This is a genomic window from Microcoleus sp. Pol17C6 (genome assembly GCF_036701145.1).
In the GTDB taxonomy this organism is placed as follows: Bacteria; Cyanobacteriota; Cyanobacteriia; order Cyanobacteriales; family Microcoleaceae; genus Microcoleus.
Genome location: NZ_JAUBQH010000015.1, coordinates 57,672 through 112,734, shown reverse-complemented (window position 1 = coordinate 112,734; position 55,063 = coordinate 57,672). Strand labels below are relative to the sequence as shown.

Genomic DNA, 55,063 nt, shown 5'->3' with positions numbered 1-55,063 from the left:
TTAATTGGGTCAACAGGTAAAAGATGAGTAATTTGACTCATTGACAATAGTGCTTTTAGCTTAACTTGTGAGTAATGCGCAGGCAAAGACTTTTGCAGGCTTTCGCAAGGGTCAACCGATGCCAGTGGAATGGGTGACAATTGACAATCCTGACCCTGCTACGGATACGGTACGGGTCGAAGGTTTCGGTAAAGGTGCTGCCCAGTTTGCTCGTGGGGAAGGCATCTGGTACGGCAATCGTGAAGTTTATTTCTGTTGTACAAACGGTGGCTCTGTTGATGCTAATGGCAGACCCAACGGATTTGGTCAGGTTTGGCGCTATCTTCCCGATCAAGATACGATCGAACTTTTTGTTGAGGCTAAATCGGCTGAGGAACTCGATGGTCCTGACAACATTGTTGTGGCACCTTATGGTGATCTGATCATTTGCGAAGATGGCGCTGATGAGCAGTTCGTGATGGGTGTAACTCCCAACGGGGAACTGTATCGTCTGGCAAAAAATGCTATCAACGATAGCGAGTTTGCCGGAGCCTGCTTCTCGCCGGATGGTAATACTATGTTCGTTAATATCCAAACCCCAGGCATCACGTTTGCCATTTGGGGCCCTTGGAAGTCTCAACGAGGAGCATAACATTACTGCCTTATAGTGCGAGCATTTTATTTGCGTGTAAAACGCTTAATGTTCGCACTATGCAGAATATGGTGAATCACGCCGGATTGTGGCAACATCCGGTGTGGGTTCTCTATAAGCCTATGAAAGTTTAACGGTTTGTGGGAGTTTGAAGAGTCGTGCAATACGTCAGACAGTCGAAACGAGTGTTTTATTCTTTGGTAATGGTGTCGATCGCCTTTGGCGTTGACCTATGTCAATCTAGTCGTTCAGTCGCTCAAACACCCGTTGATTATGTTTGCTATATACAGAAAAGTGATGGTCAAACGATCGACTTAGGTAAGCTTTGTGGAAGTAGTGGCAGCAGCCGCCCGATCGCTTTACAGCCAAATGACCAGGCCTTTCTTAATAGTTATCAACGATCGTTGAGCAAACGGCTCAATTCATCCTCATCCGATGTCGTGTCTCGCGTTCAGCGAAATCCCCAAGCTGCTATCGAACGTGCGCGCGGGATATGTAATGCGCTCAGTGCCGGAATGTCGATCGACTTGCTGCAACCTCAAGGTAATGCTGAAGTTGATGCACTTAACGCTCTGGCTCCTAAATATTACTGCCCTGAGTTTGACGACTGAGCAAGGAAGTTTGAGTGGAGCGAGCGACTCTGCCATTACTGGCGCTTCAGAAGTAGGAGCGGTGGCTGGGATTGCCTCTGTGAGATGGGGGGGGTTACTGTGGCGATCGGGTGAAAGAAAATCGCTTGACACTTGTCCCCAAACCTGAATAGGCTGTTAACAATTGTATCTGGCTTTTGGGAAATCTCAAAGACAGTTGCTAAAAATCAAACGGATGTTAGAATTTTGCAAATTTCAATAAGTCTATAAAGTTTTAATCCCCTCGCGGGGAAAAGTGAATTGCGACTTTATTTTCACATTTTTGCTCAATCCTCGATTGCCTCAATACCAAGTTGCTTAAGTCGCTCAAGATGCTCCTTCATGGCTTTGAGCTGTTCTGGGGTGTGTCCCTGCCAATCTGTAACCTCACCACAAACCCGTAGCGGATTCCGAGAACGGTATGACTTTGTTGGGTTTCCAGGGAACTTCTTGTCCGTCAAATTGGGGTCATCTTCAATCGGACCAGTCGGCTGTACTATATAAATTCTGTCTGGTCCTTCGCCCAAGGCAAGTTCAGCTCCCCAAATAGCAGCATCCAAGGTGGCGGTTAGATAGACATAGGATGCCTTCTTCCTCTTACCGTAGTTTGAATTAAAGCCGGGTTCAATCAGGTCTCCCTGCTTCAGATTTGCCTTAGTGCCATGATAGAACCTTTGTGAACTTAGGTCTATTGACTTGTCCTCACTTCTGTTTGCGATCATTGTCGTTATATTCTTTGTGAATGTCTTTTCTTTTACTACACCTCAGCAGGCTGTTTTTCTTGAGTCTTGAGCCACTCCGTTGCCGATTTCGATTCAGCCTGCGCTTCCTCCGACTGAGTAGCTAGCCACTCCTGATAAGCCTTTTCATCACCACCAAAGGAAGCTAGGGAGGGAGCAAGGCGGTGAGCCTTTTTCATCCAGACATCTTCAGGTGTTAAAGGTAACATCACCAAAAATCCCCCGCTACAGCACTACCGTAACGGAGGATTTTTGTCAACCTACAAAATTAACTTTCTTGCAGTTTGTTATTAGCTTCTGTCAATAGCAGCCACAGGCTCAAAACTCGGAACCACAATCTCACCATTCTGCTTAGTCAACTGGTTGTACAGTCTTTCAGTATTCGGGAAATTCGCAGCCGGCAGAGTCGGGAAGCGACGGTAAGGAACAGTATCCTCCCCAAACGCCTCAGCATATTCAACGCTGTTCAACATGGCGTTGATAAAGCCCTTAATCCCTTTACTTGCTAAGATTTGGTTGTACGTCCGAATCTCCGCTTGATTGCGGGGAGCGCGGCCCAAGAAGTGCTTGGTTCCCAACTCAATCACCTTAGTATTGGGATAAGGTGCGTAGAACTGTTTGACGTACAGCGAGGAACAACCTAAACCTTCAATGAACTCCTTGAGATTGATTTCATTGTTGCCCAGTTTGCTTTCCAGCGCCGTGAATTCATTCTTCACAACGTAGGGATTCAAGTCGCGTTCAAAAACTTGACGGTAAGCAGCTTGAATTAAAGTTTTCAAAGCTACCTTGTCCGAAGTAGTCGTCAGCTTGAACACCTTAGTTTGTTCGCGCCGCTTGCTGACACCTTGAGCGAGGCTATTTTGTAACTCGAAATCGCCCCGATCGAGCGCAGTGCCGAGTTCGATAAACCGAGGAGTTTCTGGCGTCTGAGCTTGGACATTTTGCTCAGCGACGGAACCCGATCGCATCGTCCGCATCGACAAACCACCGGGAGTTACATAGCGCTCGTAGGGAACTGTATCTTCCCCAAAAGCTTCGTTGTACTCCGTGCTGTCCATGATGCTATCGACCAGCGCGTAGAAACCCTTCTTGGCGCAAATGTCAAAGTAAGCGTTCATTTCCTGGCGGCCATAGGTAGGGCGTCCCAGGAGTCGGCGGTGAATGTACTCGATCGCCTTACAAACGTAAAGCTTGCTCCAGTACATATTGCGGAACACGTCAGACTTCGCCAACATCCGAATAAACTCGCGCATCGGAATCTCGCCGTTTTCCAGCTTAATTTCCGCTACCTTTTGGCGCTGGCCGTCGAACACGTCGCGACCAAACACTTGCAGGTAAGCTGCCCGAATCACCGCTTGAGTCGAACTTTCGGTAAATTTGACACTAGAACTGTTGCTGTAGCTGCTAGAGACACCGCGGGCAGTTTTCTTGGAAGCAACATAGTTGCTCGGTAACTGGTCTAATTTAAAGACCTTGGGGCCCAGAGAACCAGGAGCAGCACCGCGAGCCGCCGGATTGCTCAACTGATTGTCAATACCTGCACCTTGACGGATTAGGATGCGGCGGGTGTCCTTGCCGAAGGGAGCTGGACGGCTCTTGGGGTTGCGAGTTTCTTTCGGGAAAATCGCGCCGAACTGAATTTCTAAGGGGTCATTGCCAACACCGTAAACGTGCTGGTCTGGCAGAGGCTGGTTGTAGCCGGCAAACAAGGTGATGAACTGAGGAACCTTGCGGAACGGAGCGCTGAAATTGAACAAATCAATTTGCGGGCCCCAGTTGCGACACTCCTGAGCTTCTTGGCCCAAACCGCGTAGGTAAGGCACTGTTTCTTCGCCGAAGTAGTCGGAATATTCTTGCGAATAGACCATCGCGTCTACGAGGGCTGGCAGGCCGCCTTTGCTGACGATCGCAAAATACTTGCTAAATTCCTCCCGCGAGCTCAAACCGCGACCTAGGAAGTGACGGGCAGCAAGTTCTACAGCGCGGCTGTTGACAAACGGCTCGTAGAATTGCTGACGGTACAGAGGAGATTTGCCAAGGCGGCGAATAAACTCTTTCATCGAGATTTCGCCATTTTTGACCTTGGATTCCAAGTCAGAAATGCTTTGGCTGTATGCGCGGCTAATGTCGCGCTCGAATACTTGGCGGTAAGCTGCTTTGATTACTTCCAGCTTTTCGGCCGAAGACAGACCGGTTTTCATGACGAATTTCGATCGCCGCTCGGCTGCGTTGAAGTAGATTTGGGGCAGTTGCAGCCCTTGCTGGTCGTTGCTTTCGCGCTGCCGCACCTTGTCTGAAGGTGTGGGAGCTTTGAATTCGGTAATTGCTACGTCGAAATACTGTCCGACGATCGCACTTGCCTCTGCATTGTTTCTGAAATAGCCCAAAGATGCTGCCTTCATTTCCTGCATTGCCACAATTGTGGCCGCCGAAGAGCAAGCATTTTCGATGATTTCCCGCAATCCGCGCACGTTCACCGAAATAATGTTCGGGTCGCCAGCTACGATCGCGTAGGTGATGTAGCGCAAAAACCAGCTCAAGTCGCGCAGAGATTTGGTCATGTTGCCCGGGCCGTAGCGCGAGACATTGATCGGCTGAAATCCTGCAGGGATTGGGCCGCTGTAGCCGCCACCGTTGCCAGAAAATAGATTTCCCAGCCCCAAGAAACCGCCGCCACCGCCGTTGCCGCCAGAGCGGCTTTCTACGTAGGTGACATTTCCCAGTTTCATGCCTTCAGAGACATTCGCCGTACCGGCGCGAGCCGCGCCTGCTACAGCCATCGCAGGTTCTTGGGGTCTTTCCAAAAATGCCAGCGGGGAACCGCCGGTAAAAATCCGGTTGGCTGCGCGGGATACTATCAGTTCCGAGTTTTGGGTCAGCGTCGCAGAGATATCGATCCGAAGAGCCCCTGAACTGAAATAACTTGCCAGTTCGCTGAGTTCACCCCGCTGTAGGAAGCGGTCTTGCTGTTCTGCTTGCGAAATAGTTGCGACCGGTACAGTTTGATATAGTTGCGGACGCGCAACCGAGCTTCCACCACTTGCCTTTACAGTCATTAGACTCCTTAGCTCCCTATCTAAATCGTTGTAGCATTTACCCAGACTAACGCTGCCTTCTCATGCAGGTCAAAGTAGGTATTTTTGCTTTGTTTACTTTTTGCCTTTACCTGTCACGAGGTTCGGGCGCGCTTACTTTCTTAGATTAAAATGTTTTGGTTTCATCTTTCTGCCTGCGGGGAAATGTCCGATCCGAAGGCAGGCACGGGGTACTCCCTCCGCTGCGATCCGCCGGCATACCCGTGGAAAAAAAGACTCGGCAGGAGAGTTGCCTTTGGGGAATTGCAGCAAGTGCCTTGAATTAAAGGAAAAGAAAATCAAAAATTTTCTTCTGCCTGTTTCGGGGCTGTTGACTTTCTGCGGAAAGACGCCTCCGCTTTACTCGACAGTTCAGCGGTGGGCTATTGACAGTCCTTGTTTGTTAAAAAGCCTGTCGAGATTTATTGTATAGATTTAAGAGAGCTTATATGAGAAAAAATGATAAGTTTTATTACGCAGAAGCTGTCAGGGCTTGGCTACCAGGGGTTTGTCGATCGCCCGATCCCTCTCTCTTAGGCTTCCCAACTTGGCGAGACGCCACTTTGGTTGCCAGTAAGGAAGCAATAGAAGTGCATCGCGTCGCGCTGTTCGTCCGTAGCTACTGACAACCAATCTCCAAACTCACGCACAATTACCTCACCTATGGATACTACGCCTGATATCAGTGCTGCCGTGCGGCGGCTTTACGATACTTTCCCTTTCCCGCCCGATCCGTTGTCAGATGAACCGCCCCCTGGGTACAACTGGCGCTGGAGTTGGCCTGATGCTTACAATTTTTGCACCGGCCAAAAGCCGCCAAAACTGGATATTCGGATTTTAGATGCTGGCTGTGGCACTGGTTCGAGCACCGATTATCTGATTCACCTCAATCCTGAAGCTTCCGTGACGGCGATCGACCTGAGTGAAGGTGCTTTGAAGGTAGCACAAGAACGCTGTCGGCGATCGGGAGCGCGCGAAGCTGATTTTCGCCACCTCAGTCTGTACGATGCCGCCGAGTTAGAGGGCGAGTTTGATTTGATTAACTGCGTCGGCGTGCTGCACCACTTACCCGATCCGATCCGGGGCATTCAAGCGCTGGCGGCGAAGTTGGCGGAGGGCGGTTTGATGCACATTTTTGTGTATGCTGAGCTCGGACGCTGGGAAATTCAATTGATGCAAAGGGCGATCGCACTTCTTCAAGGCCCGCAAAAAGGTGACTATCCGGATGGGGTGAAAGTCGGCCGTCAAATCTTTGCTTCTTTACCAGAAAACAACCGTCTTGTCAAGTACGAAAAACAGCGTTGGGCAGGAGAAAATCAGCGGGACGAATGTTTTGCTGATATGTACGTTCACCCGCAGGAAATTGACTACAATATTGAGACTTTGTTCGAGTTAATTGATGCTTCGGGATTGGAATTTATTGGTTTTTCAAATCCGGGATATTGGCAGTTAGAAAGACTTTTGGGTAAAGCGCCGGAATTGATAGAAAGAGCTCAGGGTTTGACGGAACGGGAGCTTTATCGATTAATTGAATTGTTGGATACGGAAATTACTCATTACGAGTTTTTCTTGGGCAAAAAGCCTGTTAATAAAATTGATTGGTCGGACGATCAGGCTCTTTTGGCGGCAATTCCAGAGTTGAGTGGTTGTATGCACGGTTGGCCTAGTCAACAAGTGTTTGATTGCAATTACCAATTGCTCAATTTGTCAAGTGCTGAATTTGAGTTTTTGCAAGGTTGTTTACCCCCCCCAGCCCCCCCTTATCAAGGGGGGGAGAAAGAGGGAAGCCCGTCTGGCAAAAGCATAGGAGAGATTTTGGCGGATGTGGAGATGGGATTGGATGAAGTGCGATCGATCTTATCAAAACAGCTCATTTTGCTAAGACCGAAATTATAGCGCTTTTTCATTCTTTGAACGAACCGCGAAGACGCCAAGAGCGCGAAGGAAGAACTGCATCTCTTTCTTTCTCTTCCTTCGCGTCCTTCGTGCCTTCGCGGTTCATTTTATCTTACTCCTAAAATCCCAAATGGATTGACACAGGCCCCCCTCTGCGGCTACGCTTTGAAGTTACAGGTTGCTTTGCTTGTAGAGGAAGTAGCCCGCGTCGCCCAAAAATCTAGTTGCACTGCCCAAAGCTGTTGCGAGCAGCAATGGACAGCTAACCGCCAAACTGGTATCAGCAGTCTGGAGGCTAACGGAGTATGATAACACTCTCTGTAGCCGCCCTGCTATGCGTTGAAAAGCGGGGTGGCTGGGTTTTTGGGTTTTTCTAGAAAACCCAAAACCAGGAGAACATAATTATGTCACAGGAATTCTTGCCTGACGACAACAAATTTGCACGGCAAAATGACGACTCAGCAGCAGAATCGGAACAGGATGTGGTGTGTGTAACGCTGACAGGTTCGCCCCAGGGTGTTAGGGAAACCATACTCACCTTGTACCGCCTGGGATTTGCCGAAGTGGGCGATTGGAGTCCCGTACAACGTGCAGCTAATCCGAAGCAAGTGATGAGTGTGCTGATTCGCCGTCGGAAGCGCAAAGCGTAGGTGTTTGCTCGTTCCCAGGCTAGAGTCTGGGAACACATTCCATGAGGCTCTGCCTCCTGTTTTTGTTTTTATCCGCTAGCGAGGCGGAGCCTCTGGATCTCGGTTCTCAGGCTAAGGCCTGGGAACCAGTTAAGAAGACCAACAAATCTCACTAAATCAGGATAAGAGCATATCGTGATTTAGAGGCTGAAACATCTATAAATCCAGCTAGGCGGGGAAACTACACTTTCCCCGCCTAAGTCCTGTAACCTTTCCAGCTACATCGAGAAGACACATATCTTGACATAAAATATTATCAAATTCAAAAATATCCATAGTATAAACTCAAAAACAGGTATAGTTAGATTAACTACCACCTAAAAAACTGACAAATAAAAGAAAATAATGATTTTTGCTCAAGCTGTTCAAGCACAAGTTATTAACGCCCAAGTAGTCAGTATTGAAGACGGCGATACACTCAATATTCGCAGTAATAAAAGACCAAATATAACAGTAAGGTTAGCTTGCATTGACACACCTGAAATAAATCAAGAAGGTGGAAAAGAGGCAGCTAATCGCCTTAAAACACTACTTCCACAAGGTACATCAATCAAAGTTCAACCTGTATATCAAAACGTATATGGAGATAAATTATTGGTAGTTTTGGTAGTTTTCGGCAATAAAAATATTAATTTGCAACTGGTGCAAGAAGGGCAAGCATGGGTTTATGAACATTACATTGGTATTGGTAAATGTATCAATATCGCTCAAGAATTGCGTCAAGTTCAGACTACCGCCCAACAGCAGCGAATCGGACTATGGATTAAAAATAATCCTTGTCCACCTTGGGACTATAGAAAAAATCAGTGTAAATAGAATCCCATTACCCCACAAAAACCTGCACCAATTTGGGAATATGCAAAGACAAATTATTTTGTGATTGTTTCCAAAGATTCTGACTTTCATCAACGGAGTTTACTTTACGGTCATCCTCCCAAATTTATTTATCTCCGTGTTGGCAATTGCTCAACCTCTAAAATTATTCAAATGCTACAACATGAAATCGACATCATTAGTCAGTTTGGAGATAGAGAAGCAGAGAGTATACTGGTATTGTCCTAGCATGAAACCAAAAAAGCAAAGAGTGAGGATATATAGCAAAACCATTTGATTTGTAAACAATCGATTCAATCATCACAAGCGTTTCAGGTTATTCTACATTCATGACTCAAATAGACTTGCTATATCAACTTAAGGAGTTTACAGCAGTGAATAAAATATCCAGCACGTTAAGCTAATATAAAGTTGTTGCTCTCTGCTCAATAATCCACTGAAAATGATGAAAGAAGACACCATTAACATCGTTGGTTTTCATGGACATATTTACTTCGACGCTGATAATCGCGATGCGGCTGCGCGTGTACGAGAAGGATTGACTCAGTTTGAGGTGCAGCTTGGGCGTTGGCATGACAAACCCATTGGCCCCCACCCCCAAGCGATGTATCAAGTTGCATTTTTACCAGACCAGTTTGGCAAAGTCGTTCCCTGGTTAATGCTGAATCGTGAGGGACTCGATATTCTCATTCACCCTGAAACAGGCGACGATGTGGCCGACCATACGAAACATTCTTTGTGGCTAGGAGAGAAACTAGAGTTGAATATCGAATTCCTGCGACCTAGGACAGCCAACGCCAGCTTATGATCTATCCGCGCGCAAGGCGAGGGCGTTACTTCAGACTGACTTATCGCTGATAATAGATAATTAGCCACCGATTTGAGACATTGTGCGGCTGTAATTTCCTTGAGTAGTTCCCGAATCTCGCTGCTTGAAATTAATCTCCGGTTTAATCTCTAAAATATGCCGCACTCGATCGCATTTAATATAATTATTTGTAAATTGGGTTGAGCTAAAGTGAGCGCCTTTCCCTAATTTATCGCACATTTAAGAATTTGACCGACAACTCCGTACCTCTCGCCTGTCAATCCATCCAATTCGTGTTCAACATCTTCTAACCATCCAAGTTTACTTGTCCACTTACCATTAGGTAACTGTCTGGCTGCATGAGTTGGGATACCGCTAGAGTCAATATATATTGCTATTTTCTGATATCCAGCTTCTAATATATCACCATTACAAAGTTCATATCCCAGTGTTTGATAAGCCTGAATATATGCGTCTAAAGTCTCCTCTTGCGGCACGCCTTCTGGCCAATAGAATTGCTCTCCAGGTATCGGTTGCCACCAGCTATCGTCTTCACCAGCAGCCCATGCAAAGCAATTATATTCCTGTGACTTTTGGCTAGTAACTCGATAATCTGTGCGAGACAAGTTAGGCCATTTAATTTCAAGTTCCGGTCTTCTATACATTCTCTTCAATCGCGTAGCCTCGATCTCTACCCCACTCTATCCAAGCTGATGCCATCTGTTTTACCCTTCCCCTTTGTTCCGGTTTAATGGGATTTTCACCGGTAATTGCATTCAATGCAGCTAACCAGTAAAGGGGATTTTTTTGCAGTTCCGATAGCAACAGCGGCACGACTTTAGAACCCATATTAATAATTTCCTGATATGCAGGATGCTGAGACATTTGAGCTGTGGAAGACATTCCCGCAACTTCACTTTCCCATTCCGTTGCAAGAGTATAAAATTTGTCAATTACCTCGCTCGAAATTTCAGCATTTTTATTGAAGATATCTCGATCGGTATTTGCTGCGGGATTTTCTCGTTGCGCGATCGAGCTTTCAATGCTCATCAAGATTAATTCTTCGATCGATACATTCATCTCGGCAGCAACTTTTTGTAGCTTCAGAATCAGCACGTCTGAAATGGCGATCGAGATGGTGTTCATCTGACTTACAAAATTGGATGATGTCTTAAGTGTAGCAAATAAATTATCGATACAGAGTTGACAAAGATCGATCGCCCATTTTTGCCCAAGTACCTGAAGCGCAGCTATCCCGTAGGGAATCGCCCCTCTGGCCCACATAACAAAAAGAGCGATCGATTTCGGGCAGTTCATCCGCCGATTTGAGACATGGTGCGGCTGTAACTTCCTTGAGTAGTTCCCGAATCTCGCTGCTTGAAATTAATCTCAGGTTTAATCTCTAATATGTGCCGCACTCGATCGCGCAATTCGCTTGTAGGAGTCCCACCACGCAGAGCAGTTTTTAAGTCAATTTGCCCGGTTTCGTTCAGCAGACAAGGCCGCAGCCACCCGTCAGCAGACAAACGCATCCGGTTGCAGCGATCGCAAAAACACTCGGACATTTGGCTGATAAATCCTAAAGTGCCCTTCGCCCCCGGAATTTGAAAAACATCCGCCGGCCCATTTCCGCGAACACCCGACTCAGCTAACCCGTATTTGTCGTTAATTTGTTGCCGCAATTCGGCCGATGCTACCCAACCTTTATCGCCAAATAAATCCCCATTCCCGATCGGCATAAACTCAATAAATCGAACGTGCCAATTCCGGTTAATTGTTAACGCCGCTAAATCCAATATTTCGCCGTCATTCACACCGGGAATTATCACCACATTGAGTTTCAGTGGGTCGAATCCAGCTTGATAAGCCGCTTGAATTCCCTCCCAAACCTGCGCCCACCGCGATCGTCCCCGACTGCCAATTATCTTATCAAAAGTCTCCGGTTCCAAGGAATCCAAACTAATATTAATCCGGCGCAAACCAGCATTGTAGAGATTTTCCGCCATTCCGGCCAGCAAAAAGCCGTTAGTTGTCATTGACAAATCTCGCGTTTCCGGCAAAGATGCGATCGACCTCACCAATTCCACCACCCCAGGCCGCAGCAGCGGTTCCCCTCCAGTCAAGCGAAACTTGGTAAATCCCACGGGTATAAAAACTTCCCGCAGCAGAGTTAGCAATTCCGAGTGAGTTAACAACTGCTGCTGCAATACATAGTCCAACTCGCTACCTTCCGGCATACAGTAGAGACAGCGGAAGTTGCAGCGGTCTATTAAACTAATCCGAAGGTAGTCTACGGTATCCATGTCAATAGTTTGTAATATTATTTAATTATAAATGGCGATCGCATTTTCTGCAATTATTGATAGAAAGCAAAAAACCTGCATCGATTTCTCTCTTTTCTCTTACTCTGTGCTCTCTGCGTCCTCTGCGGTTAATAAAAAAAATCTAGTTTGCAAGTCTATACATCTATGACATTCTTTGAATTTGAAGCTGATTTTGTCGAAGCTTTGCGCTGCATCCCCATGCAAGTACGTCTCAAGTTAGATACTTGCGGCATTAAATTGAAGTTGCAGGATTGGAATCATTTTAACCAAGCAGAACGGCAAACTCTTGTAGAGTTACCTTGCTTGACAGAAGCCGAAATTATTGATTACCGAGAAAAGCTAAATCAAATATTAATTCAACAGACAGGCAAACCCGGAACTGATTTGGCTGTTGATGAAAATCCCCCGTGGATGGATGCTGTAACTGTACCGGAGTCAGTTTCCGCAAAAGCGCAAGAGCTCGGCGTGACAATTTCTTTGGCCCAGTGGGCGAATTTGCAGCCACTACAGCGATTTGCTTTGATTAAGCTTAGTCGATCGAGCCACGAGAATAAAAATTTCATTCCGGCGCTTCAAGAATTTAAGGTTATTGAATGAGATCGAATTTGAATTAACTCTTGTAGGGCGCAGAGGCAGACAAGGGAGAGTTACCTCATCGATTCGCGCGATCGTCCTCTACCCTCTCACTAAGTGAGGCTTACTTAGTGAGAAGCACGAGAAAAATGTATAAAAAAGTGTTATCTGGCGGTGGAAGATTTAGGGTAAGGTCGATCGGACATTTAACGGCTTGAGGTTTCCGAAGCGCCCGGAACCAAATTCCGAAAATATGATTAATTTTATTTTAAGTATTGTTACCGCAGCGTGGTATTATTTTTCTGAGTTTGCAAAGCACTCGCCTGCTACCTGCATTAGTTTCTGAGCTTCGTGAACACGCAAAACACACCCACCGAACCCACACCAGCAACCGAGGATATTCCTCAAGCTGGCACAGTCTCGACAGTCTCGACAGTCTCGTCCGAGACAACGAATCCCATGCAAGACTTTTATCGCCTCCAACAAGAGTTGTTGGCGTACACCCTTGCTTTTACGGCGATTATTTTTATCTCCGTTTGGATTTTTTACTCCCTTAACATTGCCCTGAATTATTTGCTTGGGGCGGTCACAGGTGTGGTTTACTTAAAGATGTTGGCTAGAGACGTTGAACGAATCGGCAGCCAAAATCAACGCATCAGCAAGACAAGGCTCGGTCTGTTTTTCGCGGTGATGATAGTAGGAACACAGTGGAATCAGCTACAGATTTTACCGATATTTTTGGGATTTCTGACTTACAAAGCTGCGCTGATGGTTTACGTGATCCGAAGTGCATTAGCACTAGATTACAGGTAAGTCAGGTAAGAAGAGCAAAACTCAACTCATCGATTTGTATGGGGAAGCCCGTTGAATGGCAATGCTTGACGTTCTAAACACCTTTAATCGTTTCCCCCTCGCCAAATTGGAAGTTGGCCAGCAGTTGTACTGGCAACTCGGCAATCTGAAAGTGCATGGACAGGTTTTTCTAACCTCGTGGTTTGTAATTGCTGTTTTAGTCGTAGTTTCGATTTTAGGAACCCGCAAAATCCAGCGAATTCCCAGCGGAATGCAAAATTTTATGGAGTATGCGCTGGAATTTATTCGGGACTTGGCTAAAAACCAAATTGGGGAAAAAGAATATCGCCCTTGGGTACCGTTTATTGGTACATTATTTCTGTTCATCTTTGTGTCAAACTGGTCTGGCGCTCTAATTCCTTGGAAGCTAATTAAGCTGCCATCAGGCGAATTGGGAGCTCCTACCGCTGACATCAATACGACGGTAGCATTTGCACTGCTGACTTCTCTAGCATATTTTTATGCAGGTCTCAGCAAAAGCGGCTTGGGGTATTTCGCCCACTATGTTGAACCGGTGCCTTTCATGTTGCCGTTCAAAATCATAGAAGATTTCACTAAGCCTCTGTCCCTAAGTTTCCGTTTGTTTGGTAACATTCTTGCGGACGAATTGGTGGTCGGAGTGCTAGTGTTGCTAGTGCCTTTATTTGTTCCTCTGCCAGTGATGGTTCTGGGACTATTTACCAGTGCAATTCAAGCTTTGATTTTTGCAACCTTAGCCGCAGCCTACATAGGTGAAGCTCTAGAAGGCGGTCACGGCGAAGAACACCACGATTAACTAACGATAAACGGCGAAGAATGAAGGAGGAAAAAGAAAATTTCTGAACTCAAACTTTCTCCCGTCACATCGGACAATTCTGTAGACTTTCTGTTCTCAATTTTGTACTTTAGATAAGGAAAATCATCATGAACCCAACAGTTGCTGCCGCTTCCGTAATTGCCGCCGCTTTGGCAGTAGGTTTAGCTGCAATCGGCCCTGGCATCGGTCAAGGTAATGCAGCAGGTCAGGCTGTAGAAGGGATTGCCCGTCAGCCGGAAGCAGAAGGTAAAATTCGCGGCACCTTGCTGTTGAGTTTGGCGTTCATGGAAGCGCTCACAATTTACGGTTTGGTCGTAGCCCTAGTGCTGCTGTTTGCCAACCCCTTCGCATAATAATTGAAAATTTTAGATTTGAGGTTTTGGCGATTCTAATCCAAAATCTCAAATCTAAAATCGATTAAGCGAATTAGATGGAAGCCGTCAAAAAATCATGATGCACTGGACAGTATTACTAGCAGTTGAAGAAGCGGCTAAGGAAGGGGGACTGTTTGATATAGATGCTACGCTGCCTCTGATGGCGGTGCAGTTTTTAATTCTAGTCGCAGTCTTGAATGTAATTTTTTACAAGCCGCTCAGCAAGTCAATTGACGATCGCGCCGATTACATTCGCAACACTCAAGTCTCCGCCCAAGAACGCTTGGCAAAAGCTCAGCAACTAGCGCAGCAGTACGAGCAAAAACTGGGAGAAACTCGCAAACAGTCTCAATCAGTAATTGCTGCTGCTCAAGCTGATGCCCAAAAAATTGGGGCAGCCAAAGTAGCTGAGGCTCAACAAGAAGCTCAAGTCGCGCGAGAAAAGGCTGGGCAAGAAATAGAGCAGCAAAAGCAAGAAGCAATGCGCTCACTAGAACAACAAGTAGACGCGCTCAGCGGCCAAATTCTCGAAAAGCTATTAGGGCAGTCGCTGGCCAAATAGCGAGACCGAAGAGTTTTAGATTTTTGATGGAATCTTAAATCTAAAATCGCTTCACCCAATCTGCACGCGCAATTATGGAAGAGTATCATGGGGACTGTTTTATTGCTAGCCACAGAAGCTAGCGGCGAAGGTGGTTTCGGTTTAAATTTCGATATTTTAGAAACCAACCTGATTAACCTGGTCATTATTATTGCAGTGCTGTTTTATTTCGGGCGCGGATTTGTAGGTAAAATCCTGACAGAGAGGCGTTCGGCCATCCAAGAGGCGATTCAAGAAGCAGAAAAACGCCAAAAAGATGCAGCAGCAGCTCTAGCAGAGCAACAGCAAAAATTGACTCAAGCGCAAGCAGAAGCCGAACGAATTCGTGCCGCTGCTGAAGAAACTGCCAAGAAAGCAAAAGAAGCAATTCTAGCTCAGGCAGCGCAAGACGTTGAAAGAATGAGAGCAACAGCAGGTCAAGAGTTGGAAGCGGAGCGGGAAAGAGCGATCGCCCAACTGCGATCGGCGGTTGTATCTCTGGCATTAGCAAAGGTGGAAAACCAGCTAAAAACTAGCTTGGACGACAGCGCTCAACACCAATTAATCGATCGCAGCATTGCGTTACTGGGAGGCTAAAACGTGAGTACAGTCAGCACAGAAGTCTTACAGCCTTACGCATCTGCCTTGATGTCACTGGCTCAGTCCAACAATCTCTCAGAGAAGTTTGGCGAAGACATTCGTTCCTTACTGAGCCTGCTAGAAGGTTCGGAAGACTTGCGTCAATTTTTAGCCAATCCGCTGGTAAAACCGGATGCTAAAAAAGCTGTGATTCAGCAAATAGCGGGTGAAGAAATGAGCCCCTTGATGCACAGCTTTCTGAAGCTATTAGTAGACAAAGGAAGAATTCTTTTTTTAGAAGGAATTGGCAAACAATACTTGGCAAGGCTCCGAGAACTCAACCAAACAGTATTGGCTGAAGTTACATCGGCCGTCCCGCTTTCAGACGCTCAACAGCAGACTGTTCGCGAGAAAGTGCAGGCTATGACCAGCGCTAGTCAAGTAGAAATTGAAACCAAAATAGACGCAGATTTAATCGGCGGTGTGGTAATCAAAGTAGGCTCTCAAGTAATTGATGCCAGCCTGCGGGGACAATTGCGCCGTTTGGGAATTCGCTTGAATTCCTAATTTAAGGAAGCAGGAGGAAGGAAGAAGGAAGCAGGAAAAAGGAAGAAGGAAGAATCAAACAGAAAGCAGGAATAAATTAATTTCTGTTTTTGAGTTGTTAGTCCCAAATTCTTACTACCAAATCCCTATTCTTTCTTGCGGAAAACCTCGACAGACAACTAACAACTGACAACTGACAAATAATAACTAACATGGCAGCAATCAGACCTGACGAAATTAGCAGCATTATTCGCCAGCAAATTGAGCAGTACGACCAAGACGTAAAAGTCTCTAACGTCGGTACTGTTCTGCAAGTAGGCGACGGCATTGCTCGGATTTATGGCTTGGATAAAGCCATGTCTGGAGAATTGCTAGAATTTGCCGACGGCACCGTGGGCATTGCACTGAACCTCGAACAAGATAACGTCGGTGCAGTGTTGATGGGCCAAGGCCTCGGCATTCAAGAAGGTTCGGCAGTTACTGCTACTGGCAGAATTGCTGAAGTCCCCGTTGGTGAAGCAATGTTGGGACGGGTAGTTGATGCTTTGGCCCGTCCGATTGACGGCAAAGGAGAAATTAAAACTACTGAATCTCGCTTGATTGAATCTCCGGCACCGGGGATTGTTTCTCGCCGTTCTGTTTACGAACCGATGCAAACAGGAATTACCGCTATTGATGCGATGATTCCGGTGGGAAGAGGACAGCGGGAACTGATTATCGGTGACAGACAAACCGGTAAAACTGCGATCGCGATCGACACGATTATTAACCAAAAATCGGAAAACGTGATCTGCGTTTACGTAGCGATCGGTCAAAAAGCTTCTACAGTAGCTAACATCGTCAACGTCCTGCAAGAAAAGGGCGCGATGGACTACACGATCGTAGTAGCAGCCAACGCTAGCGACCCCGCAACCCTGCAATACTTGGCTCCCTACACAGGTGCTAGCTTAGCCGAGTATTTCATGTACAAAGGCAAGCACACTTTGGTCATTTACGATGACCTTTCCAAACAAGCACAAGCTTACCGCCAAATGTCTCTGTTGCTGCGCCGTCCTCCCGGTCGCGAAGCTTATCCCGGAGACGTGTTTTACCTGCACTCTCGCTTGCTAGAACGCGCTGCTAAATTGAGCGACGATTTGGGCGAAGGCAGCATGACTGCTTTGCCAATTATCGAAACCCAAGCTGGTGACGTTTCTGCTTACATTCCGACGAACGTAATTTCGATTACCGACGGTCAAATCTTCCTTTCTTCTGACTTGTTTAACGCTGGTTTGCGTCCGGCAGTAAACCCCGGTATTTCGGTATCGCGGGTAGGTTCGGCAGCTCAAACTAAGGCGATGAAAAAAGTAGCCGGTAAGGTGAAATTGGAATTGGCACAGTTTGAAGAACTGGCAGCATTTTCTCAGTTTGCTTCTGACTTGGATAAAGCTACTCAAAATCAATTGTCGCGCGGTCAGCGCTTGCGGGAACTGTTGAAACAGCCCCAAAGCTCGCCTCTGCCGATGAACGAACAAGTGGCTGTAATCTATGCCGGTATTAACGGCTATATGGATGACATTCCTGTGGAAAAAGTCAGCAAGTTTACTGTTGGTTTGCGCGACTATTTGCGGACTAGCAAGCCGAAGTACGGCGAAATTGTTCAAGGCGGAAAAGCTTTGACTGATGAAGCTGAAAAGCTGCTGAAAGAAGGCATCACTGAATACAAGCAAAGTTTTCTAGTTTCTGCGTAGTAGACAAGTAGGAATTTTGAACCGCAGATGAACGCGGATTAACGTAGATAATCTGAAGTTAATCTGCGTTACTCTGCGTTAATCTGCGGTTTTAATTAAGAAGATGCGGGCAAGGATGTAAGGAGAAAGTTATGGCAAATCTGAAAACTATTCGCGATCGCATTAAGTCGGTCAAGAACACTAAAAAGATTACAGAAGCGATGCGTTTGGTGGCCGCTGCAAAGGTGCGCCGCGCTCAAGAACAGGTGACTGCTACTCGGCCTTTTGCCGATCGACTGGCAGAGGTATTGTACGGTTTGGCGGAACGTTTGCAGTTTGAAAACCTGGATTTGCCGCTGCTGAAAAAACGCGAAGTGCGATCGGTGGGACTGTTGGTAGTTTCGGGCGATCGGGGTTTGTGCGGCGGCTACAACAGCAACATCATCAGATACGCCGAAAATCGCGCTAAGGAAATCAAAGCTGAAGGCTTAGACTACAAATACGTGTTGGTAGGACGCAAAGCTACTCAGTATTTCCAGCGCCGCGAACAGCCGATCGATGCTACTTACGCTAACTTAGAACAAATTCCCACAGCACCGGAAGCGGCACAAATTGCTGACGAATTGCTTTCTTTGTTCCTGTCGGGAACTGTGGACAGAGTTGAGCTAATTTACACCAAGTTTGTGTCATTAATTAGTTCGCGTCCGGTAATTCAAACTTTGCTGCCCCTCGACCCCCAAGGTTTGGAAACTCCTGATGATGAAATATTCCGCTTGACATCGCAAGGCGGACAGTTTCAAGTATCGCGCGAGAAGGTTGCTTCACCTACGAAGAGTTTGCCCAGGGACATGATTTTCGAGCAAGATCCGGCGCAAATTCTGGAGGCTCTTTTGCCCTTGTATTTGAACAACCAATTGCTGCGGGCTTTGCAAGAGTCTGCTGCTAGCGAGTTGGCTGCGCGGATGACGGCGATGAACAATGCTAGTGAGAATGCTAGCGATTTGATCGGTAGTTTGACGCTGACTTATAACAAGGCGCGGCAAGCGGCAATTACTCAGGAAATCCTGGAAGTTTGCGGCGGTGCTGAGGCTTTGAATGGTTAGGTTAGGGTTGACAATTTGTTGATTTTATGGTATGCGTCTGAGGGAACTCAGGCGCTTTTTTTATTTATAAAGTTGTTACAATTGACCACCATGTACTAACAAAGCCAAACTCAAGATTTTTTGCAGAAGCCGGGTTTATGAGCGTAAATCATACCTAAATGACTTAAATTAACGCTCTCTAGCGTTTTTCGCGGAAAACTGCACTTATTGCACTATTGCATTAGTATGCACTAAAGCATATAGTTAAAATAATGCATTTGTATGCAAAAAGCTGGTTTTTAGGCAAACTACATAAAAATGTCACAATGTATATGTTGTAAAGCCTTGAGCCTGTATGGATGAAAACAAGACTGTGGCTATTAGAGTAGAAATGCCGCCGGAATTGCGGAACCGATTTAAGTCGGCTGTTGCTAGGGACGGTAAAAATATGAGGGATGTTTTGCTGGAATTTATGGAGCAATATGTCATCAAGGCTGAGCAACCAAAAATAGAAGCAAGTCAAAACCAAAACAACACATAGCTGCTGTGTGCAGTGGTGGAGCGATCGCATACAGGGCAAGACATTTAGTTTTTAAACTGTAAGGGAAGTCTGAAGTGAGGAGCGATCGCGTACCGAATCCAAAGCCAGAAAACGTACACCATGTTACAGATCCCCAACTCTCTGAAAAGATGGGCGAAAAATACAACTGGCGGTTAAAAGAAATCCGAGTGACTCGTAACACCCCCCCTGATGTGGCTTGCGTGTTTGACGGGGAACAAACCTCGTTTCAGGATATGTGGCAAGATTACCAAGATTAAAGGAAAGGGAGGAAAAATGGCAAAAAAAATCTGGATTGTCTACAAAACCGAAAGCATGAGTGCTCCGGGCTGGGAAGAACGTCAGCTCATGCCGAGGGGCGGTCTAACTAATATACTTTGGGAAAATTGGACTTGGGAAGAAAACCCAGAAATTCCTCAAGTAGGGGACAAAACCCGCGATTATGAAAATCTATCTGACCCCGGTAATGGAATCACTCACGCGAAAGATGGAGATTGGGTAGTTACTCGCGTTCAGCAGTTTTCTGCTTCTGATACTGAGGAGCGAATTGTGGTGTGTTACTGTTCTTACCAACCTGTTACATCTGATTGGGAAGCGCTACAAAAAAGCGAGTCGGTCAATCAGATGCTAGCAACTGTCGAGTAATATTATTGACTGGATAATTAGTCTGTAAAAGCGATCGACTATTCCTGCACAATCTCATACAAATCTTCGATCGACAAATCAAAAGTCCTCGCCAATTTGTGCAAGGCTGTCACGTCAACAGTTGCTAATCCGGGCGATCGGGCATAGGTTCTGAGCGTGCTGTAGACTACTCCCGATCGCTCTGAAACTTCTTTCAGCGTCCAGCCCTTCTCGGCAGCAAATTCTCGAACCCGCAACTTAATTAATCCCATAACCTCTTGACAGTTGACTAATATAAGTCATACAATTTTATTGTAAAAAGCGATCGCCCCAACGTCTGGAAAACTTAAAGACGATCGCCTATCAAAGTTCAAATCCCATATAAGGGACTGATCTATCTATCAAATTCCCAAATCAGGAATCGATCTATCCAAATCAGGAATCGATCTATTCAAATCAGGAAACTTATCAACTATGTTAGCAAGCTTTCGACCAAAATCAACCCCCAGACACAGATTGAGCCGGTTTGTGACGAAAGAGGCGATCGCGCGGCTGCTGAAAATCAAGGTAGAACAAATATATCGCTTCGAGTGCTGGGCGCATATCCTGTACGTGCACGCCAAAGGCATGAGTCGGTTTGTCAGTTATGCCGACTTTCCGCCTGTTTTGGGAGTGGAATCGCCCTCTGGTTTAGATTTTGGTTATTGGAAGCGCCGGATAGCGAGTCAGAAGGAGAGACACGCGCCGGATTTTTGGGTGGATTTCTATGCACAGAAATTTCATCAAGCTGTTTCGGTTCCTGAATTGTTCGACTGGGGGCGAGTCGTGGGAGTGATTAAATTTATGTTGCCGAAAATAGCAGTTGAATCGCTGCGGAATGTTTATGCACAGGAAAAATATGTGCTGGAACATTTCTAAATGCTGTGTTTTTTTATAACTAGACTTACGAACTCGTGACCTAAAAAGTAGTGCTACAAGATTGTACCCCATATCCGTAGGGAAACGGCAATGCCGTGTCCGGTGCCGGGATCTGCGACTTTTAAGAATTGGCATAAGTTCAGGGCAAGAAACCAAGGTGATGATACCATGCACCATCATTCCAGTCTAAGAGTCAATAAGATCTTCCTCCCCTATTCCCAAACTCGGCAAACTGCCGACAATTTGCACAGTTTCCAAACTGACTGCGATGACTTGGCCAATTAACCGGACAATGTATTGTTCGTCATCCAAGCGATTCGGGTCATTAACAATTCCACTCCGTTTATCGGTTTTGAATTGATACTGGTCTATTACCCAATCTAACGCAGAACGGTTCCCCAGACGGTACTTAAATGCTGAAGAGGGAATGTCGCTTAAGGTGAGAAAATCGTTGTAAATCAGTTGAGTTTTATCTTTACTCAATCTCATCTTTTCTACCCGCCAATTTAACGGCACGTCAGTATTTTCTATCCACTTAAGCGGATATTCGGGTTGTTGTTCGTAATTGACGTGAATTTCTGCTAAACGTTTGCCCGCATTAGCGAAAGAATGAAAATCGGGAGTGTAGGGAATACGGGGCAATTCCCGTTTCAAATTGGCGGCGTAGCGAGTGCAATAGGTGGGATGGTGCAAAACAGCATAAACGTAGTAGAAAATATCCCATTTGCTAATGCTGTTGTCTCCGTAGTGGCGGCGGAATTCTGTTATTGCCCAGTCTGTGATATTTTCGCGGCGGTTTGTGCCGTCTTCATCGTAGATGTAGAAGGGGAAACATTGTCCGGGACGCCCCCCTACTCCCACATCAGAAATACAATCAGTCATCTGTACTAGAAAGGGAATTTGGGAGTGATTTGTCACGGCAATTACTCGATTCTCTTTCTCAGTATCTGGTACAGGAAATATAGATGTAAATTGACCGCGACGATGAGTTAACACTTCATCAAAATACAAAAATTGCAAACTGAAAGGGCGATAAAGTGCCAGCCGGATTTTTTCAGGAGTAAATTCGGTTTTGACATTGGCTGCAAGGCATTCTTTTAGACGGCTACTCCACTTGATTTTATTATCCTCATATTCCACAAAATTATCAATAGTATCCCCCGGTTTTCTTAGATGATGCCAGCGATAAACTTGGTGATTATAATTGTCTATAAATAATTTAATATTTTCAATTAAATCATCTTTTTTAAAATTATATGCCCATGTATCCCGTGCTGTTTCAGCTCCCCTGCTATAAACATTAAAAATGACTCGACCGTCAATTTTATTGGAAGCTTTAGCTTCTTTACCACCAATCGGTATCAACGTTTCAAAATCATCGTGCAATCCTTCAGTTAGCCAATTATTTTTTTTGTCTGGCGTAATTTCTTGCCATTCTAGCTTTTCAATTGTTCCGGCTTTTTCCAGCAACTCAAACTTTTCTTTCCTAGTTGCTTTCCAATCCACCTCATTATAAAAGATTTTACAGCCTTCAGTTTGTTTCCTTTTGACGAGAAATGTTACAGATATGCCCACCATTGCTCCCAAACCAAATATGGTATGTTTTTCTCCGATGGCTATGCCTTCACGCATTGAGTCTTTTCTGACATTACCTTTTAAGTCTAAAACATAAATGCTATTAAAATCTTTTGCTAAATTTTTTCTCATTCCATCAAAAGCAATATCATTGACAAAGCTGTTATTAGTTACAAGAGCTAAAATCCCCTCATCACCAATTCTATCCGATGCCCAGCGAATCGCTTTCACATAAGGGTCAGACAGTGCATTTTTATTAGTTGCTTTCGAGTCTTTAGAATAAGTTTCGGCAACGCGACGATCTATTTCTTCATACTTGCGATTTTTATTGTTATCATTTTCACTTATTTGAAAAGCATTATAAGGGGGATTGCCAACAACAACAAAAATGGGCGAACTTCTCTGCCTCTCTACCCTCGCTGTATTTGCCGCCGTAAACAAAGAAAGTTGCTGTACTTTTTGGTCAGAAAAAGTATCAACTAAACAAATACCTTCAAATGGTTGATAAGTCCCCGTTGCCTCAAAATACTCATGTTCGATATTCATCGAAGCAATGTAATAAGGCAGTAACATCAATTCATTGCAGTGCAATTCGTCAGCGTATTTGTGTGGTAGTGCCGTTTTCCGAATCTCCCGCATTACCCGCATCATAAAATTCCCCGTCCCCACAAAAGGATCTAGGATATGCACTCCTTTATCGCTTAAGGATTTGCCAAACTCTTTTTGCAAGATATCCTCAACACTTTTGACCATAAAATTCACAATCGGTTGAGGAGTGTAAACAATGCCGTGAGTGTCCGCAACTTTGATAGCAAACCCTTGGAAAAACTTTTCATAAATGGTGTTTAGAAAGTGCTGTTTTTCGCTAAATTCATCAATTGTCGCGGCCGTTTCTTCTAAGGCACGGTAAAAATAGTCAACCTCTCCGAGGAAATGGTCGCGACTGAATGATTTAGAAGTTAAAGCATTAATAACTTTTTCGATTTCAACAGCGATGATATTGCGGTTGGTAAAATCTGGGTTATCAAAAATGCGGCGAAAAATGCGTTCGGTAAGAATGTGCTGAATTAGCATTTCCTCGACAGCAGCTTCGGAGAGATTGGGGTTAATTGATTGGCGGCAGACGGCGGTAAAGTCATTAAATGCTTGAATAAATCTTTTGTTAGTTTTGCGTTGTCCCTCAATCAGATTAATCAGTTTGGCTGCTAAATCTTTGACTCGGCTGCCAAATTCAGCGGCGGCGACTTCCCACTGGGCGATAGCGGGAGTTCGGTATTCAAAAAATAGCTTCAGCGTATCGACTAGGGCTTGCGGTTTTGCGATATCTTCATCACAGAGTTGCTTGCCGCCTTGCCAAATAATTGCCCGTTCCGGTGCTTGAAAAATAATGTTATCTTTGGGATAGCCAACAGCAAATTTTTGTTGAACTTCGCGTTCCAGCTTGTCATGAGTGTCTTTTGCTTCCCAGATACCGTGTCTGAGACTGTCGGCCCGCACTAATTCCCCATCAACTCTGATTCGCTTATTGTTGCCGATTTTCATCTCTTTTTCGGGTACCAGCGTCCACCCAAATTGCTGACAGCAAGACTTTAGCAAATCGGCAAAAGCATCCTTTACTGCTAATTCGTGAGATATCCCCAATTTCGCAAATTGTCCCAGGGCATTGTAATATGCTTTAACAGGTTGGTGGGTTGGCTTGAGGTTGAGATTTGGCATGGGGGATGGGCGAGCGCAAATTGCTGATTTAATTTTAAGCGATATTGTAACTTTTATACCGTCAAACAAAAGAAAATAAAAGTACGCGCGGCGTAGCTATCCCGTAGGGAATTGCCAGCACCCATCGCCCCCAACAATTCCCACGGCATCAGCGATAATAGTATTAGCGAACTATTGAAAATCGAGGAAACACCTATGCTCGCGACTGCCGCCCTACAGGATAATCTTACCATAGAAGACTTCATGGCTCATCCGTGCGATCGCATGGAATGGATAGATGGTCAACTCGTAGAGAAAAATGGCATGACACTAAAGACGGGTAAAATTCAGTTGAGACTGGGGAATTCTTGGGAAGATTACAAAGATTCTAGCGGACAAGGGGGAGAAGCTTATGTCGAGGTTCCTTGCCGCACTAACCGACAAATTCGCCGGCCCGATGTCGCTTATCTCACACCCGAATTAGTTGCACAATTTGGCAACCTTGCCACTTTACCCCAAAGTTTCCCTTTAATTGCCGAAATAGTTTCACCCACCGATATCGCTGAAGATGTCTTTCTCAAAGCACAGGAATATTTAGAATCTAGCTGTCAGGAAGTCTGGCTAGTTTTTCCAGAAAGTCGTTTAATATTAGTGATGACTCAAAATCAAATATTGACATTTAGATCCGGCGATACCGCCCGCACCCAACAAATCCTCATAGGTTTTAGCATCGAAGTCGATCGATTGCTAGCTTAAACTAAAATTATGAAATCAGAAACTCAGTAGGTTGGGTTGAGTTTACGAAACCCAACACTTTCTGGGATTTGTTGGGTTTCGTGAACTCAACCCAACCTACTACTGAAATCAAATTGTTACAATATATTTAATACTCCCCTGTCCCCCTCAGCTCGGACTTGGTTTATAGAGCCTCCGAATTCTATTCGGTCGTATTTAATCCAGATTCGATATCCCACCCTTATCGGAGCAAACCGCCATGTCAGACGACTTTTCCTTAGACGAGCTTTTAAATAGAAGTTACTACGCCTTCAAAGACGCAGAAAACCAAGTGGGACAGTGCAATGTTTTAGTCATCGGCAAAACCGGCGTCGGCAAAAGTACCCTGATCAATTCCGTTTTTCGCCAACGCTTAGCAGAAACCGGAGTCGGCCGCCCCATCACTCAAGGCATTCGCCAATATACCAAACCGAATTGCCCAATTACAGTCTACGATACTCCCGGACTCGAACTCAACGCCGAACAAATTAAAGTTATTCAATTAAACGTTGCTAAACTGATTGAAGACCAAAGACTCCTGCACCCAAAAGAACACATTCACGTTATCTGGTACTGCATCAATCACAGCGCCAATAGAATAGAATCTGTGGAGGAAAGCTGGCTAAAAGAAATGGAAGTCAAAGATGTACCAGTGATTTTAGTTTTGACTCAAACTACATCTAAAAAGCCGAGCGAGTTTTTCAAGCAACTGGAACACATGAATTTGCCCGTCAGTCAAATCATCCCGGTGATGGCTGAACCGGAAGAAATTGATGAGGATTATACCGTAAAATCTCACGGTTTAGATAAGTTGGTAGATGCAACTTTTCAACTGCTGCCGGAAGTAGCTAAAAAAGCTTTTGTTAAAGAACAAATTGCAAATATTGCGCTCAAATCCGATATGGCATTTAAATATCTAAGTGCTTATGTTGCAGGTTCTGCAATTGTCGGTGCGACTCCTGTACCCTTTGCTGATGCGCCGATTTTGATGACGATGCAAACGGCAATGATTGCTAATATTACTGTGATTTTTGGAATGCCCTTTGATAAGGGGTTTATTTCGGCGATGCTGTCTGCTATTAGCGGCGCTGGCGGGGTTACTGCTGTCGGCAGAAGTATTGTTACTAATTTGATTAAAATGATTCCTGGTGCGGGTACTGTTGTCGGCGGTGCAATCTCCGGTGCAACAGCGGCAACTCTCACGCTGGCCCTCGGTTTGGCTTACATTGAAGTGCTTAAAGCTTATATGAAAGCTCAAATTAATGGGGAACAACTTTCTTTGCAACAGTTAACCAAGATGTTTGTGGAAATGTACAAGGAGTATGCTAGTTCTGGGCGTAAAACTTTGAAGGATGAGCAACCGAATCAACCTAAGCCTCCCAATCAAATTAATATTGAGTAAATTGGGCATGGGGCATGGGGCATAGGGCATAGGTTATTTGTTAGTTCCAATTACCAATTCCCAATTCCCAATTCCCAATTCCCAATTCCCCATTACCAATTGATTGCTACAATATGAGTGAATTCTGCAAAAGGGAGTAAATGGCTATGGTAATGGCAGCCGTTTTATCAGAAAATATTTCTCTAGAAGACTTTATAGCCAGTCCCACCGACGATATGGAATGGGTGGACGGGCAAATTGCGGAGAAAAATGGCATGACAGTAAAACACAGTCGCATCCAATCTAAACTAGATTATTCTTGGAGAAGTTATAAGATATCTAGCGGACAAGGTGGCGAAGTCTATACGGAGGTTCCTTGTCGTACTGACAGGCGAGTGCGCCGTCCTGATGTAGCTTATCTGACTCCTGAACTTGTTGCTGAATATGGCGATGTTCCTACTTTGCCTCAAAGTCCGCCGTTAATTGCAGAAATAGTTTCTCCTACTGATATTGCGGAAGAAATATTTCTAAAAGCAGAAGAATATTTAGATTCGGGTTGTCTGGAAGCTTGGATTGTTTTTCCTGAAAGTCGCTGGATATTGATAATGACTCAAACTCAAAAGTTAACTTTTAACCTGGGTTCTACCGTCAGCACTCAATTAGTGCTACCGGGTTTTAGTGTTGCGGTTGATGAGTTGTTGACTTGAAGGCAAAAAATTAATTAGGTATAAGTGCTTTGTGGCACAGTTACGTCGTGACGATTGTAATAATTTGTGAAAAAGTCATTGACAAAATGGCGCTCGCTCGTCCCAGCCAATTAATAAAAAAAATTATCAATAAAAAATGCAGTTGTAAAATTGCACAAAAGCACAAACAGCGGTAAAATACTGATTGCTTTGTTTCCAAATCTAGCGTAAATTCCAATTGGGGAATTAAAACCAATAATTGAAATATGTCTAAGACTTACACTGTTGAATTGATCCACCAAGGCTCTACCTATACCGTAGAAGTACCCGAAGATAAACAAATTCTCCGCGCCGCCAACGCCGCCGGCATTGAGTTGCCGAGTTCATGCAATGCGGGGGTTTGTACTACTTGCGCTGGTAAAATTATTGAAGGGAAGGTCGATCAAGCTGATGGTATGGGCGTTAGTCCCGATCTTCAGGCAGAAGGTTATGTATTGCTGTGCGTTGCTTATCCCCGATCGAACTTGAAGATAGAAACAGAAAAAGAAGACATTGTGTACGATCGCCAATTCGGTAAATCCTAGGACTAAGCTAAAATTGACCTAAGTACCGTTAGCGGTAAAACCACTATGGATCGCCCTATGACCACCCATTTCATTTCCGCAGAAGTTGACCTCCACGAGACCGCCGAGCAACTGCACTCGGCTATTGAAATTGAACTGCAAAAGTACGGCGAACCGCTGCGGTGGGCAGTCACAGATGTGGATGTCGATCGGCAAAAGGCTGTGGTAGAAGGTTACGTGCTCGTGGAAGCATCCCCCGCAACATCGTGAACCCCCGCCCTTTGACAGTGGTTTTGATAGTCCCTACAGGCGTTGGAGCATCGATTGGTGGGTTTGCAGGAGATGCGCTGCCGGTGGCTAGGGCGATCGCCCAAATTTCAGACACCCTGATCACTCACCCCAACGTCCTCAACGGCGCTCAACTTTATTGGCCGATACCTAACGCTCTCTACGTTGAAGGTTACGCCCTTGACAAATTTGCTGCCGGATGCTGGGGACTGCAACCGGTACATCAAAATCGCATCGGCTTAATCCTCGATGCTGGCATTGAACCAGACTTGCAGTTGCGCCACTTGCAAGCGGCTGATGCAGCGAGAGCTACATTGGGTTTGAATATAACTGATTGTGTTTTAACCGATCGCCCCCTGCAAGTAGAATTGCGTATTTCTGAATCAGGCGCATCCTGGGGGACGATCGGCAATCCCGACAGCTTATTGCGCGCTGCGGAAAAATTAATCGAACAAGCAAGAGTAGAGGCGATCGCAGTTGTCGCCAGATTTCCCGACGATGAAGGCAGCCTCGCCCTCGAAAACTACCGCCGCGGCAAAGGAGTTGACCCCCTCGCCGGCGCGGAAGCTGTGATCAGCCACCTCATCGTCAGGACGTTTAAAATCCCCTGCGCTCACGCCCCCGCGCTTTCCCCACTTCCCCTCGATCCGCACCTGTCCCCGCGATCGGCTGCTGAGGAAATCGGCTATACTTTCCTACCTTGCGTCCTTGCCGGCCTCAGCAAAGCTCCCCAATTGGTAGCGCCAGAAAGCCAGCAGCACAATCAATTATCAATTACCGCCGATCGAGTCGATGCGGTGGTGATACCCGCCACAGCCTGCGGCGGCAGTGCTATTCTGAGTTTGAGTCGGCGATCGTCCGTACAAATCATCGCTGTGGGGGACAACAAAACCCAGATGCAGGCGACTCCAGAAAAATTCGGAATCAAAGCTTTGCAGGTAAACTCATATTTAGAGGCGATCGGAGTTTTGGTCGCTTTGCGGGCCGGCATCAGTCCAGCTTCCTTGGGTGCAGACATCTCCTCCCTGCGTTGTTTGTCTGACTCAACAAAACAAATCTAAAATCTCAAACCTCAAATCTAAAAGTGATTAAGTGGCAGAAAAACTTCCCGGAAATCCTGAAATTGAACCCTTGACGCGCACCCAAGTTTTAATAGCAATGGGCGTGACAGCAATTATGTTGCTGGCGGTTGCTAAATTGTGGTTGCTATTTGGATCGGTATCGCTTTTGCCAGTCAAATTGATAGGAATGGACTTGTTCAAAGGATGTGCGATCGGACTGGCAATTACAGGCGGCAGTGCGATCGTTTATCACCTCTGGCCGGGTTATCGCCGGAGTGCAGACGTTTACTTGGAAGTAGTTCTCAAACCTTTGTTTTGGCCAGATTTAATTTGGCTGGGACTGCTGCCGGGACTTAGCGAAGAATTGCTATTTCGAGGCGTGATGCTGTCTGCTTTAGGATTGAATGTTACCAGTTTAGTTTTATCGAGTTTTTGTTTCGGCATTCTGCACTTGGGAGGCATCGATCAGTGGCCTTATGCTGTTTGGGCAACGGCTGTCGGATTGCTGTTGGGTTACAGCGTTTTAGCGACTGGGAATTTGTTAGTGCCAATTACGGCTCATATCTGCACGAATTTGATTTCTAGCTGTGTTTGGAAGTGGGAACACAATCTGGTGAAGCGTTAAGATAGATAAATATCGACCATAAAGTGGGTGATTGAAATCCCTAGCAATGCGATCGCACAGTCAAAGTCCGATCTTTTTTTCGTTTGGCTGCAACATAATGGTGACGAATTTGCCTGACAAATAGCAGGTTTAGGCTTTGTTTGGACTTGAAATTTGTTCAAGTCCCGATAATAGCAATTCTGAAAAATATTCCTACAGTCATGAGGTTGGGTTGCACTTCGTTCCACCCAACCTACTTTTGTTATTGTTGCAGAGCTTTTCAGAATTGCTATAAGAGGATGGAGATTAATTGAGCAATAGGAATCCTACACCAGAATATTCCCGGTGTTTTTAGACCTGGTAATGTCAAGCAGGTTTCGCCTCGATCGCACTTACTGGCCCTTTTGTTTCTATCATATTAGTCACTTTAAACCCTGCGGAGGAAACTAAATTATAAAATTCATCCTTTGTCCGCATGAAAGTACCCCCCAGAATGAACAAAGTTAAGCTACCCATGCCAATAAATGGCGACATTTTGCCTTCAGGCAACATAAAATCAACAATCATCAGCCGATCTTTAGCTGTCATAGCTTGATAGCAATTTTTAAGAATTGTAATAGCACAATCGTCGTCCCAATTGAGGAGGACTCGAGAGAGTAAGTAAAGATCGCCACTAGGGGGAACCGCCTCAAAAAAGCTGCCTCCAACTATTTGACACCTATCTGCAACTCCAGCCACTTCCAAAACCGGATTCGCATCAACCACAACATCTTCGCGATCGAACAAAATAGCTTGTAGCTTGGGATTCGCATTCAGAATCACAGCCGTTAGAGTTCCAATTCCCCCTCCAACATCCACAAGTGTCTTAACCTCTGAAAAATCATAAGCTTCAAGCACCGGAAGCAGCCACTCCCTTGTTGTCTCCTTCATCCACTCATTGAAATTTACTGCCGCATCAGAATTATGCTTCAAATAGCTATAAAAATTAGTCTTAAAAGTATGTTCAAATGGAGTTTCTCCAGTCTTTATACCGTAAAGTAAATTCCCCCATCCCTGATATAGTTCATCACCCATTGCCAAAACCGTACCTCGTAAAGAATCAGAAGTACCAGTCAGGAGATGTTTTCCCAGAGAATTTAAGCAAAACTTGTCATTATCTTCCATAGAAAAAACACCAACGCTTACTAGCATACGCATCAGGTGATAAATACCATGAGAATTTACACCAGCAGCTTTCGCAAGTTCATTAGCAGTCTTAGAACCATCACCTAGAATATCTGCAATTTCTAGTTTTGCCGCCACAAAAAGAGCCTGGGATATTTTAAACCCATACATCATTTCTAGTAGCAATGACGATGAGCTTTCGCTGTTTAACTGGGTATTATCTGAATATAAAGCCATGAGTTGTCCTGTGACTGAAAGTTAGTTTCTAATTGTTACACTGCATAAGTTCTAGGTAAGTAGTTGGGCTTTAGCCCTCTTATGGCTGAAGCCCAACTACTTACCTTTTAAGAGAGCTGAAGCCCAACTACTTACCTTTTAAGAGGGCTGAAGCCCAACTACTTACCTTTTAATACGTATCTTAATCATCCCATCCTTTTCCATAATCTCTTACCGGATATTCTACCCATGCACTTCTTAGCCACTCTCTTCCATGATACTCTAAATACGAATGTAAGCTACTCGCTGACCAATCATAAGGAGATTTTGCCCAGCCATGTTTGACAGGATTGTAATGGATATAATTAATGGTTGTATAATAATGTCTTTCCGAACGAATAGCGCGATCGCTAAACGAATGCCACACTTTGCCTGTAAGATTATCCTCAAGATTCCATTGTCGAGCTAACGGCCCGTGAATGGAACGAAAGAGTACACTTAATTGCGACATATTAATATGATGCACTAAGAGATGATAATGGTTTGGTAAAACTACCCAAGCATTAATTTCTATACCATTTGAAATAAAACTATCAAAAATTATATCTAAAAGTTGCTGACGGCGTTCCTGAGTATTAATGCGAGATTTATGCTCAAAATAACTAACTGTAAGATGGTAAAATTCAGAATTTTGCACTGGATGAGGTGGAGAATGAGCAGGATATCCCTTAGCCAACCTTTGATTGACAAGTTGCACCCGTTCTTCTAGTGTCAATTTCCGATATTCATACATAAAGGTACGTAATTAGCCTTAGTGCCCTCTTTAAAAGGTACGTAGTTGGGCTTCAGCCCTCTTTAAAAGGTACGTAGCTGGGCTTAGTGCCCTCTTTAAAAGGTACGTAGTTGGGCTTAGTGATCTAAGAGGGCTAAAGCCCAACTACGTACCTAATCAAGATAGGATCTGAGTTGTTCAGCCATAACCTGAACATTAGGGGGATAATTCATAGTAATATGATTTCCCGGCACTTCTCGAACCTCTACTCCTCCAGTAGCAACCTCAATCCAAGGTAATTCTGGATTTTTGGCATTAACTTCATTTTGCTCTGTAGCACGGAAAAATATAATTCGACCCGGATAAGTTTGAGGGATGTAATTTAGCATCGCTTGGGCGTGTACTTTAAACAGATGGAGAAACTGGCGAATCTCAGGTAAACCAAAATCGGGAGGAACTACCCTATTAGCAATCTTTACTTGCTCTAAAAAGTAGACAAGTTGCTCATCTGGCTCAAGTTTTTGAAGGACATCCATAGAAAGAGACAGATTGAACCCAACACCTAGCAAATATACCAAAATTGCTGTATCATCTTCAGTTTCTAAAACAGGCATTTGACCGGGCCCAGGAGTATCTATTAAAGTTAGCAGCGCTATCTTTTCACCTTGGGCATTGAGTTGCTGTGCCATCTCAAAAGCAACAGTTCCTCCAAAGGAAGAACCACCCAAAAAATAGGGGCCTTCTGGTTGTTGAACTCGCACTGCTTCAATATAGCGAGCAGCCATTTCCTCAACTTTAGTGAAAGACTCTGTTTCCCCATCTGAAACATGGGCTTGTATGCCAAAAACAGGCAAATCTGAACCTAGATAACGTGCTAAATCTCGATAAATGTAAACGTGACCGCCTACCGGATGAACTAAGAACAAAGGTTGTTTAAAACTACCGCGCTGAATTTCTACTAACAAAGATTCAGAAGCTGTCTGGAGTTGCTGATCAGGATTATCAGATAATTCGGAATTGTCTTTAATTAATGCAGCCAAAGCTGCAATAGTCGATGATTGCAACAAGCTATGGGGAGACAAGGATTTTTGCAGTGCTTCGTTTAATTTAGTTATTAGTTGAACTGCTAATAATGAGTCTCCACCTAAATCAAAAAAGTCATCATTAATTCCTATTTGCTTAATACCGAGAAATTCTTCCCAGATACTAGCAATAGTTTGCTCAATCTCATTTCTAGGAGCAACATAGGTATTGTGTAAATTTGGTCTCGAATAAAGTGATGATGAATCTAATTTTGGGAAAGTTTCATCTGGTAAAGAAGCAATTTTTATCGGTTGTTCAATTCCTGGTGCTTCAATCCAGTAACGTTGGCGCTCAAACGGATAGGTTGGTAATGGGAGACGATAACGCTGCTCATCAGCATAAAATTTAGACCAATCTATTTGTACTCCTCCTAACCAGAGTTTACCCAATGTAGTAAGTAAGAAAGCTACATCTGAATTTTGGTCTTGTGGATGGCGCAATGAAGAAAGTACAATTTGCTCAGCCCCCTTATTAGGATGCTGTTTTGCTAGCGTGTTCAAAGTCCGTCCTGGTCCCACTTCGAGCAATATTTGATTCTGGTCTTTTAATAGCTGTTGTAAGCCATCTGCAAACCTTACTGTTTGGCGCAGATGTTGAGCATAATAACTCGGACTTGTCGCCTGCGTTGCTGTTATCCAATTACCAGTAACATTGGAGATGTAGGGAATTTTAGGCGAGTTCAGCTTAACTTTTTTAACCTGTTCGGTGAAGGGTTCTAAAATTGGCTCCATCATCTGTGAATGGAAGGCATGAGAAGTGTGCAATCGGCGACACTCTACACCTTTTTCGAGTAGTTTTTGTTCCAATTCATCTATGGCATCAGTAGCACCTGAAACCACGCTCATAGATGCTCCATTAATCACAGCTAAATCGAGTTTATTGCCCAAAAAGGGTTGCACTTGCTGTTCTGGAAGTGGAACTGCAAGCATGGAACCACTCGGCAGTTGCTGCATTAATTTACCTCGTGCAGCTACCAAGGATAAGCCATCTTCCAACGATAAAACACCAGCCAAACAAGCTGCTACATATTCACCAATGCTATGACCAATCATCGCTTTGGGATGCACTGCCCAAGACATCCACAATTTAGCTAAAGCATACTCGATCGCAAACAGTGCTGGCTGTGTAATTGCAGTCTGTTTTAATTGGTTTGTAGCTGCTTGTGCTTGTGCTTCATTTGGATAAAGTACGTGGCGCAGATCAATTCCCAAGTGAGGTTTAAGAATTTCCGAACAGATATCGATATGTTCCCGGAATGTTGGTTCAACTTGGTAGAGTTCCAAGCTCATATTGATGTACTGCGAGCCCTGTCCTGAAAACATAAATACGACAGGTCTATCTTTAGACTCTTGGAAACTGGTAAAAACTCGTTTTGCATCGAGAGTGTCGAGGGCAATAACACTTTCTTCTATGTCATTACAAACTACTATCCGTCGATGGCTGAAAGCTCTTCTACCAACTTGAAGCGTATAAGCAACATCAGCAAGATTTCGATCTGGATGTTGCTTTAAATATTCGCTCAAATTTACCGTTGCACTATCAAGTGCAGAGCTAGTTTTTGCCGATAAAACCAACAGTTGTGATGGTCTAGATCCTCCAGATTTTTCTACCGTAGGCGCTTCTTCTAGTACCACATGAGCATTAGTTCCACCGATGCCAAAGGAACTAACTCCAGCACGACGGGGAGTTTTACCTGCTTTCCATTCAGAAAGCTTAGTATTGACATAAAAGGGACTGTTTGCAAAATCAATCTTGGGATTAGGCTGTTCAAAATGCAAGCTAGGCGGTATTAACTTGTGTTTGAGAGCTTGGACAGTTTTGATTAAGCCAGTGACACCAGCAGCAGTATCCAAATGTCCGATATTGGATTTGGCAGAACCGATCGCACAAAAGCCTTTTTTCTTAGTTTTAACAGAGAAAGCTTGCGTCAGCGCAGCGATTTCGATCGGATCGCCCAGAGGTGTTCCGGTTCCGTGAGCTTCTATATAGCTGACGCTTTCAGGGGGAATTTCTGCGAGTGCTAAAGCATCTGCGATCGCCTGCGCCTGACCATCTATACTGGGAGCTGTGTAGCCAATTTTAAAAGCACCATCATTATTGAGCGCACAACCTTTAATCACCGCATGAATATAATCTCCGTCTGCGATCGCCTCCTCTAATCTTTTCAAAACCACAATTCCCACACCGCTACCGCTAACAGTTCCCTGTGCCTTAGCATCAAAGGCTCTACAGTGTCCGTCTGGTGAAAGAATCATTCCCTCTTTATAAAAATATCCTGCCTTTTGGGTAACGCCTATAGAAACCCCACCAGCCAAAGCCATATCGCATTGGTAATTCAGCAAACTTTGGCAAGCCATGCTAATCGCAACCAATGACGTAGAACAGGCTGTTTGGACAGTAATACTCGGTCCCTTCAAATTTAATTTATAAGAAACGCGAGTTGACAGGAAATCTTTCTCGTTGGCGATCATAAGTTGGAAATCTCCAACGGATTCTCTAAGCTGATGATTAGGATAAAGGTTATTCAAAAAATAAGTATTGAAACTTCCTGCGCCTGCGTAAACCCCAATCGAACCTTCGTAAGTTTCCGAGTTGTAGCCAGCATTTTCTAGAGCCTCCCAAGCCGACTCCAAAAAAAAGCGGTGTTGTGGATCTGTGATTTCAGCTTCTCTAGGATTAAACCCAAAGAATGAAGCATCAAACAACTCTATATCTTCTACTATCCCTCGGGCTTTTACATAGCGGGGGTCACGCACAACTGATTTGTCAATACCCAAAGATTCTAGTTCTTGTTCAGAGAAGAAAGAAATAGATTCCACACCATCGCGTAGATTTTCCCAAAACTCATCAACATTTTTAGCGCCTGGAAAACGACCAGCCATGCCGATGATAGCGATACCTTCTATAGAGTCGGGAGTTTCAGAGTTGTCCATTTTTATTCTTTCCTTGCAAGCGTTGTTTTTGCTTTTGGCGATTGATTGCCTCTTTTTGTTTATTGATGCGATCGCGACTAGCATCAAAAGAGGATTCTTCGTCCTGCTCCTGACTTAAATATTTAGCCAAAGAGCTAATGGTTGGATATTTAAACATCTCAATCATTGAAACATCTCTGTCGATCGCTTCTCGGAGTTTACTATGAGCCTGAGCCATCAGTAATGAATGACCGCCTAGATCGAAGAAATTATCATCGACACCGACTTTCTCTAGGTGTAATACCTGTTGCCAAACTGTGGCAATAACTTGTTCAATCTCAGTCTGGGGTGCAACATAAGTTGTTTCTAATTCTATGTTAAGAGCATCTGGAACTGGTAGCGCCAGAGGGTCTACTTTGCCATTAGGTATTAGCGGCAAGGCATTCAAAAACACAAAGCTGGAGGGCATCATATAGTTGGGCAGCTTCTGCTGGAGAATATTACGTAAACTCCCGACCGCTGTGCGTTGCAAAGCTTTCCAGAAACCCTGAGTTTCCAGAAGATACGCTATGCTCTGTTGAAAAAGATCTTGTTCGATCGCACTCAGAGCCAACTCAATGCCTGCTTGGTTTCCCCGACACCAAGCCACACTTCCGGCCAACCACCGCTCTTCACCGGAACCGGGCATACGCAAGCGCAGGCGGACGGTTTGACCGGGCTGACAATTATCTGGCACATCCACTAAGCCGACGCCACCGATGGAAATGTCTTCTGTGCGAAGTTCCACCGCTGGATGACCGTCAAATTCTGCCAGACATTCACTCTTGAATGGAGTACGTTCTGGTGTGAGCTTGGAAACGATATAGGCTACGAGGCGCTGATTGCCGGACGTATCTTCCCGCTTGATAACTACAGACTCTCGTACATCCGGGTGTTGGCTCAATACCGCTTCAATCTCGCCGAGTTCGATGTCCAATAAATTATTATCGACACCAACTTTTTCTGGGTGTAATACTTGTTCCCAATCTGTAGTGATCGCATCTTCGATCTCAGTCTGGGGTGCGACATAATCCAACTGTGGGTTAAAAGTATCTGGCTCTGGAAGCGCTTTGCGGTCTATTTTGCCGTTGGGTGTCAGCGGCAAGGCATTCAAAAACACAAAGCTGGAGGGCATCATATAGTTGGGCAGCTTCTGCTTGAGAACATTACGTAAACTCCCGACCGCTGTCCGTTGCAAAGCTTTCCAGAAACCCTCAGTTTCCAGAATATACGCTATGCTCTGCTGAAAAAGATCTTGTTCGATCCCACCCAAAGCCAATTCAATCCCAGCTTGGTTTCTCCGACACCAAGCTACAGTTCCCTCCAACCATAGCTCCTCATCGAATCCGGGCATACGCAAGCGCAGGCGGACTGTTTGACCGGGTTTACAAGTATCTGGTACGCCCAGTATGCCGACGCCACCGATGGAGATGTTTTCCGTGCGAAGTTTCACCGCCCGGTTCCCGTCAAATTCTGCCAGACATTCACTTTTGAAGGGAATACGTTCTGGTCTGAGGTTGGAAACAATATAACCTACTAGGCGCTGATTGCCGGACGCATCCTCCCGCTTGATAACTACAGACTCTCGTACATCCGGGTGTTGGCTCAATACCGCTTCAATCTCGCCCAGTTCGATGCGGAAGCCCCGAATTTTCACTTGCTGGTCGATGCGACCGAGGAATTCAATATTGCCGTCGGGTAGGTAGCGGGCTAAGTCGCCAGTTTTGTAGAGGCGATCGCCTTGTTCATTGCTAAAGGGGTTGAGGATAAAGCGGTCGGCAGTTAGTTCGGGTCGATTGAGGTAGCCCCGCGCTAAACCAGCACCACCAATATACAATTCTCCCGGAATGCCGATCGGCACAAGCTGTTTTTGGGCATCTAAAATATAGACCTGTGTATTGGCAATGGGCCGACCGATGGGCGGTGGCTCTTTACTATCGGTACATTCAGCAATGGTGGCACAGACGGTGGATTCGGTCGGCCCATAAGCATTAAAAAACCGACGACCTGATGACCATTTGGCTATGAGGTCGGGGGAGCAGGCTTCTCCGGCGACTATTATTGTCCGCAACGCTGGTAATTCATTAGCGGGCAGTACCGCTAGCACTGATGGTGGTAGTGTAACTGTCGCGATCGCAAAGTCACGCAAAAGCTGAATCAGAGTTGCTCCCGGTAGCAGAGAGTCCCGGGTTCCCATTACTAGGGTCGCTCCCGCCACTAAGGCCATGACAACCTCCGAGACTGAGGCATCGAAGCTCAAAGAGGCAAACTGGAGGACGCGGGTGTTTGGTTGTACGTTGAATATCTCGATCTGTGCTTTAGCCAGGTTGCTTAGGCCTGAGTGCGCCACTAGAACACCTTTGGGCTGACCTGTAGACCCCGAAGTGTAAATCACATAGGCCAGGTTCTCCGGCGTTAAGCTGCATCCAGGGTTTTCCTCGCTTTGTCGCTTAATAATTTCCCAGTCTGTGTCTAAACAAACAATACGCCTTGGATGTTTAGGAAGAGATTTCACCAAGCGCGCCTGAGTCAGCAGCACTGGTACAGAGGCATCTTCTAGCATGAAAGCCAAACGCTCTAGGGGATACGCTGGGTCTAGCGGTACATAAACTCCACCAGCTTTGAGAATGCCCAAAATTCCCACCACCATCTCCAAGGAACGTTCTACACAGATCCCCACCATTACTTCAGCGGTAACACCCAGATTCTGGAGGTGGTACGCTAGCTGATTAGCTCGTTGGTTCAGCTCTTTATAGGTAAGTTGCTTGTCTTCAAATACTAATGCGATCGCGTCGGGCGTGAGATCTACCTGCTTTTGAAACAACTCGTGTATGCACGCATCTTTGGGATAATCGGTCTGGGTATTATTCCACGCCGCCAACTGCTGCAGCTCAAACTCAGTTAAAAGGGGCAACTCCGAGATTTTCTGCTCTGGATTGGCAACGATTCCTTCCAGCAGAGTTTGGAAATGTCCGATCGTTCGGGAAATAGTGCTAGCTTCAAACAAATCCGTGTTGTACTCAATCCGACCAATGATGCCCTCCGGTCTTTCTTCTACATCCAAAATCAGATCGAACTTTGCTGTATCGGTCTGGATATCCAGATAACTCACATTCCAACCCTCACTCAAAGATGGTATTAGAGGTTGAGGAGCAAACGCCACTTGGAACAGGGGGTTGTGGCTGAAGTTTCGGTCTGGTTTCAGTGTTTCTACCAGTTGTTCAAACGGCACATTTTCATGGGCATAAGCTGCCAAAGTTACTTCCCGCACCCTGGAGAGTATGTCTTGGAAACTAGGGTTCCCCGACATATCGGTACGCAACACCAGAGTATTGAGAAAAAACCCAATTAACTTGTCTATCTCCGGTCTGTTGCGACCTGCACTGAAAGTTCCCAGCACAATATCTTCTTGTCCAGAGTAGCGATAGAGCAAGGTCTTGAATGCCGCCAGCAGGGTCATGTAGAGCGTGACTCCTTCCTGCCGAGAAAGAGCCTTGAGTGCTTCTGTCAGGTTTTTGGATAGGCTAAAAGGTTGCCTTTTGCCCCGAAAAGTTGTAATGGCCGGTCGGGGACGATCTAATGGCAGTTGTAGTACAGGCAAATCGGTTAGCTGTTGCTTCCAGTAGTCTAAATGACTTTCCAGAATTTCTCCTGTAAACCACTGCCGCTGCCAAACAGCAAAGTCGGCATATTGTAAGGCTAATTCTGGGAATACTAGAGTTTTGTCATTACAAAAAGCTTCGTATAGTGCCGCTAGTTCGGGCAGAAATACATTATATATAGAAACACCGTCCATGACAATGTGATGAAATGTCAGGAATAACCTGTATTCTTCATCTGATAGCTGCATCAAGGTAGCCCGCAGGAGTGGGCTAGAAGTTAAGTCAAATGGTTGTTTTGTCTCTATAGTTGCTAAACGCAGAGCTTCTGCTTCCCGTTGGTTTACAGGTAATTGCTTCAAATCCACAAAAGCTAGATTGAAAGTGTCGGCGGGTGGAGCAATAACTTGAATCGGCTGCCCATCCACTGTAATAAAGCGCGTTCTCAAACTTTCGTGACGTTTGATAATTTCGTTGAGAGCTTTTGAAAGAGAATTAACGTCAATAGCACCGGGAAAACGAATCGTGCAGGGTTCGTTATAAACAGGGGTATCGGGTGCCAATTGTGCGAGGAACCACAATTGTTGCTGGTTCCATGAAAGAGGCAAGCTTTGGTTCCTAGAAACTGCTTGGATTGGGGTAGCTTGCAAGTGAACCTTTTCCGAATTGCTTTCTAAAATGCGTTGCGCTAGTGAGGCTATGCTGGGATATCCAAACAAGCTACCCACAGGCAATTCTACTTTTAATCTGTTGCGTAATCGGCTGTCGATCTGAATCGCCAGTAAGGAATGTCCGCCCAATTCTAAAAAATTGTCGTAAATACCAACTCGTTCTATCCCCAGGACTTCAGCCCAAATTCCTGCCAAGATTTCTTCGACCGGGGTGCGAGGTGCTACATACTTTTCTTCCAAATCGGGTCTGGAAGTGTCTGGTGCTGGTAGAGAACGGCGATCGATTTTGCCGTTGGGGGTCAGCGGTAGTGACTCCAACATGACAAAGCGATCGGGCATCATATAATCTGGCAGTTTTTCTTGCAGAAAATTGCGGAGAGGCGGTATCAACTTTTGAGCAACATTCCTCTGTAACGGTCGATTGGCGTAGTGGTTCCAAGGTTTGACGGGAATAGTATTTTCTTCGGTAAATACTATCTCTGGACTTTTTCTTATTTCTGTTGTGGAACGATCTCTAAAAACTACGTCGTAACTGCCAGAATGACTGGTTTCTAACCAGCTAATGTCGATTTGGTAAGGTAATTCTTTAGCTAATAACCAAAGTTCTTCTGGATCTATTCCAAGTGGGGATTGTTTTTGTACGCTGTCACGCCATTCTCCTACAGTTTCTAGCCCTGAGTTAGTGTTCAGCCATTGGATAGTTTTGATTTCTGTGTCTAGACGTGCGTTGGGTACTTGTCGCCACCCGATTATTTTTGGGGAATTTGTTTGCAGCAATTGGCGGATGGATGCGATTGTCAAATCGGGTTGCCAGTCTAACCATTTGATGTCTGTGGTGACAGAAACTGGTTCTCCTATATGCAGAATTACATCGTAGCGGAATCGAGTTAATTCATTGTGGTGAATGCCGCGCTTGGGCAAAATTTCAACATGACCTATTTTTGGTAGATGTTGTTTTAAAGCCGTAAAAAAAGCTGGATCTAGGACTAATTCTTCTTCTTGTGCCATCAGCGATCGCACAGTGGAAAGTAATTGCGTTCGCTCCATTTCTGGGGAGGCCCGATATAATTGCACGGAGGCATGATAAGCTTCCAGGAGCGGCAGACTCCGCAAATCGCCTAAGAAAATGTTGCCGCCACTGCGTACTGCATTCACTGCGCCTTCTAGGACTTTCAACAAATAGTCAATGCTGGGGAAATGCTGAATTACTGAGTTAATGACGATCGTATCGAGGCTATCTGCTTCTATACCTTCAAAGTTGTCTGCCGTCCTTTCTAAAAGTGTGACATTCTCTAATCCCGGCACCGACATCTTCATCTGTTCAATATAGCGCAGTGCTTGTGGGGACAAGTCCGCAGCCGAGTATTGAGTGCAGTGAGGAGCAATTCGAGACAGTAATAAACCTGTTCCGCAACCGATTTCTAGAACGGATTGGGGTCGCAATTGGAGAATGCGATCGACAGTATGCTCTACCCAGGATCGCATCTCGTTTTCTGCGATCGGTTCGCCTGTGTAGCTACTGTTCCAGCCGATAATATTAAACGTTTGGTTTTGATGGGTAGGGGTCTGGCTATAGGTATTGTCGTAGAGCGATCGCCACTGCGAAATGAGTTCGGTATAGCTGTCTAACTCTGGCTGAGATGATGAAAAATCTTTTGAATTTCCAACCACATAAGCCACGAGGCGTTTGTTACCAGGCACATCTTCTCGGACTATGACAACAGCATCTCCCACATCAGGATTTTGCCTGAGTGCAGCTTCAATTTCGCCCAGTTCGATACGAAAGCCGCGAATTTTTACCTGGTTGTCGATGCGACCGATAAATTCAATGTTTCCATCGGGCAGATAGCGACCGAGATCGCCAGTACAGTATAGGCGATCGCCTGTATGAGGATGAGTGATGAAGCGCTGGCTGGTCTTTTCCGGATCTCGCCAATAGCACCTAGCTAAACCGATACCCCCGATGTATAGTTGCCCTAGTTCCCCCTCCTGACATGGCTCCATCGCTTCGTTGAGCACGTAGAAATGCTGGTTGGTCATGGCCCTACCGTAAGGGATGCTTTTCCATTCCGGGTCAACCTTGGCGATCGGATATAGGATAGACCAGATCGAAGCCTCGGTTGCACCTCCTAAGCTGATGACAGCAGGGGTTGAAGGTCGGTCTACAGTTTGATTTTCTTGTAGGGGCAATCCCCCTGTTGTTGCCCCCTCATGGTTTGGGGCAGGCACGGGGGCACTGCCCCTAAAGATGACCAAATCTTTGATTCGATCTGGCAAAGTCGGCGGTATCCAATCGCCGCTGAGAAGGACTAATCGCAGAGATGATGGCAGGATTTTGTCATTAGCAGCAGCATAATCCACAAGTATCTGCATCAATGGCGGTGCTGAGTCCCAGAGGGTGACTTGTGTTTGCGTCATCAGATCGAGCCAGTCAGCCGGGTCTGGCGTTGCGGTCGCTTTGGGGATAACAACGGTTCCTCCCGCAGCCAGCAAGCCGAAAATGTCATATACAGATAGGTCGAAACTTAGGGAAGAAACAGCTAAGACGCGATCGCCACTTCCCACTTCAAAGCGGTGGTTAATATCGACGAGTGTGTTAACTGCACCGCCATGCTCGATCGCTACTCCCTTGGGTTGACCAGTAGAGCCGGATGTGTAAATCACATAAGCTAAATTATCTGCTCTCACATCTGTTTCAGGGTTTTCATCGCTGAAGCGATCGACTGTTTCTGAATTCCCATCCAAATAGATGACACGCGCTTGGTGTTCGGGTAGAGACTCGACTAAGTGTTGTTGTGTAAGCAATACAGGCGTCTGCGAATGTTCCAACATGAACGCCAGTCTGTTTTGCGGATAGTGCGGATCTAGCGGTACATAAGCTCCGCCAGCTTTGAGAATACCCAGCAGACCTACCACCATCTCTAAAGAGCGCTCCACGCAGGCAGCAACCAGTACCTCTGGCCCCACACCAAGAGTCTTCAGATAATGGGCCAACTGGTTGGCTTGGGAGTTTAACTCCTGATAAGTTAGCTGCTTCCCTTCAAAGATTACCGCAATAGCTTCAGGCGATCGCTCTACTTGCAACTCAAATAGCTGGTGAATGCAAGTATCTTGGAAATTACCTAGCATTTTATTCTTCCTTAGATAGGGAAATACTGAGTTTTTTTGAGTTTTTTGCTCCGTTGCCATCCGAGTTGCGGAGTTAATAGCAGACCATAACCAAAAGGCTTAAATTATTTAAATACATTGGTACTCAGATGGGGTTATAGGGCCTAGCACCACCCAATAAAGCTAAGCTCGGTAAACTTTGCCTGCGATCGCCTAATCACTTTATGATATATGTTAATCGCGGTATTTCTGCGATCGCGGTCACTATTTTATCTACATTTAGGTACGTAGTTGGGCTTTAGCCCCAAAGAGCGCTGAAGCGCAACTACGTACATTTGAATCAACCCTTAAGTCAGGTACGTAGTTGGGCTTTAGCCCCCCCCAAGCGCTCTGTTCCCTGCTTGAGAGGAATCTCCATCACGAACTCTGCTCCCTCTCCCGGCGCGGAAATACAAGTCAGCCTACCATGATGTTTCTCTACTACAATTTGGTAGCTAATAGCTAACCCCAAACCCGTGCCTGATCCCACAGGTTTCGTAGTAAAGAAAGGGTCAAAAACCTTCTCCCTTACTTCCTCGGTCATCCCCGCTCCATTGTCAGCAATCCGAATCTCTACTTGGTTACTATTTATAACACTGGTGCGAATACGAACTTGTGATTTTTTATTGGGGATTGATCCTAGAGGAGAACCGATTAATGATTCCTCTATAGCATCAATCGCATTAGTGAGTATATTGATAAATACTTGGTTCAGGAAGCCGGCGTAACATTCTATTTTAGGGAGCTGACCATACTCTTTAATAATTTCAATCCCCGGATGGTCTTGCTTAGCTTTTAGCTGATTTTGCAACAGTAGCAGAGTGCTCTCGAGCCCTTCATGGATATCTACTGGTTTCATTACCGCCTCATCCAATCGCGAGAAATTCCGCAGTGACAAGACAATCTGGCGGATGCGTTCTGCCCCTTGCTGCATCGAATCAAGCAGTCTAGGAAAATCGGAAGTTAAGAATTCCAGATCGATGTTTTCTGCAAATTTCTGAATTTCAGGAGTTGGATTAGGCAATTGCTCCTGATAGAGATTTAGCAACCCCAGCAAGTCATGAAAATAGTCGTTAGCAGGGGTAAGATTGCCGTATATAAAGTTAATTGGATTGTTAATTTCGTGAGCGATACCAGCAACCATTTGCCCCAAACTTGACATTTTTTCAGTTTGAATTAGCTGAGTCTGTGTTGCTTGCAATTCTTTTAGGGTGCGTTCAAGTTGAAGTGCTTGTTCTCTAAGGAGGCTATTTTTTTCTTTTAGCTGCAGAGTCCTATCTTCTACTTTTTGTTCAAGCGTTTGGTTGTAATTCTCTAATTGTTCATTAGCTGTTTTCAAGTTTTGAGTTGCGGTATCCAATTTCCCATAAAGCATCGCATTTTTAAGAGATATAGCTATTTGTGAAGAAAGTATTTTTAATACTTCCAGCCTCTGCGTTGTAAAGGCACCAGTTGTTATATTATTTTCTAAATAAAGAATACCAATGAGCTTGCCTTGATTAATAATAGGCATAGATAATATTGACTTAGGTTTTGTTTTTAGGATGTAAGGATCATTTATAAATCTTTGTGACACTGCTGCCTCATTTAAAACTACATTTTCTTTAGCTATGCCTACATAATTAATTATAGTAAGGGGCAGATTTTCACTGTTTTCGACGGGTAATTCTGAATACGATACAACCACATCTCTATCCACAACACCTGTAGCTTGTATCACCAACTTTCCATCTTTTTCTAAGAGCAGGCACCCTGTTGTAGCTCCCGCATTTTCCATCACAATTTTAAGTAACTTATCTAGCAACTTATCAAGAACTATTTCTTCAGCCAATGCCAAAGATGCTTTGTTCACAGTGGACAAATCCAAAACCGCCGAATTTCCTCCCGTGGTCGATGTTGTCGTTGTCCTATTAATCTCTAGGCCTATGGATTCTCGCATCAGCATCTCGGAAAATACCCAAGGATATCTAGATTCTAAATCTTTAACTTTAGCTTTAGCTCCCCAACGAATATATCCGTAATAAGCCTGTGTTAGATAAATTTGAGCAAATTTGTCTCTGCCGAGGGAGAAATAAAACTCGGCTGCTAGTTCCGATGCTAATGCTTCTTCCTGAATATATCCCTGTCCTTTGGCTCCCATTATAGCTCGGTCATAATATTCCATTGCTTCTAAAATTTGTCCTAAAACACGAGCTTTTTCAGCCTCCACAATCTCATACTTATGCTGGAAGTTAGACGAGGCAGAGTCTGCCCATTGTCGCATTTTTTGCTGATTCTTCTCTACAATATCTAGATATTGTTTTTGCTCAGAGCTTGAAGCGTTGGAATACTGAGCAAGGAGAGCCAGCGAATAATAGAAGTTGTGAGTAGCAGAAACTACCATACTCATCACACTTATTGCGTGTTCTTCTGCTAAACTGGCGTTGGCAACAGCTTCATGAGGTTCTTTAAACAAATAAAATAGAATCGTCTTGGCGAAATAGGTAAAAAACAACAAAATTCGATTATTAGTTTCAATAAAAATAGGTAATATTTGTGTTTCATTAAAACTCTCGCCAATCAATTGACATTTATCTTCAGCTTCGTTTTGAAGATTTAACGTCAGTTGGTGAAATATTTTAATGTAATAGATAGAATAGTCTTGTTTTAGTTTTAGTGCTAAATCAAGATATTGCCTTTGTTCCTGCTCTACAATGTCTAATCGCTCCCCTGTCAAAAACAGGTTAGTGCAATAAATAGTAGCGTTATAGCCAACATATTCTATATCTCCTGTTTCCAGTCCACTTTGAAACCCGTCCTGTAGTGATGTTAATGTGTCCTTAAGATGTACCTTCCAAGGTCTTATCACACCATGAAATAAATTGCACACTTTACATTGAAGTTCTCTAGCGTTAAATTTATCCAATATCTTTAAAGCTAGTTGACCAGAATGGTATCCAGCATCTATGTTTCCGGTCATCGAATATATAAAAATACCATAAAAAGCATACACAAAAGCGGCCTGTGATGAATGACCGTGTGCAACACAAAGTTTCGTTTGGGTAAGTACAAGCCGGGGTACAATATCTGGCTTGACTGTGTAAGCAGGAGAAATAACGCTCATCAGTATGCGTAAGGCTGCTAATTGATACGGATCGGTCATTTCTGGGATGTTTTCTAAATCTGTCAGAGAAGGCAATTCAACCGCAAAACCACTGTCACCCGCTTCATTTGACAAGGAGACACCCAGCATATCCAGCACTTGCAGCCCAGTATCAATGGCTTTTAGCATTTGATTCTGAGCCATATAAAATTGGATTTGTAGCTCGTAGACCTTCACTCTTTCGAGCAGAGTGTTAGCTTGTTGCAGAACAACTTCAGCAAGAGTTGCTGACCTTTCGTAGTTGGTATTGAGGTATTCCGCCTCCACCGCTTCTACATAGAGTCCCAACGTCAGGTCATAGTTACTCTGCCAACTGTTTTCTGCTAATAGTTCTAACCCTACTTTTAGTAGCGTGACAGCCGCTTCATAAGCTGTCGCTGCTTTGGCTTTTCGACCAGCTATTAAATTTAATTGAGCAAGTTGGTATTTTTCTTTTTGCTCGGTAATGAATTCTACTCCCACATTTAGCTGATTAACTATATCAAAAACATTTTCTTCTAAGTCGTTTTGATTTGTATTCTGTAATAGTAGTTGACCAATTTTGAGGTGGGTAGCTTTTTGCTGCTCAGAAGGAATCAGAGAATAAGCCGCTTGCTGCACACGGTCATGCAAAAATTTGTAGGATACTTTGTAAGTATTAATTTCTGATTGAGTTCCGTGACCACTCCCCATTACCCATGACTCATTACCATTGAATAGTAAAGGAAGTTTAGAGGCACTTTCTCCGATGGGTAAAATTAGACCTGCCTGAAGTCCATCCCATAAAGCAGATGCGGTTTGTGATGTAGATTTTTCACTTACTATTGCCAAAACCTCTAAATTAAATCGGTTGCCAATACAAGCTGCTAACTTTAAAACTTTTTGGGTTTCCGGAGGCAGTTTTTGAATGTTTCTGGCTATGAGTTCGACGACATTAAAATCAGCGATCGCCACACTTTGAATTTGCCCCATATCCCACTGCCATCTGCCCATTCTGAAGTCAAATGTCAGCAGTTTCTCAGTGTAAAGAGATGTGAGCAGTTGAGTAATAAAAAAGGGATTTCCTTGAGTTTTATTAAAAACTAACTCAGCTAATAACTTACACTTTTCTCTTTCAGTGTTCTTGTTTTTACCAACCCCACTTTCTCCCTCAATTTCTCCGTGGTGTTCAGCAAAACAAGCAAGAGAGGGAACTGCTGCTGAGCAGTTGTCACCCAAAGTGTCAGCAACTAATTGATTGACTGTACTAAGTGTCAACGGTTGGAGGACAATATTATTTATTATTGACCCGCATGAATAAATACTATCTAATGTCTGCCTTAACGGATGAGTTGGGCTGACTTCGTTATCTCGATAGGCTCCAATCACCAATAAATATTGGCTATCTCGGTCAGTAAGTAGCACATGAATCAATTTCAAAGAAGCTGAATCTGCCCACTGTAAATCATCTAAAAATAAAACTAGCGGATGTGCTTTTTGGGTAAAAATATGAATGAATTGTTTAAAGGCAAGATTGAAACGGTTTTGCGATTCACTTGCCCCTAATTGAGAAACTTCAGGTTGCTCACCAACGATCAACTCCAATTCGGGAATAACGTCAATTATAACTCTAGTATTTAGCCCTAAAGCATTTAAAATATTCTGTTTCCAACATTTAATTGTTTCAGAACTTTCTGTTAATAATTGCCGAATTAGTTCTTCAAAAGCTTGAATTAAAGCTGCATAGGGAATATTTCGTTTAAATTGGTCAAACTTGCCTGCGATAAAATAACCCCTTGCTCCGACAATGGGTTTGTGGATTTCATAAACTAAGCAAGATTTACCTATTCCTGAGTAACCGGAAACTAGCATTATCTCGGCTGTTCCAGCACTAACTCTGTCAAAAGCATCCATTAAAGTGGCTACTTGTGTTTCTCGTCCGTACAGTTTTTGTGGGATCAGAAATTGACCTGACTTATCACGCTCACCCGGAATGAAGTTACAATTTTGACCAGTTTGTTCTAATTGATTTAGACATTGTTCTAGATCCGCTTTGAGACCATAAGCACTTTGATATCTATCTTCAGCATTTTTGGCTAATAATTTCATTACAATGTCACAAATTGATTTGATAATCTCACCATTTTGAATTTTGGATGTGGGATTATCTCTCGTAATTTCTCCTCGGCTATTTTGCTCTTTTGCCCATATAATTTCCCAGAGCGGGACAGGCTGTTTAGCAATGTGGCAGTGAACTAATTCCATCGCATCTGTAGCCTTAAAGGGCACTTCACCGCCCAGGATTTCATAGAAAGTGATACCTAAAGAGTAGAAGTCGGTGCGGTAGTCAATTGAGCGATTCATCCGCCCTGTTTGCTCTGGCGATATATAGGCGAGTGTGCCTTCTAGTAAAGTAGGATGGCTGAGTATTTGGGTTTCTCTAGACAACCGCGTGGCAATGCTAAAGTCAGTAATTTTTACTTCTAGCGTAGCAGGAGTGATGATAATATTTGTGGGCTTAATATCTTTATGAATAATTTTGTTGTCATGCAACTTACCCAGAGTATTTGCTAACTGAATAGCAATTTCCAAAAACTCTCTGAGTTCAAGTGGGCGACCATTCAAAAAGTTTTTGAGGGATTCTCCTCTTGAATCTTCCAATATCAGCGCTAGACCATTACGATGATTTTCCAATCCATAGGGCTTGACAATACCTTCTAAATTGAGATGTCGGGAGATTTCATATTCATGTCTCAATTGCATAATCTCTTCGAGAGTAGGATATTCGGCTCTCAAAAGCTTGATGATTACAGCAGTCTGATCTGCTCTCCTCTCTGCGCGATAAACTACTGTATTTAAACCCTCATTAAGTTTTTCTCGAAGCTGGTAATTGGCTTTGATATCCATAAGTATTGTACCTATCTTAAAACTATAGTATTTGATTTTGTGCGAAAGTAAATGTTGGGGGTATTTTCGCTAAAACTTTCATTCTTTCTCTAACATTGAAGCCTGAAAAAAAGTTTTTCGTTAATTACCTTAAAAGAAGTATTAGCTCTGGTAGAATATATGACCCTTTATATCTAAATAGGATACCACACCTCGCCCCTAAGTAGATAGAGAGAGGCAAAAAAATATAAATAGTCTGTAGGGGCAGGTTTAGCCCGTAATCATGGCTAGGAGATATTTTGCCTTTTTAAAACCGCCCCTGCCCACCTTTGGTGACAGGGATTTTCAACTGTATGAGGTACAGTAACAACAATGAGTCTACCAATTGTTGAGAGCTTTGAGAGTGAGCGAGTCGAATGCGTCCATAAGTGCTGATTCTCAGGTGTCACTCCTTACGTGCAGCAACCGAACGTAGATATTCTTTAGCTTCGACTGTTCTGCTTTCAAGCGGATTTAAGTCTGGAGAATAAAAAGACAGGTAAATAACTTGCTTCTCATAGGGGTTCAATCAATCAGGTTTCGGGATAGACCAGCATATTTCTCCTTAAGGTAAGTTTGGAGGCATTGCTGACAAATGTGGATCGCAGGAGCAATCCCGGCAAGTGAAATACGTTCTAAGAACAATCGGGAGCATTTCAAGGAAACCAGCCAAGCTAGAAATTGAAGTTTTGAGCCAGGAGGCAGAAGGAAGGAGCCAAAAGAAGTGTTTTTACAAATATGAGATGCTCCCCAACAATCGATCAATTAGTTCTCGTGCCTGCTGGTAAATCATTTGATCAACGCGGAGGTTCAATGAATTGCCGATCCTGGCTGTTTTATTCTGCGTAGAGGCTGCCCCCCGTGACTGCCCCAATTTCACCAAATACCTAACAAATCGTGGATGGGTCGGATCGGCATTCTTGGCACGACCAGAGTCAAAACAATGATTTCCCTGAGAATGAAATCGCCCTGATTGCCGATCGCACTTAACACACTTAAACCCTTGTTTACTGTTGTGAATGCCACCTTTTTGACAGTCTGGCAATAAGAACAGTTAGGACAAAGAGGCTTTGTAAGCTATAGATTAGCAATAACTACTGCTAATCTAGCATCATTACTTCTAGGGTACTACCGGAAAAATCTGGTCTTTTTCTTAATATCTATAAAATCCTAGTTGTGCCATCGGGTATTTTGTACGTAACTACAATCTATCATTACTTTTTTACCACAACTAAGGTAGTTGATAACTGCTCGATCGCACAATCAACTCACCTTGACGCGGATCGCGGCTGAAGATAAAAGCTCCTTCTTGAGTTTCGCCGCTTGACAAAAAATCAATTTGTTGGTCGCCGGATTCCAAGACTTCGCCGTTGACGCGCAGTTCGGCAAAAATTTGCACTGATTCGGCTGTTTCGCCGCCCGTGTTTGTCACTGTAAACGGTACGTAAAATTGCCCTTGAGTTTCGCGAATAGGCGTGTTCCGAGTGACAGAAATAATCGGAGGTTCCTGCTTTTTAGTCACCCAGTTGTAAAGTACGAGCCCGGTGAGGGTAAAAAGGATAGAGCAGGCGATCGCAAATGTCGCCCATTCAGCAGGAGTTCTTTTTTGTTGCTGTTCTTTATTATTTTCACTCATACCGCCAACCTCCCCGCTGCGCCGCCAATTGTCGCCGGCAATCCCAATACTAACGTATAGCTCAACCAAATCGACCACGGGTCGTCAAAACTGAGTTTTTGGAAGAAAAACATCATAAATGCAGAAGCCGCCAGCGACACTAGATACGCCATGACAGTTTCGCTGAGGGGACGCTGAAAAATCCCTTGCTGCTGCTGCCGTTTTGCTTGATAAGTAAAGCCTGCTACAAATACAATACCGTAGGAAATTAGCAGCGAGGCGGCGATAATTGCTAATTGCCAAGGCGGCGAAATACCTGCGGCTAGCATGGGAATTTCGTCAGTTGGGGCGATGTTGAAAGCAATGATCATCGCGCCGATTAAAGTAGCGCCGATATCTGCTACAGTTGGATTGATGGTAGGTTCCTTTTCGCTGTCTGAGCTTTGATAGCGATCGCCACTCAAGAAACCGCTTGCTAGAGCAACTCCCAAGGCAAACGGCAGGCCTTCAAATATGATTTTCCCCAAAGTTTCTTGCAGCGGAGTCTCCGGAGTAATTTCCCTGAGCAAAAACAGGACAAAAGCGGCGCAGACAATGCCGATGGCGATCGCTTCTACGGTATCGATTGCAGCATCTAGCCAGCGGATGTCCTTAGTTTTGCGAAAACCTTCAGTGCGAGTCAGCAAGAAAACGACGATAAAAGTAGTTGCGATCGCGATCGACATTTCCGCTGGTTTAGTATACGAACCGATCCACCAAACCTCCATCGTATAAAGCAGGGGAGTACCAAACAAAAAGCCGCCTGATGCACCTCGAATTATGTCGTTTAGTTCATTTGACCACTGATTTTTACGTCTTTTTGATCTTTTCATGTTTGATTGAAAACGCGCCTCAAAAAAGGCAATCTCTAATTGGACATTTTTCAAGTTTTATCGTAGATAGCTTATGCACTCAACTTTGTGCATAAGCTATTAAAAATTTTTCTCTAGCAATTCCCACCTTAGTACAAATTGATCTCAGTTTCCCTGATTTTATTTGCTCGTGGTTAGGCATTACTAACGGAGTCTCCGTGCCATCCTAATTCTATCGCACCCTGACAATATCTTCGCGTTATCTAATAATCCGAAAACCTCACAACTGAAATGTTCTGATGACTCGTCTTTTAGAAGCATCGACAGGAAACTTTGACCTTAAATAGCAACCTCTGCTTCTACTAAAAAAGTCTCGATCGCAGGTGATTCGTTTTGCATTGTTTCTTTGCCAAATACTTCGATGTAGCAGCGAATAGCTGACTTTACATCAGCTAAGCCTTATTCATGGGTGTCACCTTCACAAACTACGACACCTTTGATATCAAGGGATAGGCTACATAACCATCGGAATGTTTTTCAATGATGATTCTAAATTGTTTCATCTTCGCCTCTTTATTTTTAAACTAACTTAATTCACCACACCCGCGCGATCGCATAAGCATCAAAAATAGCATCAACGCTCAAAACGGGTATCTGTTCTGCCATAGATTGTGCAATTATCAGCCTGTCAAATGGGTCACGGTGATGCAAAGGCAGTGAAGCCACAACCTCAATGTGGTCGAAAGTTATTTCCAGTATATCAATTCTATTAACTGCGATCTGCTGCTTGATAAACTTCATAAAAGGCATACTAAAAGTTAGCCTACCTATACTATATTTTATCGCCATTTCCCAGACGCTAGCTGTACTGAGGAGAATATCGTTCTCTCCGTTGTCAATTAGCGATCGCCCTGTTGCGGTGAGTATTGAACTGTCGGTTGTATACCAAATAAAGGCATGAGTTTCCAACAACAACCTCATTCCATGTACTCCTTAAACTCTTCTAGCGGTTCGTCAAAATCATCGGACATCCAAACCATTCCTTTGGCACTTCCTGCTTGCCGATTGGGTTTAGCTTGTTTGGGAATTACGTAAGGATTCAGGTCACTGAACTCCTTGCTGGGCAAAGACTTTAGATATGGAGCTTGATACTAAATCAATCTCTATTCTCAATAAACCACGAAAAACTGTCACTTCTCCTCGTTTATTGACAATTAACCACGAAAGACAAAAACCCTTATTTTGCCCTAAAACCCTTGCCAGACAAGCGTTGGAGCCGCAAGTTTTTAGACCTGAATCCTTACGGAATTACTACCAATTTTACAACAGGCTGGTTATCTTGAGTAATCGCCACTTCTTCCCCTCTCATCGCCGCTTCGATTAATTCCAGAAGTTTTTCTTTAGCCTCAATAAGGTCTACTATATACATAACTTGTGCCTCCTTAATATCAATCTACAACATCACCTTTCTAACTCAATTAGATAAATCCTCTTCCTCCAAATCTACAGGCTGAAACTCTAAATCACCAGGCTGCAACTGAGCGGGAGTAGCCGGAATCGCCGCAATTATTGCATCGATTACCTTCGCCACCGGAATAATCTCCATCCCCAAATCTGGCACCGGTTGATTCTTAGGAATAATCGCCCTTTTGAAACCCAATTTCGCCGCCTCCCTCAGCCGCAACTCTAATTGGGAAACCGGCCGCACCTGTCCCCCCAAACCCACTTCCCCAAGCAAAACAGTGCGCGCATCAACCACCCGATCGCGAAAACTGGCCACAACGGCGATCGCAACTGCCAAATCCGCCGCCGGTTCGTCCACCTTCAACCCGCCCACCGTCGCCAAAATCACATCTAATTTAGATAAAGGAATCCCCACCCTTTTCTCTAAAACAGCTAAAATTTGCTGCAATCTAGCATTATCCACACCAGTAGTAGTGCGGCGCGGCGAACCAAAACTCGCAGGGCTGACTAATGCCTGAATTTCCACTAAAATCGGTCGAGTTCCTTCGCAAGTAACAGTCGTCGAAGTACCGGGAGAAAATTCATCTCTATTCCCTAAAAACAACTCCGACGGATTATCTACTTCTCGCAAACCGTTGGCTACCATTTCAAAAACACCGATTTCATGAGTAGCGCCAAAACGGTTTTTCATCGATCGCAAAAGTCGATGAGAAGCAAAGCGATCGCCCTCAAAATACAGTACAGTATCTACCAAATGTTCCAAAACCCTCGGCCCGGCCAAAGCTCCATCTTTCGTAACGTGACCGACAATAAATAAAGTAATATTTTCCCTTTTCGCAACCTGCATCAAAGCAGATGTACATTCCCGCACCTGAGCCACCGAACCCGGAGCCGATGTTAAACTAGCAAAATAAATAGTTTGGATGCTGTCAATCACCGCTACATTCGGTTTCAGCGCTTCCAACTCCCGCAAAACAACTTCTAAATCCGTCTCTGGAAGCAAATAGAAATTCTCCGCTGAATTGTCCTCCGAATCCTTTTTAGCTTCCCCGTTACTGCCAGATTTATGCCCGCCGTTGCTTGACAATTCAACCGGATTAGCCACGCCCAAACGCTGCGATCGCAACTTCACCTGCTGGCCGGACTCCTCCGCACTGACATACAGTATCCGATCCTTGCGGGACAACATATTCGCCACCTGCAACAGCAGCGTCGATTTCCCGATTCCCGGTTCCCCCCCAATCAACACCAGCGAGCCCGGAACAATCCCGCCTCCCAAAACTCGATCGAGCTCCCCGTAACCAGAAGGCCAGCGAGACTGAGTTTGGTCGGAAATCTGCGATAATCTGAAAGATACCCTTGGTTGACCCTTCGACTTATCAGGGGGCGAACCGCCCACTGTCTTAGTTGTCACCCCTGTTAAACCCGCCCGCGACACAGCAGCAGTAGGTTGTTCTAACTGCTCGTCAAAAGAATCCCACTTCTGACAGCTAGGACACCTGCCAAAATATTGTGGTGAATCATACCCGCATTCCCGACAAATATATTGTATTCGAGGCTTAGGCATTGTTTACCAAAAAGATGGGTCTAAAGCCCCGCTCTTCAGGGCTACTTGTTAATCCATAGTAGCATCTCAAGCCATTCTTATATTAGGTATGCTACTATAAGAATAGGAGGAAATACCATGCTAGTTCTTGAGTTCAAAGCCTACGGCAAAGCGCTTCAGTTCGTTGCAGTAGACGAGGCGATTAGGATAACTCAGTTTATTCGGAACAAATCGCTCAGGCTGTGGATGGATGGCAACGCTAAGTCTTGGTTAGAGATGTCTCGGAACTGTGCTGTTCTGGCAAAAGAGTTTGACTTTGCAAATAGATTAAATTCTATGGCAAGGCAGGCTAGTGCAGAACGGGCATGGGCTGCAATAACTCGGTTCTACGAAAATTGCCAGAAAAAGACTCTCAAGAAAAAAGGTTTCCCTAAATTCCAAAAAAATTGTCGCTCTGTAGAATACAAAACCTCTGGCTGGAAACTGGCAGAAGACCGAAAATCAATCACCTT

50 protein-coding genes and 2 pseudogenes (1 of these 52 running past the window's edge) are annotated in these 55,063 nt (G+C 44.7%); 31 read left to right on the top strand and 21 right to left on the bottom strand.

Features of this window, described 5'->3' with window-relative positions:
* Nucleotides 1–67 precede the first annotated feature (67 nt).
* On the top strand, nt 68–631 hold the full coding sequence (locus QUA25_RS10365) for an alkaline phosphatase PhoX (protein ID WP_333037364.1): 564 nt from the start codon (nt 68–70) through the stop codon (nt 629–631).
* A gap of 158 nt (nt 632–789) precedes the next feature.
* Complete coding sequence (locus QUA25_RS10360) at nt 790–1,242, top strand: DUF732 domain-containing protein (RefSeq protein ID WP_333037363.1); 453 nt, start codon at nt 790–792, stop codon at nt 1,240–1,242.
* 305 nt (nt 1,243–1,547) lie between these two features.
* On the opposite strand, the gene arr is transcribed toward QUA25_RS10360, so the two are convergent.
* The 3 genes from arr to QUA25_RS10345 form a co-directional block, all read right to left on the bottom strand.
* Complete coding sequence (gene arr, locus QUA25_RS10355) at nt 1,548–1,982, bottom strand: NAD(+)--rifampin ADP-ribosyltransferase (protein WP_333037362.1); 435 nt, start codon at nt 1,980–1,982, stop codon at nt 1,548–1,550.
* Nucleotides 1,983–2,017: 35 nt separating this feature from the next.
* The gene (locus QUA25_RS10350; protein WP_333037361.1) at nt 2,018–2,209 is read right to left on the bottom strand and encodes a hypothetical protein; all 192 of its coding nucleotides are present in this window, start codon (nt 2,207–2,209) and stop codon (nt 2,018–2,020) included.
* Nucleotides 2,210–2,290: 81 nt separating this feature from the next.
* Nucleotides 2,291–5,059, bottom strand: a complete 2,769-nt coding sequence (locus QUA25_RS10345) for a phycobilisome rod-core linker polypeptide (protein ID WP_333037360.1) — start codon at nt 5,057–5,059, stop codon at nt 2,291–2,293.
* 150 nt (nt 5,060–5,209) lie between these two features.
* Between QUA25_RS10345 and QUA25_RS10340 the strand changes: the two genes are divergently transcribed.
* From QUA25_RS10340 to QUA25_RS10305, 8 genes are all read left to right on the top strand, one after another.
* Nucleotides 5,210–5,359: a hypothetical protein gene (locus tag QUA25_RS10340; protein ID WP_333037359.1), complete on the top strand. Its 150-nt coding sequence runs from the start codon at nt 5,210–5,212 to the stop codon at nt 5,357–5,359.
* A gap of 167 nt (nt 5,360–5,526) precedes the next feature.
* The gene (locus QUA25_RS10335) at nt 5,527–5,703 is read left to right on the top strand and encodes a hypothetical protein (protein WP_333037358.1); all 177 of its coding nucleotides are present in this window, start codon (nt 5,527–5,529) and stop codon (nt 5,701–5,703) included.
* A 37-nt stretch (nt 5,704–5,740) separates the two neighbouring features.
* The gene (locus QUA25_RS10330; RefSeq protein WP_333037357.1) at nt 5,741–6,973 is read left to right on the top strand and encodes a class I SAM-dependent methyltransferase; all 1,233 of its coding nucleotides are present in this window, start codon (nt 5,741–5,743) and stop codon (nt 6,971–6,973) included.
* Nucleotides 6,974–7,108: 135 nt separating this feature from the next.
* Entirely contained in the window at nt 7,109–7,282 is a 174-nt protein-coding gene (locus QUA25_RS10325) for a hypothetical protein (RefSeq protein ID WP_333037356.1), read from the top strand.
* Between the two features lie 95 nt (nt 7,283–7,377).
* Entirely contained in the window at nt 7,378–7,623 is a 246-nt protein-coding gene (locus tag QUA25_RS10320) for a hypothetical protein (RefSeq protein WP_333037355.1), read from the top strand.
* Between the two features lie 384 nt (nt 7,624–8,007).
* Nucleotides 8,008–8,478 (top strand): thermonuclease family protein, encoded by a 471-nt coding sequence (locus tag QUA25_RS10315; RefSeq protein ID WP_333037354.1) that lies wholly within the window; start codon nt 8,008–8,010, stop codon nt 8,476–8,478.
* 6 nt (nt 8,479–8,484) lie between these two features.
* Nucleotides 8,485–8,724: a DUF5615 family PIN-like protein gene (locus QUA25_RS10310; RefSeq protein ID WP_333037369.1), complete on the top strand. Its 240-nt coding sequence runs from the start codon at nt 8,485–8,487 to the stop codon at nt 8,722–8,724.
* A gap of 214 nt (nt 8,725–8,938) precedes the next feature.
* A complete protein-coding gene (locus QUA25_RS10305) occupies nt 8,939–9,304 on the top strand; it encodes a DOPA 4,5-dioxygenase family protein (protein ID WP_333037353.1) in 366 nt (121 codons plus the stop codon).
* 60 nt (nt 9,305–9,364) lie between these two features.
* Here the strand turns inward: QUA25_RS10305 and QUA25_RS10300 are convergent.
* From QUA25_RS10300 to moaA, 4 genes and pseudogenes are all read right to left on the bottom strand, one after another.
* A pseudogene (locus QUA25_RS10300) lies at nt 9,365–9,472 on the bottom strand (cyclic pyranopterin phosphate synthase MoaA); the annotation flags it as partial.
* Between the two features lie 56 nt (nt 9,473–9,528).
* Nucleotides 9,529–9,969, bottom strand: a complete 441-nt coding sequence (locus QUA25_RS10295; protein WP_333037352.1) for a DUF7689 domain-containing protein — start codon at nt 9,967–9,969, stop codon at nt 9,529–9,531.
* Nucleotides 9,962–10,621 (bottom strand): hypothetical protein, encoded by a 660-nt coding sequence (locus tag QUA25_RS10290; RefSeq protein ID WP_333037351.1) that lies wholly within the window; start codon nt 10,619–10,621, stop codon nt 9,962–9,964. Before QUA25_RS10290 ends, QUA25_RS10295 begins: the two co-directional genes overlap by 8 nt.
* Complete coding sequence (gene moaA / locus QUA25_RS10285) at nt 10,618–11,607, bottom strand: GTP 3',8-cyclase MoaA (protein ID WP_333037350.1); 990 nt, start codon at nt 11,605–11,607, stop codon at nt 10,618–10,620. Before moaA ends, QUA25_RS10290 begins: the two co-directional genes overlap by 4 nt.
* A 165-nt stretch (nt 11,608–11,772) precedes the next feature.
* Here moaA and QUA25_RS10280 point away from each other — a divergent pair, with 165 nt between their 5' ends.
* The 12 genes from QUA25_RS10280 (at nt 11,773) to QUA25_RS10225 (ending at nt 19,923) form a co-directional block, all read left to right on the top strand.
* Complete coding sequence (locus tag QUA25_RS10280) at nt 11,773–12,225, top strand: nitrate reductase associated protein (RefSeq protein WP_333037349.1); 453 nt, start codon at nt 11,773–11,775, stop codon at nt 12,223–12,225.
* 327 nt (nt 12,226–12,552) lie between these two features.
* Nucleotides 12,553–13,014: an ATP synthase subunit I gene (locus QUA25_RS10275; protein ID WP_333037348.1), complete on the top strand. Its 462-nt coding sequence runs from the start codon at nt 12,553–12,555 to the stop codon at nt 13,012–13,014.
* Between the two features lie 55 nt (nt 13,015–13,069).
* Nucleotides 13,070–13,828 carry a F0F1 ATP synthase subunit A gene (gene atpB, locus QUA25_RS10270; RefSeq protein ID WP_333037347.1) on the top strand — a complete coding sequence of 253 codons (759 nt, stop codon included), beginning with the start codon at nt 13,070–13,072 and terminating at the stop codon, nt 13,826–13,828.
* A 128-nt stretch (nt 13,829–13,956) separates the two neighbouring features.
* Complete coding sequence (gene atpE, locus QUA25_RS10265) at nt 13,957–14,202, top strand: ATP synthase F0 subunit C (protein ID WP_006631105.1); 246 nt, start codon at nt 13,957–13,959, stop codon at nt 14,200–14,202.
* A gap of 97 nt (nt 14,203–14,299) precedes the next feature.
* Nucleotides 14,300–14,785: a F0F1 ATP synthase subunit B' gene (locus QUA25_RS10260; protein ID WP_006631106.1), complete on the top strand. Its 486-nt coding sequence runs from the start codon at nt 14,300–14,302 to the stop codon at nt 14,783–14,785.
* 87 nt (nt 14,786–14,872) lie between these two features.
* Nucleotides 14,873–15,400, top strand: a complete 528-nt coding sequence (locus QUA25_RS10255; RefSeq protein WP_333037346.1) for a F0F1 ATP synthase subunit B — start codon at nt 14,873–14,875, stop codon at nt 15,398–15,400.
* A gap of 3 nt (nt 15,401–15,403) precedes the next feature.
* On the top strand, nt 15,404–15,949 hold the full coding sequence (gene atpH / locus QUA25_RS10250) for an ATP synthase F1 subunit delta (RefSeq protein ID WP_333037345.1): 546 nt from the start codon (nt 15,404–15,406) through the stop codon (nt 15,947–15,949).
* A gap of 191 nt (nt 15,950–16,140) precedes the next feature.
* Nucleotides 16,141–17,658 (top strand): F0F1 ATP synthase subunit alpha, encoded by a 1,518-nt coding sequence (gene atpA, locus QUA25_RS10245; protein ID WP_333037344.1) that lies wholly within the window; start codon nt 16,141–16,143, stop codon nt 17,656–17,658.
* A 131-nt stretch (nt 17,659–17,789) separates the two neighbouring features.
* A complete protein-coding gene (locus tag QUA25_RS10240; protein WP_006631110.1) occupies nt 17,790–18,740 on the top strand; it encodes a F0F1 ATP synthase subunit gamma in 951 nt (316 codons plus the stop codon).
* A 334-nt stretch (nt 18,741–19,074) separates the two neighbouring features.
* Complete coding sequence (locus tag QUA25_RS10235) at nt 19,075–19,260, top strand: hypothetical protein (RefSeq protein ID WP_333037343.1); 186 nt, start codon at nt 19,075–19,077, stop codon at nt 19,258–19,260.
* Between the two features lie 74 nt (nt 19,261–19,334).
* Nucleotides 19,335–19,538, top strand: coding sequence for a hypothetical protein (locus tag QUA25_RS10230; protein ID WP_333037342.1), 204 nt, complete (start codon nt 19,335–19,337; stop codon nt 19,536–19,538).
* 16 nt (nt 19,539–19,554) lie between these two features.
* Complete coding sequence (locus tag QUA25_RS10225; RefSeq protein ID WP_333037341.1) at nt 19,555–19,923, top strand: hypothetical protein; 369 nt, start codon at nt 19,555–19,557, stop codon at nt 19,921–19,923.
* A 38-nt stretch (nt 19,924–19,961) separates the two neighbouring features.
* Here QUA25_RS10225 and QUA25_RS10220 read toward each other — a convergent pair whose 3' ends face one another.
* Nucleotides 19,962–20,174 carry a helix-turn-helix transcriptional regulator gene (locus tag QUA25_RS10220; RefSeq protein ID WP_332958465.1) on the bottom strand — a complete coding sequence of 71 codons (213 nt, stop codon included), beginning with the start codon at nt 20,172–20,174 and terminating at the stop codon, nt 19,962–19,964.
* A 202-nt stretch (nt 20,175–20,376) separates the two neighbouring features.
* Between QUA25_RS10220 and QUA25_RS10215 the strand changes: the two genes are divergently transcribed.
* Nucleotides 20,377–20,820, top strand: a complete 444-nt coding sequence (locus QUA25_RS10215; RefSeq protein ID WP_333037340.1) for a hypothetical protein — start codon at nt 20,377–20,379, stop codon at nt 20,818–20,820.
* Nucleotides 20,821–21,006: 186 nt separating this feature from the next.
* On the opposite strand, the gene QUA25_RS10210 is transcribed toward QUA25_RS10215, so the two are convergent.
* Nucleotides 21,007–24,111: a type ISP restriction/modification enzyme gene (locus QUA25_RS10210; protein ID WP_333037339.1), complete on the bottom strand. Its 3,105-nt coding sequence runs from the start codon at nt 24,109–24,111 to the stop codon at nt 21,007–21,009.
* Between the two features lie 195 nt (nt 24,112–24,306).
* Here QUA25_RS10210 and QUA25_RS10205 point away from each other — a divergent pair, with 195 nt between their 5' ends.
* From QUA25_RS10205 to QUA25_RS10175, 7 genes are all read left to right on the top strand, one after another.
* Nucleotides 24,307–24,846, top strand: a complete 540-nt coding sequence (locus QUA25_RS10205) for a Uma2 family endonuclease (protein WP_333037368.1) — start codon at nt 24,307–24,309, stop codon at nt 24,844–24,846.
* A gap of 238 nt (nt 24,847–25,084) precedes the next feature.
* Entirely contained in the window at nt 25,085–26,266 is a 1,182-nt protein-coding gene (locus QUA25_RS10200; RefSeq protein ID WP_333037338.1) for a GTPase, read from the top strand.
* A gap of 140 nt (nt 26,267–26,406) precedes the next feature.
* Nucleotides 26,407–26,952, top strand: coding sequence for a Uma2 family endonuclease (locus QUA25_RS10195; protein ID WP_333037337.1), 546 nt, complete (start codon nt 26,407–26,409; stop codon nt 26,950–26,952).
* Between the two features lie 245 nt (nt 26,953–27,197).
* Nucleotides 27,198–27,515, top strand: a complete 318-nt coding sequence (locus QUA25_RS10190) for a 2Fe-2S iron-sulfur cluster-binding protein (RefSeq protein ID WP_333037336.1) — start codon at nt 27,198–27,200, stop codon at nt 27,513–27,515.
* Between the two features lie 57 nt (nt 27,516–27,572).
* Complete coding sequence (locus tag QUA25_RS10185) at nt 27,573–27,764, top strand: hypothetical protein (RefSeq protein WP_190738159.1); 192 nt, start codon at nt 27,573–27,575, stop codon at nt 27,762–27,764.
* The gene (locus QUA25_RS10180; RefSeq protein ID WP_333037335.1) at nt 27,761–28,843 is read left to right on the top strand and encodes a DUF3326 domain-containing protein; all 1,083 of its coding nucleotides are present in this window, start codon (nt 27,761–27,763) and stop codon (nt 28,841–28,843) included. Before QUA25_RS10185 ends, QUA25_RS10180 begins: the two co-directional genes overlap by 4 nt.
* Nucleotides 28,844–28,874: 31 nt before the next feature.
* Complete coding sequence (locus tag QUA25_RS10175; RefSeq protein ID WP_333037334.1) at nt 28,875–29,468, top strand: CPBP family intramembrane glutamic endopeptidase; 594 nt, start codon at nt 28,875–28,877, stop codon at nt 29,466–29,468.
* A gap of 345 nt (nt 29,469–29,813) precedes the next feature.
* Here QUA25_RS10175 and QUA25_RS10170 read toward each other — a convergent pair whose 3' ends face one another.
* From QUA25_RS10170 to radA, 12 genes are all read right to left on the bottom strand, one after another.
* Nucleotides 29,814–30,848, bottom strand: coding sequence for a methyltransferase (locus QUA25_RS10170; protein WP_333037333.1), 1,035 nt, complete (start codon nt 30,846–30,848; stop codon nt 29,814–29,816).
* A gap of 181 nt (nt 30,849–31,029) precedes the next feature.
* Nucleotides 31,030–31,602, bottom strand: coding sequence for an REP-associated tyrosine transposase (locus tag QUA25_RS10165; protein WP_333037332.1), 573 nt, complete (start codon nt 31,600–31,602; stop codon nt 31,030–31,032).
* A gap of 170 nt (nt 31,603–31,772) precedes the next feature.
* The gene (locus QUA25_RS10160) at nt 31,773–35,615 is read right to left on the bottom strand and encodes a beta-ketoacyl synthase N-terminal-like domain-containing protein (RefSeq protein ID WP_333037331.1); all 3,843 of its coding nucleotides are present in this window, start codon (nt 35,613–35,615) and stop codon (nt 31,773–31,775) included.
* Nucleotides 35,602–43,032, bottom strand: a complete 7,431-nt coding sequence (locus QUA25_RS10155; protein ID WP_333037367.1) for an amino acid adenylation domain-containing protein — start codon at nt 43,030–43,032, stop codon at nt 35,602–35,604. Before QUA25_RS10155 ends, QUA25_RS10160 begins: the two co-directional genes overlap by 14 nt.
* Before the next feature lie 331 nt (nt 43,033–43,363).
* Nucleotides 43,364–49,057 carry an AAA family ATPase gene (locus QUA25_RS10150; protein ID WP_333037330.1) on the bottom strand — a complete coding sequence of 1,898 codons (5,694 nt, stop codon included), beginning with the start codon at nt 49,055–49,057 and terminating at the stop codon, nt 43,364–43,366.
* A gap of 894 nt (nt 49,058–49,951) precedes the next feature.
* Nucleotides 49,952–50,101 carry a hypothetical protein gene (locus QUA25_RS10145; protein WP_333037329.1) on the bottom strand — a complete coding sequence of 50 codons (150 nt, stop codon included), beginning with the start codon at nt 50,099–50,101 and terminating at the stop codon, nt 49,952–49,954.
* A 205-nt stretch (nt 50,102–50,306) separates the two neighbouring features.
* Nucleotides 50,307–50,711 (bottom strand): TIGR02588 family protein, encoded by a 405-nt coding sequence (locus QUA25_RS10140; RefSeq protein WP_333037328.1) that lies wholly within the window; start codon nt 50,709–50,711, stop codon nt 50,307–50,309.
* On the bottom strand, nt 50,708–51,562 hold the full coding sequence (locus QUA25_RS10135) for a TIGR02587 family membrane protein (RefSeq protein WP_333037327.1): 855 nt from the start codon (nt 51,560–51,562) through the stop codon (nt 50,708–50,710). The genes QUA25_RS10140 and QUA25_RS10135 overlap by 4 nt, the downstream gene beginning before the upstream one ends.
* A 573-nt stretch (nt 51,563–52,135) precedes the next feature.
* Nucleotides 52,136–52,522 (bottom strand): type II toxin-antitoxin system VapC family toxin, encoded by a 387-nt coding sequence (locus tag QUA25_RS10130; protein ID WP_333037326.1) that lies wholly within the window; start codon nt 52,520–52,522, stop codon nt 52,136–52,138.
* Nucleotides 52,519–52,668, bottom strand: coding sequence for a DUF2281 domain-containing protein (locus tag QUA25_RS10125; protein ID WP_333037325.1), 150 nt, complete (start codon nt 52,666–52,668; stop codon nt 52,519–52,521). The genes QUA25_RS10130 and QUA25_RS10125 overlap by 4 nt, the downstream gene beginning before the upstream one ends.
* Nucleotides 52,669–52,841: 173 nt before the next feature.
* On the bottom strand, nt 52,842–52,970 hold the full coding sequence (locus tag QUA25_RS10120) for a type II toxin-antitoxin system prevent-host-death family antitoxin (RefSeq protein ID WP_333037324.1): 129 nt from the start codon (nt 52,968–52,970) through the stop codon (nt 52,842–52,844).
* Nucleotides 52,971–53,015: 45 nt separating this feature from the next.
* Nucleotides 53,016–54,572: a DNA repair protein RadA gene (gene radA / locus QUA25_RS10115; protein ID WP_333037323.1), complete on the bottom strand. Its 1,557-nt coding sequence runs from the start codon at nt 54,570–54,572 to the stop codon at nt 53,016–53,018.
* Nucleotides 54,573–54,689: 117 nt separating this feature from the next.
* Here radA and QUA25_RS10110 point away from each other — a divergent pair.
* Nucleotides 54,690–55,063: pseudogene (locus QUA25_RS10110) on the top strand (RNA-guided endonuclease InsQ/TnpB family protein) (it continues 867 nt past the right edge of the window).

Bases quoted from the DNA above. Each gene is read 5' to 3' on its own strand.
- arr (WP_333037362.1), bottom strand. From the start codon at position 1,982: ATGATCGCAAACAGAAGTGAGGACAAGTCAATAGACCTAAGTTCACAA.
- QUA25_RS10350 (WP_333037361.1), bottom strand. From the start codon at position 2,209: ATGTTACCTTTAACACCTGAAGATGTCTGGATGAAAAAGGCTCACCGC.
- QUA25_RS10345 (WP_333037360.1), bottom strand. From the start codon at position 5,059: ATGACTGTAAAGGCAAGTGGTGGAAGCTCGGTTGCGCGTCCGCAACTA.
- QUA25_RS10340 (WP_333037359.1), top strand. From the start codon at position 5,210: ATGTTTTGGTTTCATCTTTCTGCCTGCGGGGAAATGTCCGATCCGAAG.
- QUA25_RS10335 (WP_333037358.1), top strand. From the start codon at position 5,527: ATGAGAAAAAATGATAAGTTTTATTACGCAGAAGCTGTCAGGGCTTGG.
- QUA25_RS10330 (WP_333037357.1), top strand. From the start codon at position 5,741: ATGGATACTACGCCTGATATCAGTGCTGCCGTGCGGCGGCTTTACGAT.
- QUA25_RS10320 (WP_333037355.1), top strand. From the start codon at position 7,378: ATGTCACAGGAATTCTTGCCTGACGACAACAAATTTGCACGGCAAAAT.
- QUA25_RS10315 (WP_333037354.1), top strand. From the start codon at position 8,008: ATGATTTTTGCTCAAGCTGTTCAAGCACAAGTTATTAACGCCCAAGTA.
- QUA25_RS10305 (WP_333037353.1), top strand. From the start codon at position 8,939: ATGATGAAAGAAGACACCATTAACATCGTTGGTTTTCATGGACATATT.
- QUA25_RS10295 (WP_333037352.1), bottom strand. From the start codon at position 9,969: ATGTATAGAAGACCGGAACTTGAAATTAAATGGCCTAACTTGTCTCGC.
- QUA25_RS10290 (WP_333037351.1), bottom strand. From the start codon at position 10,621: ATGAACTGCCCGAAATCGATCGCTCTTTTTGTTATGTGGGCCAGAGGG.
- moaA (WP_333037350.1), bottom strand. From the start codon at position 11,607: ATGGATACCGTAGACTACCTTCGGATTAGTTTAATAGACCGCTGCAAC.
- QUA25_RS10280 (WP_333037349.1), top strand. From the start codon at position 11,773: ATGACATTCTTTGAATTTGAAGCTGATTTTGTCGAAGCTTTGCGCTGC.
- atpB (WP_333037347.1), top strand. From the start codon at position 13,070: ATGGCAATGCTTGACGTTCTAAACACCTTTAATCGTTTCCCCCTCGCC.
- atpE (WP_006631105.1), top strand. From the start codon at position 13,957: ATGAACCCAACAGTTGCTGCCGCTTCCGTAATTGCCGCCGCTTTGGCA.
- QUA25_RS10260 (WP_006631106.1), top strand. From the start codon at position 14,300: ATGATGCACTGGACAGTATTACTAGCAGTTGAAGAAGCGGCTAAGGAA.
- QUA25_RS10255 (WP_333037346.1), top strand. From the start codon at position 14,873: ATGGGGACTGTTTTATTGCTAGCCACAGAAGCTAGCGGCGAAGGTGGT.
- atpA (WP_333037344.1), top strand. From the start codon at position 16,141: ATGGCAGCAATCAGACCTGACGAAATTAGCAGCATTATTCGCCAGCAA.
- QUA25_RS10240 (WP_006631110.1), top strand. From the start codon at position 17,790: ATGGCAAATCTGAAAACTATTCGCGATCGCATTAAGTCGGTCAAGAAC.
- QUA25_RS10235 (WP_333037343.1), top strand. From the start codon at position 19,075: ATGGATGAAAACAAGACTGTGGCTATTAGAGTAGAAATGCCGCCGGAA.
- QUA25_RS10225 (WP_333037341.1), top strand. From the start codon at position 19,555: ATGGCAAAAAAAATCTGGATTGTCTACAAAACCGAAAGCATGAGTGCT.
- QUA25_RS10220 (WP_332958465.1), bottom strand. From the start codon at position 20,174: ATGGGATTAATTAAGTTGCGGGTTCGAGAATTTGCTGCCGAGAAGGGC.
- QUA25_RS10215 (WP_333037340.1), top strand. From the start codon at position 20,377: ATGTTAGCAAGCTTTCGACCAAAATCAACCCCCAGACACAGATTGAGC.
- QUA25_RS10210 (WP_333037339.1), bottom strand. From the start codon at position 24,111: ATGCCAAATCTCAACCTCAAGCCAACCCACCAACCTGTTAAAGCATAT.
- QUA25_RS10205 (WP_333037368.1), top strand. From the start codon at position 24,307: ATGCTCGCGACTGCCGCCCTACAGGATAATCTTACCATAGAAGACTTC.
- QUA25_RS10200 (WP_333037338.1), top strand. From the start codon at position 25,085: ATGTCAGACGACTTTTCCTTAGACGAGCTTTTAAATAGAAGTTACTAC.
- QUA25_RS10195 (WP_333037337.1), top strand. From the start codon at position 26,407: ATGGCTATGGTAATGGCAGCCGTTTTATCAGAAAATATTTCTCTAGAA.
- QUA25_RS10190 (WP_333037336.1), top strand. From the start codon at position 27,198: ATGTCTAAGACTTACACTGTTGAATTGATCCACCAAGGCTCTACCTAT.
- QUA25_RS10185 (WP_190738159.1), top strand. From the start codon at position 27,573: ATGACCACCCATTTCATTTCCGCAGAAGTTGACCTCCACGAGACCGCC.
- QUA25_RS10170 (WP_333037333.1), bottom strand. From the start codon at position 30,848: ATGGCTTTATATTCAGATAATACCCAGTTAAACAGCGAAAGCTCATCG.
- QUA25_RS10160 (WP_333037331.1), bottom strand. From the start codon at position 35,615: ATGGACAACTCTGAAACTCCCGACTCTATAGAAGGTATCGCTATCATC.
- QUA25_RS10155 (WP_333037367.1), bottom strand. From the start codon at position 43,032: ATGCTAGGTAATTTCCAAGATACTTGCATTCACCAGCTATTTGAGTTG.
- QUA25_RS10150 (WP_333037330.1), bottom strand. From the start codon at position 49,057: ATGGATATCAAAGCCAATTACCAGCTTCGAGAAAAACTTAATGAGGGT.
- QUA25_RS10140 (WP_333037328.1), bottom strand. From the start codon at position 50,711: ATGAGTGAAAATAATAAAGAACAGCAACAAAAAAGAACTCCTGCTGAA.
- QUA25_RS10135 (WP_333037327.1), bottom strand. From the start codon at position 51,562: ATGAAAAGATCAAAAAGACGTAAAAATCAGTGGTCAAATGAACTAAAC.
- QUA25_RS10130 (WP_333037326.1), bottom strand. From the start codon at position 52,522: ATGAGGTTGTTGTTGGAAACTCATGCCTTTATTTGGTATACAACCGAC.
- QUA25_RS10120 (WP_333037324.1), bottom strand. From the start codon at position 52,970: ATGTATATAGTAGACCTTATTGAGGCTAAAGAAAAACTTCTGGAATTA.
- radA (WP_333037323.1), bottom strand. From the start codon at position 54,572: ATGCCTAAGCCTCGAATACAATATATTTGTCGGGAATGCGGGTATGAT.